This is a genomic window from Flavobacterium sp. XN-5 (assembly GCF_008033395.2).
GTDB lineage: Bacteria > Bacteroidota > Bacteroidia > Flavobacteriales > Flavobacteriaceae > Flavobacterium > Flavobacterium hiemivividum.
Window position 1 is genome coordinate 57,672 of record NZ_VOGZ02000008.1, and the last position, 57,671, is coordinate 115,342.

58 protein-coding genes, 2 tRNA genes and 1 riboswitch (1 of these 61 only partly in view) are annotated in these 57,671 nt (G+C 34.9%); of the genes, 31 read left to right on the plus strand and 29 right to left on the minus strand.

Going from position 1 to position 57,671, the window contains the following annotated elements; all coding sequences use genetic code 11:
* Positions 1-331, plus strand: partial view of a TonB-dependent receptor plug domain-containing protein gene (locus FQU23_RS13135; RefSeq protein ID WP_147674229.1) — the end only. 2,096 nt of this gene lie to the left of the window's left edge; the window shows 331 of its 2,427 coding nt (coding positions 2,097-2,427); its start codon lies off the left edge, out of view; its stop codon occupies positions 329-331.
* A gap of 116 nt (positions 332-447) precedes the next feature.
* Positions 448-1,167 carry a hypothetical protein gene (locus tag FQU23_RS13140; protein ID WP_147674230.1) on the plus strand — a complete coding sequence of 240 codons (720 nt, stop codon included), beginning with the start codon at positions 448-450 and terminating at the stop codon, positions 1,165-1,167.
* Between the two features lie 14 nt (positions 1,168-1,181).
* On the opposite strand, the gene FQU23_RS13145 is transcribed toward FQU23_RS13140, so the two are convergent.
* The 5 genes from FQU23_RS13145 to FQU23_RS13165 form a co-directional block, all read right to left on the minus strand.
* Entirely contained in the window at positions 1,182-1,883 is a 702-nt protein-coding gene (locus FQU23_RS13145) for a DUF2971 domain-containing protein (protein ID WP_147674231.1), read from the minus strand.
* Between the two features lie 82 nt (positions 1,884-1,965).
* On the minus strand, positions 1,966-3,795 hold the full coding sequence (locus tag FQU23_RS13150; RefSeq protein ID WP_147674232.1) for an ABC transporter ATP-binding protein: 1,830 nt from the start codon (positions 3,793-3,795) through the stop codon (positions 1,966-1,968).
* Positions 3,795-5,522 (minus strand): phospho-sugar mutase, encoded by a 1,728-nt coding sequence (locus FQU23_RS13155; RefSeq protein ID WP_147674233.1) that lies wholly within the window; start codon positions 5,520-5,522, stop codon positions 3,795-3,797. The genes FQU23_RS13150 and FQU23_RS13155 overlap by 1 nt, the downstream gene beginning before the upstream one ends.
* A 118-nt stretch (positions 5,523-5,640) precedes the next feature.
* Entirely contained in the window at positions 5,641-6,597 is a 957-nt protein-coding gene (locus FQU23_RS13160; RefSeq protein WP_147674234.1) for a glycosyltransferase family 2 protein, read from the minus strand.
* A gap of 3 nt (positions 6,598-6,600) precedes the next feature.
* Complete coding sequence (locus tag FQU23_RS13165) at positions 6,601-7,143, minus strand: DUF4199 domain-containing protein (RefSeq protein ID WP_147674235.1); 543 nt, start codon at positions 7,141-7,143, stop codon at positions 6,601-6,603.
* Positions 7,144-7,376: 233 nt separating this feature from the next.
* Between FQU23_RS13165 and FQU23_RS13170 the strand changes: the two genes are divergently transcribed.
* The 4 genes from FQU23_RS13170 to FQU23_RS13185 all read left to right on the plus strand — a co-directional run bounded on the left by FQU23_RS13170 (position 7,377) and on the right by FQU23_RS13185 (position 12,534).
* Positions 7,377-7,628, plus strand: a complete 252-nt coding sequence (locus tag FQU23_RS13170) for a type B 50S ribosomal protein L31 (RefSeq protein WP_132111505.1) — start codon at positions 7,377-7,379, stop codon at positions 7,626-7,628.
* A gap of 161 nt (positions 7,629-7,789) precedes the next feature.
* A complete protein-coding gene (locus FQU23_RS13175) occupies positions 7,790-8,965 on the plus strand; it encodes a GlmU family protein (protein WP_147674236.1) in 1,176 nt (391 codons plus the stop codon).
* Between the two features lie 303 nt (positions 8,966-9,268).
* Entirely contained in the window at positions 9,269-10,732 is a 1,464-nt protein-coding gene (locus FQU23_RS13180) for an alanine/glycine:cation symporter family protein (protein ID WP_147674237.1), read from the plus strand.
* Positions 10,733-10,899: 167 nt separating this feature from the next.
* On the plus strand, positions 10,900-12,534 hold the full coding sequence (locus tag FQU23_RS13185; protein ID WP_147674238.1) for an ABC-F family ATP-binding cassette domain-containing protein: 1,635 nt from the start codon (positions 10,900-10,902) through the stop codon (positions 12,532-12,534).
* 91 nt (positions 12,535-12,625) lie between these two features.
* Here the strand turns inward: FQU23_RS13185 and FQU23_RS13190 are convergent, their stop codons facing one another.
* Positions 12,626-12,910: an N-acetyltransferase gene (locus FQU23_RS13190; protein WP_147674313.1), complete on the minus strand. Its 285-nt coding sequence runs from the start codon at positions 12,908-12,910 to the stop codon at positions 12,626-12,628.
* A 727-nt stretch (positions 12,911-13,637) separates the two neighbouring features.
* Between FQU23_RS13190 and FQU23_RS13195 the strand changes: the two genes are divergently transcribed.
* Together FQU23_RS13195 and FQU23_RS13200 are read left to right on the plus strand one after the other, a co-directional pair.
* Entirely contained in the window at positions 13,638-14,312 is a 675-nt protein-coding gene (locus FQU23_RS13195) for an alpha/beta fold hydrolase (protein ID WP_147674239.1), read from the plus strand.
* Positions 14,313-14,353: 41 nt separating this feature from the next.
* A complete protein-coding gene (locus FQU23_RS13200) occupies positions 14,354-15,253 on the plus strand; it encodes a lytic transglycosylase domain-containing protein (RefSeq protein ID WP_147674240.1) in 900 nt (299 codons plus the stop codon).
* Positions 15,254-15,356: 103 nt separating this feature from the next.
* On the opposite strand, the gene FQU23_RS13205 is transcribed toward FQU23_RS13200, so the two are convergent.
* Entirely contained in the window at positions 15,357-15,872 is a 516-nt protein-coding gene (locus FQU23_RS13205; RefSeq protein ID WP_147674241.1) for a DUF2892 domain-containing protein, read from the minus strand.
* A gap of 164 nt (positions 15,873-16,036) precedes the next feature.
* Between FQU23_RS13205 and rpmH the strand changes: the two genes are divergently transcribed.
* Positions 16,037-16,198: a 50S ribosomal protein L34 gene (gene rpmH / locus FQU23_RS13210; protein ID WP_007136275.1), complete on the plus strand. Its 162-nt coding sequence runs from the start codon at positions 16,037-16,039 to the stop codon at positions 16,196-16,198.
* 198 nt (positions 16,199-16,396) lie between these two features.
* Positions 16,397-19,249 (plus strand): carbamoyl-phosphate synthase large subunit, encoded by a 2,853-nt coding sequence (gene carB, locus FQU23_RS13215; RefSeq protein WP_147674242.1) that lies wholly within the window; start codon positions 16,397-16,399, stop codon positions 19,247-19,249.
* A 245-nt stretch (positions 19,250-19,494) separates the two neighbouring features.
* On the opposite strand, the gene FQU23_RS13220 is transcribed toward carB, so the two are convergent.
* From FQU23_RS13220 to FQU23_RS13240, 5 genes are all read right to left on the minus strand, one after another.
* Complete coding sequence (locus tag FQU23_RS13220) at positions 19,495-20,364, minus strand: DUF808 domain-containing protein (protein ID WP_147674243.1); 870 nt, start codon at positions 20,362-20,364, stop codon at positions 19,495-19,497.
* Positions 20,365-20,370: 6 nt separating this feature from the next.
* Positions 20,371-21,261 carry a dienelactone hydrolase family protein gene (locus tag FQU23_RS13225; protein WP_147674244.1) on the minus strand — a complete coding sequence of 297 codons (891 nt, stop codon included), beginning with the start codon at positions 21,259-21,261 and terminating at the stop codon, positions 20,371-20,373.
* Between the two features lie 37 nt (positions 21,262-21,298).
* Positions 21,299-21,982, minus strand: coding sequence for a nitroreductase family protein (locus FQU23_RS13230; RefSeq protein WP_147674245.1), 684 nt, complete (start codon positions 21,980-21,982; stop codon positions 21,299-21,301).
* A gap of 148 nt (positions 21,983-22,130) precedes the next feature.
* Positions 22,131-22,763 (minus strand): dienelactone hydrolase family protein, encoded by a 633-nt coding sequence (locus tag FQU23_RS13235; protein ID WP_147674246.1) that lies wholly within the window; start codon positions 22,761-22,763, stop codon positions 22,131-22,133.
* 44 nt (positions 22,764-22,807) lie between these two features.
* On the minus strand, positions 22,808-23,431 hold the full coding sequence (locus FQU23_RS13240) for a phosphoribosyltransferase (protein WP_147674247.1): 624 nt from the start codon (positions 23,429-23,431) through the stop codon (positions 22,808-22,810).
* 589 nt (positions 23,432-24,020) lie between these two features.
* Here FQU23_RS13240 and FQU23_RS13245 point away from each other — a divergent pair.
* The 6 genes from FQU23_RS13245 to FQU23_RS13270 all read left to right on the plus strand — a co-directional run bounded on the left by FQU23_RS13245 (position 24,021) and on the right by FQU23_RS13270 (position 29,697).
* Positions 24,021-24,917, plus strand: a complete 897-nt coding sequence (locus FQU23_RS13245; RefSeq protein ID WP_132111531.1) for a MerR family transcriptional regulator — start codon at positions 24,021-24,023, stop codon at positions 24,915-24,917.
* Positions 24,918-24,952: 35 nt separating this feature from the next.
* Entirely contained in the window at positions 24,953-26,422 is a 1,470-nt protein-coding gene (locus FQU23_RS13250; protein ID WP_147674248.1) for a phytoene desaturase family protein, read from the plus strand.
* A gap of 2 nt (positions 26,423-26,424) precedes the next feature.
* Positions 26,425-27,264: a phytoene/squalene synthase family protein gene (locus tag FQU23_RS13255; RefSeq protein WP_147674249.1), complete on the plus strand. Its 840-nt coding sequence runs from the start codon at positions 26,425-26,427 to the stop codon at positions 27,262-27,264.
* A 48-nt stretch (positions 27,265-27,312) separates the two neighbouring features.
* The gene (locus FQU23_RS13260; protein ID WP_132111537.1) at positions 27,313-27,753 is read left to right on the plus strand and encodes a sterol desaturase family protein; all 441 of its coding nucleotides are present in this window, start codon (positions 27,313-27,315) and stop codon (positions 27,751-27,753) included.
* 187 nt (positions 27,754-27,940) lie between these two features.
* Positions 27,941-28,402: an SRPBCC family protein gene (locus tag FQU23_RS13265; RefSeq protein ID WP_147674250.1), complete on the plus strand. Its 462-nt coding sequence runs from the start codon at positions 27,941-27,943 to the stop codon at positions 28,400-28,402.
* Positions 28,402-29,697: a cryptochrome/photolyase family protein gene (locus FQU23_RS13270; RefSeq protein WP_147674251.1), complete on the plus strand. Its 1,296-nt coding sequence runs from the start codon at positions 28,402-28,404 to the stop codon at positions 29,695-29,697. Before FQU23_RS13265 ends, FQU23_RS13270 begins: the two co-directional genes overlap by 1 nt.
* 122 nt (positions 29,698-29,819) lie before the next feature.
* Here FQU23_RS13270 and FQU23_RS13275 read toward each other — a convergent pair whose 3' ends face one another.
* The 6 genes from FQU23_RS13275 to FQU23_RS13300 are packed head-to-tail and all read right to left on the minus strand — an operon-like array spanning position 29,820 to position 34,844.
* Positions 29,820-31,238, minus strand: a complete 1,419-nt coding sequence (locus tag FQU23_RS13275) for an SDR family oxidoreductase (protein ID WP_147674252.1) — start codon at positions 31,236-31,238, stop codon at positions 29,820-29,822.
* A gap of 23 nt (positions 31,239-31,261) precedes the next feature.
* Positions 31,262-31,876, minus strand: coding sequence for a GTP cyclohydrolase I FolE (gene folE, locus FQU23_RS13280; RefSeq protein WP_147674253.1), 615 nt, complete (start codon positions 31,874-31,876; stop codon positions 31,262-31,264).
* Positions 31,877-31,900: 24 nt separating this feature from the next.
* Positions 31,901-32,584 (minus strand): SDR family NAD(P)-dependent oxidoreductase, encoded by a 684-nt coding sequence (locus tag FQU23_RS13285; protein ID WP_147674254.1) that lies wholly within the window; start codon positions 32,582-32,584, stop codon positions 31,901-31,903.
* An 18-nt stretch (positions 32,585-32,602) separates the two neighbouring features.
* Positions 32,603-32,884 (minus strand): TIGR03643 family protein, encoded by a 282-nt coding sequence (locus tag FQU23_RS13290; protein WP_147674255.1) that lies wholly within the window; start codon positions 32,882-32,884, stop codon positions 32,603-32,605.
* A 2-nt stretch (positions 32,885-32,886) separates the two neighbouring features.
* Positions 32,887-34,185 (minus strand): ABC1 kinase family protein, encoded by a 1,299-nt coding sequence (locus FQU23_RS13295; protein WP_132111551.1) that lies wholly within the window; start codon positions 34,183-34,185, stop codon positions 32,887-32,889.
* Positions 34,185-34,844: a TetR family transcriptional regulator C-terminal domain-containing protein gene (locus tag FQU23_RS13300; RefSeq protein WP_147674256.1), complete on the minus strand. Its 660-nt coding sequence runs from the start codon at positions 34,842-34,844 to the stop codon at positions 34,185-34,187. Before FQU23_RS13300 ends, FQU23_RS13295 begins: the two co-directional genes overlap by 1 nt.
* A gap of 121 nt (positions 34,845-34,965) precedes the next feature.
* Between FQU23_RS13300 and FQU23_RS13305 the strand changes: the two genes are divergently transcribed.
* A complete protein-coding gene (locus FQU23_RS13305) occupies positions 34,966-35,880 on the plus strand; it encodes a TIGR01777 family oxidoreductase (RefSeq protein ID WP_147674257.1) in 915 nt (304 codons plus the stop codon).
* Positions 35,881-35,921: 41 nt separating this feature from the next.
* On the opposite strand, the gene FQU23_RS13310 is transcribed toward FQU23_RS13305, so the two are convergent.
* From FQU23_RS13310 to FQU23_RS13330, 5 genes are all read right to left on the minus strand, one after another.
* Positions 35,922-36,458, minus strand: a complete 537-nt coding sequence (locus tag FQU23_RS13310) for a YceI family protein (protein WP_147674258.1) — start codon at positions 36,456-36,458, stop codon at positions 35,922-35,924.
* 159 nt (positions 36,459-36,617) lie between these two features.
* The gene (locus FQU23_RS13315; protein WP_147674259.1) at positions 36,618-37,166 is read right to left on the minus strand and encodes an acyl-CoA thioesterase; all 549 of its coding nucleotides are present in this window, start codon (positions 37,164-37,166) and stop codon (positions 36,618-36,620) included.
* A gap of 2 nt (positions 37,167-37,168) precedes the next feature.
* The gene (locus tag FQU23_RS13320; RefSeq protein WP_147674260.1) at positions 37,169-37,534 is read right to left on the minus strand and encodes a 6-phosphogluconate dehydrogenase; all 366 of its coding nucleotides are present in this window, start codon (positions 37,532-37,534) and stop codon (positions 37,169-37,171) included.
* 6 nt (positions 37,535-37,540) lie between these two features.
* Positions 37,541-38,911, minus strand: a complete 1,371-nt coding sequence (rmuC, locus tag FQU23_RS13325) for a DNA recombination protein RmuC (RefSeq protein ID WP_147674261.1) — start codon at positions 38,909-38,911, stop codon at positions 37,541-37,543.
* A gap of 130 nt (positions 38,912-39,041) precedes the next feature.
* Entirely contained in the window at positions 39,042-39,419 is a 378-nt protein-coding gene (locus FQU23_RS13330) for a hypothetical protein (RefSeq protein WP_147674262.1), read from the minus strand.
* Between the two features lie 166 nt (positions 39,420-39,585).
* Between FQU23_RS13330 and FQU23_RS13335 the strand changes: the two genes are divergently transcribed.
* The 3 genes from FQU23_RS13335 (at position 39,586) to FQU23_RS13345 (ending at position 42,393) form a co-directional block, all read left to right on the plus strand.
* The gene (locus FQU23_RS13335; protein WP_147674263.1) at positions 39,586-40,161 is read left to right on the plus strand and encodes a pseudouridine synthase; all 576 of its coding nucleotides are present in this window, start codon (positions 39,586-39,588) and stop codon (positions 40,159-40,161) included.
* A gap of 58 nt (positions 40,162-40,219) precedes the next feature.
* Positions 40,220-40,672 carry a tRNA (cytidine(34)-2'-O)-methyltransferase gene (locus FQU23_RS13340; protein WP_147674264.1) on the plus strand — a complete coding sequence of 151 codons (453 nt, stop codon included), beginning with the start codon at positions 40,220-40,222 and terminating at the stop codon, positions 40,670-40,672.
* A gap of 113 nt (positions 40,673-40,785) precedes the next feature.
* A complete protein-coding gene (locus FQU23_RS13345; protein WP_147674265.1) occupies positions 40,786-42,393 on the plus strand; it encodes a class I SAM-dependent methyltransferase in 1,608 nt (535 codons plus the stop codon).
* Positions 42,394-42,591: 198 nt separating this feature from the next.
* On the opposite strand, the gene FQU23_RS13350 is transcribed toward FQU23_RS13345, so the two are convergent.
* The 3 genes from FQU23_RS13350 to FQU23_RS13360 all read right to left on the minus strand — a co-directional run bounded on the left by FQU23_RS13350 (position 42,592) and on the right by FQU23_RS13360 (position 45,685).
* On the minus strand, positions 42,592-43,371 hold the full coding sequence (locus tag FQU23_RS13350) for an ABC transporter ATP-binding protein (protein WP_147674266.1): 780 nt from the start codon (positions 43,369-43,371) through the stop codon (positions 42,592-42,594).
* A 138-nt stretch (positions 43,372-43,509) separates the two neighbouring features.
* Positions 43,510-44,541, minus strand: a complete 1,032-nt coding sequence (locus FQU23_RS13355; protein ID WP_147674267.1) for a FecCD family ABC transporter permease — start codon at positions 44,539-44,541, stop codon at positions 43,510-43,512.
* 1 nt (position 44,542) lies between these two features.
* Complete coding sequence (locus tag FQU23_RS13360) at positions 44,543-45,685, minus strand: ABC transporter substrate-binding protein (RefSeq protein WP_147674268.1); 1,143 nt, start codon at positions 45,683-45,685, stop codon at positions 44,543-44,545.
* Between the two features lie 96 nt (positions 45,686-45,781).
* Here FQU23_RS13360 and FQU23_RS13365 point away from each other — a divergent pair, with 96 nt between their 5' ends.
* The 7 genes from FQU23_RS13365 to FQU23_RS13395 all read left to right on the plus strand — a co-directional run bounded on the left by FQU23_RS13365 (position 45,782) and on the right by FQU23_RS13395 (position 52,966).
* Positions 45,782-46,171, plus strand: coding sequence for a DUF5522 domain-containing protein (locus tag FQU23_RS13365; protein WP_147674269.1), 390 nt, complete (start codon positions 45,782-45,784; stop codon positions 46,169-46,171).
* Positions 46,172-46,224: 53 nt separating this feature from the next.
* On the plus strand, positions 46,225-46,737 hold the full coding sequence (gene cobU, locus FQU23_RS13370) for a bifunctional adenosylcobinamide kinase/adenosylcobinamide-phosphate guanylyltransferase (protein ID WP_147674270.1): 513 nt from the start codon (positions 46,225-46,227) through the stop codon (positions 46,735-46,737).
* 47 nt (positions 46,738-46,784) lie between these two features.
* Positions 46,785-48,458 carry a nicotinate-nucleotide--dimethylbenzimidazole phosphoribosyltransferase gene (gene cobT / locus FQU23_RS13375; RefSeq protein WP_147674271.1) on the plus strand — a complete coding sequence of 558 codons (1,674 nt, stop codon included), beginning with the start codon at positions 46,785-46,787 and terminating at the stop codon, positions 48,456-48,458.
* A gap of 61 nt (positions 48,459-48,519) precedes the next feature.
* A complete protein-coding gene (locus FQU23_RS13380; RefSeq protein WP_147674272.1) occupies positions 48,520-49,317 on the plus strand; it encodes an adenosylcobinamide-GDP ribazoletransferase in 798 nt (265 codons plus the stop codon).
* Positions 49,302-49,823: an alpha-ribazole phosphatase gene (gene cobC / locus FQU23_RS13385; RefSeq protein ID WP_147674273.1), complete on the plus strand. Its 522-nt coding sequence runs from the start codon at positions 49,302-49,304 to the stop codon at positions 49,821-49,823. The genes FQU23_RS13380 and cobC overlap by 16 nt, the downstream gene beginning before the upstream one ends.
* A 40-nt stretch (positions 49,824-49,863) precedes the next feature.
* Positions 49,864-50,066: riboswitch (cobalamin riboswitch) on the plus strand.
* Positions 50,067-50,095: 29 nt separating this feature from the next.
* On the plus strand, positions 50,096-51,931 hold the full coding sequence (locus tag FQU23_RS13390; RefSeq protein ID WP_147674274.1) for a TonB-dependent receptor plug domain-containing protein: 1,836 nt from the start codon (positions 50,096-50,098) through the stop codon (positions 51,929-51,931).
* A 3-nt stretch (positions 51,932-51,934) separates the two neighbouring features.
* Positions 51,935-52,966: a YncE family protein gene (locus FQU23_RS13395; RefSeq protein WP_147674275.1), complete on the plus strand. Its 1,032-nt coding sequence runs from the start codon at positions 51,935-51,937 to the stop codon at positions 52,964-52,966.
* A gap of 241 nt (positions 52,967-53,207) precedes the next feature.
* Here the strand turns inward: FQU23_RS13395 and FQU23_RS13400 are convergent, their stop codons facing one another.
* A complete protein-coding gene (locus tag FQU23_RS13400) occupies positions 53,208-54,650 on the minus strand; it encodes a S41 family peptidase (protein WP_147674276.1) in 1,443 nt (480 codons plus the stop codon).
* Between the two features lie 129 nt (positions 54,651-54,779).
* Here FQU23_RS13400 and FQU23_RS13405 point away from each other — a divergent pair, with 129 nt between their 5' ends.
* From FQU23_RS13405 to FQU23_RS13420, 4 genes are read left to right on the plus strand one after another with little or no spacing between them, the layout of a single operon-like run.
* Positions 54,780-55,289 (plus strand): RNA polymerase sigma factor, encoded by a 510-nt coding sequence (locus FQU23_RS13405; RefSeq protein ID WP_147674277.1) that lies wholly within the window; start codon positions 54,780-54,782, stop codon positions 55,287-55,289.
* Positions 55,276-55,731 (plus strand): hypothetical protein, encoded by a 456-nt coding sequence (locus FQU23_RS13410; RefSeq protein ID WP_147674278.1) that lies wholly within the window; start codon positions 55,276-55,278, stop codon positions 55,729-55,731. The genes FQU23_RS13405 and FQU23_RS13410 overlap by 14 nt, the downstream gene beginning before the upstream one ends.
* A 14-nt stretch (positions 55,732-55,745) precedes the next feature.
* Complete coding sequence (locus FQU23_RS13415; protein ID WP_132111601.1) at positions 55,746-56,276, plus strand: DUF4252 domain-containing protein; 531 nt, start codon at positions 55,746-55,748, stop codon at positions 56,274-56,276.
* Position 56,277: 1 nt separating this feature from the next.
* Positions 56,278-56,814 carry a DUF4252 domain-containing protein gene (locus FQU23_RS13420; RefSeq protein ID WP_147674279.1) on the plus strand — a complete coding sequence of 179 codons (537 nt, stop codon included), beginning with the start codon at positions 56,278-56,280 and terminating at the stop codon, positions 56,812-56,814.
* Between the two features lie 658 nt (positions 56,815-57,472).
* Here the strand turns inward: FQU23_RS13420 and FQU23_RS13425 are convergent.
* Both FQU23_RS13425 and FQU23_RS13430 read right to left on the minus strand, forming a co-directional pair.
* Positions 57,473-57,555, minus strand: a tRNA-Leu gene (locus tag FQU23_RS13425).
* 42 nt (positions 57,556-57,597) lie between these two features.
* A tRNA-Lys gene (locus FQU23_RS13430) sits at positions 57,598-57,670 on the minus strand.
* Position 57,671 lies beyond the last annotated feature (1 nt).

The following is a 57,671-nucleotide window of genomic DNA, read 5'->3' on the forward strand; positions in this document are numbered from 1 at the left end:
ATATTTAAATTTACTTTATAATACGGGATTACCTGGCGGCTCGCCGTCTTATGCCGATCCTTATTTGTACCAAAACAGATTAAATGATTATCGAAGGGTAGATGTTGGGTTTTCAAAAGTAGTATTGGATAACAGTACAGGGAAGAGAAAAGAAAATTGGTTGGGGAATTTTAAAGAGCTTTCGATAGGATTAGAAATATTTAATCTCTTTAACAATCAAAACGCAATTACAAATACTTGGGTGCGGGATGTTTATTCGAAAAATGAATATGCCATTCCGAATTATATGACCACTAGAGTGTTTAATGTTAAGTTGAACGCGAGATTATAAAGTAAGAAAGCAATCACTTTAAGTTAACAAATCGTTTTATCATATATATTAGTTATAATTATAAGAACCATTTTTAAAATTCATTACATTTGGATTTATTTTAATATTACATCTTTATGAAAAATTTACATATAGCCTTATTAAGTAGTATAGTATTGGTTTTAGCCAGTTGCAAGAAGGAAGTTGAGAAGCCAAAAGTTATTTATGATACTGTGAAAGGAAAAGGAATTGCAAAAGTAGATACGACGCAAGTTGCTATTTCTGACTTGCCTATTCAGATGGAAGGAACTGATTATTTGATTCATCCAGTTGGGGATTTAAGAGTGTATGAAAGAGGAACAAAAGCGAGATACGGATCTTCAAGTGTAATTGATTTAAGTTTCACAATTTCGAACTACGGAGAAAATGAGATTACTGGCTACTTGCAAAATTTGAAGTTTCAAAAAACCGATTCAGATTCGATACGACCGTTAACAGATAAGCCTGCCTTAATTCAAACTGCAACTTATTTAAAGCCTGTTGCTGACAGAATCAAGAAACAAATAATGGTTTATACCATGTTTGATACGGATACTAATAGAGACGGAAAATTGGATAGTAGTGATATTAAATGCTTGTATTTAAGTGATATTAGCGGAAAACATTTTACAAAAGTATCAGCAGATTTTCAGGAATTGATTGACTGGAATTTAATAGAATCTAAAAGTCGTTTGTATTTTAGAACTGTAGAAGATACCAATAAAAACGGACAGTTTGACAAAGATGATGTGGTACAATACAGTTACATCGATTTATCAAGAAGTGAATGGAAAGTGACGAACTACGAGCCAATTTAGAAAACGGCAAAATACTAAATTAGGATATCGCTCTCTAAATCAGATTTTTCAATTTTAAAATCAAATCCCAGTTGCTTTACCAGTTGGATTACTAGGTTTTTATACCAGTTTTCTGATTTTGGGTGAATGTATATTTTTTCGATCAACTGATCAAGATTCACATTTATTTTTAAACCATCATTTAAGGTAATAGTACTTTCGGCCACGTCTGAGATAATTCGTACTTCGCGCTCGTACTGAAAACTTTTTCGCTTGAATAAAAACGGAAAAAACATATCGTCAAAAGGAATGTATTCTTTTTTGTAATCGATATAATTGACTTCGCCAATATACTGTTTGTAATTATTCTCGGGCGCAAGTGCTTTTTGCAATCGGCCTATTGTGGACTGTATGGCAAGTCCCTCGGTGTTTTGTGTGAATATTTGCCACATAGCAAAGGATTCATATTCATTAATATGCCAACTGCTAATCGCTACTTTTTCGCGTTGCTCTTTGTAGAACTTTAAAAAATCGGGGTTGTCGATCGATAATTTTCTAATTTCTTCGAATGTAGGTTCGCTGAATGTGCCTTCATATTGATCTTCAAATTTATCAGATCTCGACATGAATAGCTTTTTAGACATTAACAAATCCAAAAATTTAGACAAATCCAAATACTTCCAAACAATGGTGTCTGGGTCTTCAGGAAGATTAATATTTGGATTGGTATGGTACATTCTTTTTATTTAAAGATTTAAAAATGGAATAATTTATAAGTTGAACGCAATTGGTAAACCTTATATTTAAAATCAACAAATATTATTCAAACGATTGTAGCGAAACTAATTTGTTATATGTTCCCTCTAGTGCAATTAATTCGTCATGAGATCCCTGCTCTACAATTTTTCCTTTTTTCATCACTATAATAACATCTGCATTTTTAATAGTCGAAAGACGGTGAGCAATTACAATGGAAGTTCTATTTTGCATCATATTCTCCAAAGCAACTTGCACAAATTTTTCACTTTCGGTATCCAAAGCTGAAGTGGCTTCATCCAATATCATAATTGGAGGATTTTTTAAAACGGCACGGGCGATAGAAAGTCTTTGTTTTTGACCTCCAGAAAGTTTATTTCCGCTGTCGCCAATGTTGGTGTGAATTCCGTTAGGTAATTCATTTACAAATTCATAAGCATTAGCGATTTTCAGAGCTTCTATAATTTCGTCATCTGTGGCATCGATCTTTCCTATTAAGATATTAGCTTTTATCGTGTCATTAAATAAAATGCTGTCTTGGGTAACGAGTCCCATTAACCCACGAAGTGACTGCAAGTTCATGTCTTGTATACTTATTCCATCAATGGTTATTGTACCTTCATTAACGTCATAAAAACGAGTTAGTAAATTAGCGATTGTACTTTTTCCACTTCCAGATTGACCTACTAAGGCAACGGTTTGTCCTTTTTTAACTTGGAGTGAAAAGTCTTTTAGCACTTTTTCATCTTCGTATTTGAAATTGATATTTTTGATTGTTATATCAGATTCGAAAGTGTTTTTTACAACGGCATTTTCTTTAGATGTAATTTCGTTTTCTACTTCTAGAACTTCAAATACACGTTCTGCAGCTGCTAACCCATTTTTTACGGAATACGAAGCTTTAGAGATCGCTTTAGCAGGCGTAAGAATATTAAATGCCAAAGTTAGATAAACGATAAAAGCTGATCCGTCTAAGGTTTTGTCTATTAGAACTAAATTACCGCCATAAAAAAGTAAAACGGCTATGGTTGTTACCCCCAGAAACTCACTTAATGGTGTGGCTAAATTGTTTCTACTTCCTATGCTGTTTGTTAAATTTAATAATCGTGTTACCGAATCATTGAATCTATTTTTAAAAGTAGGCTCTGCATTATAGCTTTTAATCACTTTTAATCCACCTAAAGTTTCATCAACAATAGAAATTAACATTCCGCTTTCCTTTTGCGCTTGTAATGATTGCGCTCTCAGGTTTTTGGCTAGTTTCGAAATGATCCATCCAGAAATAGGCATGAAAATCAAAACAAATAAAGTTAGTTTTGTGCTTATAATAAACATCGTTGCTAGCGCAAAAATAATGGTAAGCGGTTCTTTTACAACTAATTCTAAAATAGAGAAAAAGGAGTTTTGTACTTCGTTGACATCTCCCAGCATACGAGCCATAATATCTCCTTTTCTTTTTTCAGAATAGAAGGAAATAGGCAAGTCTATGATTTTTTTATACATTGATTTTCTCAAATCTCTCAAAACACCATTCTTGAGATGCATGATATGATGCGATGCTAAATAATTGAATAAGTTTTTAAGTAAGAATGTTGTAATTACCATTAAGACCACGAACAATAAGGCAACTTGGATACTGTTGTCCTTTGTTAGTGAGGAAATTTGGTAATACATATAATCAGTACCAAATTGTTTGATTTCTCCTATTCCAGTGTAAACAGGTTTAGTTAATACCGCCCTTGTTTTTCCAAAAAGCACTTCAAGTACTGGAAGGAGGGTAAGCATAGAAATAGTGCTAAACAAGGCATACAAAATATTATATACCACATTCCATATGATATGTGACTTATACGGTTTTGTGTAAGGAATTAATTTTAATAAACTTTTATCCATTAGTTCAATTGCATTGCTGTAATTATATTCTTAATTTTTTGATCTAAAATTGCGTCTACTTCTTTAAAGTCGTCAACAGAATCTAAGAAAGTATTCACGCTAATGTAGAATTTTATTTTTGGCTCGGTTCCACTTGGTCTGGCACATATTTTTGATCCATCTTCGGTGTAATAAATAAGGACATTCGATTTTGGAAGATCCATTGTGCTTTCGGAACCGTCTAATAAATTCTTAGCGATAGAAGATTGGTAATCTTCGACGATTATAACTCTTTGTCCGCTAATCTCTTTCAAGGGGTTTTCGCGCAAATCAATCATCATTTGGTTGATTTCTTGCAATCCTTCGATTCCTTTTTTGGTGATTGAAACCAAGTATTCTTTGTAGAAACCGTGGTCTACATACAATTGTAGTAATTCTTTGTACACCGTACTTCCTTTAGCTTTGGCTTGAGCCGCAACTTCACAAATTAATAAGGTAGCTGCAACAGCGTCTTTATCACGCACAGCGTCGCCTACCATATAACCAAAACTTTCTTCACCACCACCAATGAATTCCTGCTCTGGAAAGTCATTGATCATTTTTGCGATCCATTTAAATCCAGTCAAGCCAATTTTACATTCTACATCATAGCTTGTCGCTAGTTCCATCATCATAGGCGTGGAAACAATCGTTGAGCCAACAAATTGTTTACCATTTATTTTGCCTGCATTTTTCCATTTTTCCAATAAAAAAGCAGTCATCAAAATCATTGTTTGATTTCCGTTTAATAAAGTCATCTGTCCTTCATTATTTCGAACAGCAACACCTAAACGATCGCAATCAGGATCTGTGCCAATAACAATATCTGCATTTATCTTATCAGCTAGTGCTGTTGCCATTGCTAAGGCTTCCGGTTCTTCTGGGTTTGGAGATTTAACAGTTGGGAAATCACCATTTGGAACTGCTTGTTCAGGAACTATATTAACATTGGTATAACCAGCTTGAGCTAAAGTGTCAGGAACTAAAGTTATCGAAGTCCCGTGTAAAGAGGTGAAAACGATATTTAGGTTCTCTTTTGCTGCAGTGGGAGTGTTGAAGCTTGCATTTTCAATAGATGATTTTATGAAAGCGGCATCTACTTCTTTTCCTATATAATGAATTAAAGCTTCATTAGCATCAAACTTAATTTGATCGAAGTTTAGTTTTTCGATTCCATCAATAATAGCTCCGTCTTGTGGAGGAACAATTTGTCCGCCATCTTCCCAATATACTTTGTATCCGTTATATTCAGGAGGATTGTGAGAAGCTGTAAGTACAATTCCGCACTGACATCCCAAGTGCTTAACAGCAAATGACAACTCAGGTGTAGGTCTCAGTTCTGAAAATAAAAACACTTCGATACCATTTGCAGAGAAAACATCGGCAACCACTTTTGCTAAAGTATCACTGTCGTGACGACAATCATAAGCGATAGCAGCTTTTATAGGTTGGTTAGGAAACGTTTTTAGTAAATAATCAGATAGTCCTTGTGTACTTTTTCCAAGTGTGTATTTATTGATTCGGTTGTTTCCAACGCCCATTACACCGCGCATTCCACCAGTTCCAAATTCTAGATCTTTATAAAAACTTTCTTCTAGTTCTTTTGGAGAACCAGCTATTAATTCTTTGACAGCTTGCTGTGTTGCTGCGTCAAATGTTGGTGTCAACCATTCGTTTACCGCATTCAAAATGTTTTCTTTAATTTCCATTTTTTATATGTTTTAAGCTTTTAGTTTAATTTTAGGAGCTAATCCTGCTATCCGTTTCAATCTTTTATGCTGAACCCCAGTATAAAAGGATTTCCACTTCTATTAAGGCTAGAGCAAATTATAAATTAACCTCGCCTGAAATTTTATAACGCTCTTCGTTGCTCTTTGTGCGTAAAATTATTTCGCCAAGAAATCCTGCCAAAAATAATTGTGTGCCTAATATCATAGTGGTTAAGGCAATAAAAAACCAAGGATTGTCAGTAACTAGGCTATAGCGCATGTCGTTGTACATGTGGTATAGTTTTGATATTCCAATGTATCCTGCCAGTAAAAAACCGATAATAAACATTAGTGATCCCATGGCTCCAAATAAATGCATTGGTCTTTTTCCGAATCGAGACAGAAACCAAATCGTAATTAAATCCAGAAATCCATTAATGAAACGTTCCATTCCAAATTTGGTTTCTCCATATTTTCTAGCTTGGTGTTGAACCACTTTTTCTCCGATCTTTCCAAAACCGGCATTCTTTGCCAATACAGGAATGTATCGGTGCATTTCACCCGAAACTTCGATGTTCTTTACTACTATATTTTTATAGGCTTTTAATCCACAATTGAAATCATTCAGCTCTACACCAGATGTTTTTCTAGCTGCCCAATTGAATAGCTTTGAAGGTAGGTTTTTTGCAACCACAGAATCGTAGCGCTTTTTTTTCCAACCTGAAACTAAATCAAAGTTTTGAGAAGTAATCATATTATAAAGACCCGGAATTTCTTCAGGGCTATCTTGTAAATCAGCATCCATTGTGATAATAACATCACCTTTGGCTTTAGCAAAACCAGCATGTAAAGCCTGGGATTTACCAAAGTTTCTCATGAAACGTATTCCCTTAACATATGGGTTTTCAGCGGCAAATTCTTCGATAATCGACCAAGAATTGTCATTGCTTCCATCATCTAAAAAGATGATTTCGTAGGTGTAGTTATTGGATTGCATTACTTTAATAATCCAAGTATAAAGCTCTTTAAGGGACTCTTCTTCGTTGAGAAGAGGTATAAGTACGGATAAATTCATTAATTAAAGGCTTTGAGGATTTTGGTTTTTTACAATTGCACCAACAATTAGCGAGTATAATAACCCAATAAAAGAATACATTGCAAGTGTGACAGGTAAGACAATTAATGGATTTGAGAATTTTTTCATCATTTCAATACCCATCTCCATATCTTTAGAGGTTATGTTAGGGTTTTGTCTAATCATATCATCTTTGGTAATTGAAATCATCTCAGTAAGAAACTCGGGAAAAATAAGATTAAAAACAATACTAAAAAGACCATAAATTAGTCCAGCTATAAAAGCGATAGCAACTCCCGTTTTTAGACATTCACCATAGGAAATGAATCCGTTATTTAAGTTTTTCTTGTAGTTCATACATCCTAAATAGATGAATATTAGAGGTAGTACAAGGTAATTAGCAATATTGACAATCACTCCGGCGCTAGTTCCTACTAAGGATCTCATACCTATTATATACATAATTACAAATTCGAGAATCATTATAACGCCAAACGCTATACCATATAATATTCCAGATTTACCGGGGGATGCACTTTTTTCCATAGAGACCTTATATTTATTAATGCACAAATATAGTAATTCCCAATATATTGGGCTATAAAAAACAGTTTTTACGATTTAATAAAAAAAATGAAAACAAAGATTTGTTTATTGAAAAATAAGTGTAAATTTGCAGTCTCAAAATAATAGTGTAAAACAAAAAGTTATAATGAGTTTACACCTTTTCTGTCGAAAGAAAAGCTTCAAAACAAGTTGTAACCAAACAAATAAAAAAGATGAAAAAAGGTACGCACCCAGAAAATTACAGATTAGTAGCATTTAAAGACATGTCAAATGAAGACGTTTTTATTACTAAATCTGCTGCGGAAACAAAAGAGACAATTACAGTTGATGGTGTTGAATACCCAGTTGTAAAATTAGAGATCTCTAGAACTTCTCACCCTTTTTACACAGGAAAAAACAAACTTATCGATACTGCAGGACGTATTGATAAATTCAAAACTAAATACGCTAAACACGTTAAATAATATAACTTGTTTTCAAAATTTATTGAAGCCTTCCAATGTGGGAGGCTTTTTTGTTCTTTATTTTGAAAACTTTGTAACTTTGCTGCAATTGTATTAAAAGAGCGATTTTTAGAATTAAACTATAAAATGATAAATAACCGCATCATTAAATAAATTTTTATATGAATTACATACTTTTTGACGGTCCAGCCCGAAATGCTTTATTGCCTTTTACCTTTACGCGTCCTGTCGCTGATATCCTTATTGGGATTATGACGATTCGTCAAAAATGGGAAATGCATCTAGGATCTACCACCACAACCTTAACCGAGGAGTATTTATCAGAGAAATATCCAATGGTCGAATTAGAGGAGAGTGTGATGATTAATGCCTCTTTTCTTCCTAATACTGTTTTAGTAGAAATGATCACTAATCTAAAAGCAAATCAGGCTATTTTTAAAGGGGAAGAAGTTGTTGCCTTTTTTACAGATGAAAATCAAGAAGAAGTAGATTTCGATTCTTATGAGATAATTGAATATAATGAAGATTGTATAATAGTAATGCGTACTTGGGATATTTTCTCAAAAAATGATGCCGCTATACGGGAGGATTTTGAATTCTTGACTGCAAATAGAAAATCAAAACCAATTCCCAAAAGTGTTAACGTGATCGCTCCTGAAAACGTATTTATTGAAGAGGGAGCAGTTTTAGAATTTGTAACTTTAAATGCATCTACTGGTCCTATATATATTGGTAGGAATTCTGAAATTATGGAAGGCACTGCTATTCGTGGACCTTTTGCTTTGTGTGAAAATGCATCTGTAAAGATGGGGTCTAAGGTTTATGGTGCTACAACAGTAGGACCGTATTCAAGAATTGGCGGTGAAGTAAAGAACACGGTGCTTTTTGCTCATTCGAATAAAGGACATGAAGGCTATCTTGGTGATTCAGTTATTGGTGAATGGTGTAATTTGGGTGCTGACACTAATAATTCAAATCTAAAAAATAACTACGAAGAAGTGAAGTTGTGGAGTTATGAAACGGAAGGTTTTGCTAAAACTGGATTGCAGTTTTGTGGCTTGATGATGGGGGATCACAGTAAATGCGGAATTAATACCATGTTTAACACCGGAACGGTAGTTGGAGTAAGTGCTAATGTCTTTGGAACTGGATTTCCTCGCAATTTTATTCCTAGTTTTTCTTGGGGTGGAGCTGCTGGTTTTACAACTTACCTAACTAAAAAAGCATTTGAAACAGCAAGAATCGTTTTGAGTCGTAGAAATATGGAGTTTGACGAAAAAGAAGCTGCAATTTTAGAACATGTTTTTGAAGAAACAAGAAAATGGAGAAAAGAGTAAAGAATTAGTAGTTTACAAGTTCGCATAAGAAAAACTGCCTTATTTATTGTAATGAGGCGGTTTTTTTATGCTTTTATTTTTGGGGTAAAACCTTATTTTATCGGTTATTATTGTTAATAGTGCTGTTTTAATGTAAAAATAGTTTGTTTTATTAGAGCTTGATTTTTAGCTTATTAATGCTTTTTATTTTTTTTATAAAGTATATAGTTAGTTTTTTTTATCAGTATGTTATAGTTTTATCAAAAATTATTAATGAAACGATTGTTTTGTTGGTTTTATGATAATTGTAAATAAAGCAAATATATGGAAAAAGTTGTTGGGATGTTAAATGACATAGTATGGAGTAATGCATTAATCATTTTGTGTTTAGGTACGGGACTTTATTTTTCGATCAGAACACGCTTTTTACAAGTGCGTCATTTCAAGGAAATGTTCCGTTTGCTATTTGATGGAAAAAGCACAGAATCTGGAGTTTCTTCATTTCAGGCATTGTCAATGTCTTTGGCCGGTAGAGTAGGTACCGGAAATATTGCAGGAGTGGCCACAGCAATTGCTTTTGGTGGACCTGGAGCTTTATTTTGGATGTGGTTAGTGGCTTTTTTAGGAGCGAGTACTGCTTTTGTCGAGGCTACTTTGGCTCAAATTTACAAGGAGAAACATTTGGGTGAATTCCGTGGTGGACCTGCTTTTTATATAGAAAGAGGTTTAGGGGTGAAATGGTTTGGTGTTTTGTTTGCGATCGTTTCAGTTATTTCGGCGGGTGTCTTGTTGCCCGGAGTTCAAGCAAACTCAGTTGCTGACGGAATCAAAAATGCCTTTCAATTAGATACTTGGATTACGGGAATTGGGGTTGTTTTGATATTTGCTGCTATTGTCTTTGGTGGTGTAAAACGAATTGCAAAGTTTACTGAGTATATAGTTCCTTTTATGGCAATTGGTTATATGCTTATCGCCTTAGTGATTATAATTGCTGACATTCAACAACTACCTGATGTTATTATGTTGGTATTCAAAAGTGCTTTTAATATGGAAGCTGGTTTTGGTGCTGTTTTTGGTTTAGCAGTTCAATGGGGAGTAAAAAGAGGAATTTATTCTAACGAAGCAGGACAGGGAACGGCTCCACATATTGCCGCTGCTGCAAATGTTTCGCATCCTGTCAAGCAAGGTTTGGTGCAGTCTTTTTCAGTTTATATTGATACTTTGTTAGTGTGTTCTGCAACTGGATTCATGTTGCTGATGACCGGAAAATACAATGTTCATAACCCAGCTTTCGGAACGGGTGGCGCATCTGAATTTTTGTATTCTGGTGCTCAGAATATTGCAGTTGGTCCTGGATATACTCAAAGCGCCATGGATAGTGTTTTTCCAGGTTTTGGGTCTTATTTTGTGGCAATAGCTTTGTTTTTCTTTGCCTTCACTACAATATTAGCGTATTATTATATTGCAGAAACTAATATTTCTTATTTGACTAGAAAATTTGAATCGCCAATCTATAATTATATACTTAAAATAATTATGATGCTTGTAATTATGTACGGCTCTGTCAATCAAGCAAAATTAGCTTGGGACATTGGAGATATAGGCGTTGGATTGATGGCTTGGTTTAATATTATCGCTATTATTTTGCTGCAAAGACCTGCTTTGGCTGCCTTGAAAGATTATGAAAAGCAACGAAAAGCAGGTAAAGATCCTGTTTTTAACCCAGAAGATATTGGAGTTTCAAATGCACATATTTGGAATACAATACATAAAAATAAAGACGTTTAATAGTAGTTTTAGATTTTTGAAAGCTTCTAGAGACCAGAATTTAATTCTGTTTCTAGAAGCTTTTGTTTTATGGTAAACAAATTACTTAATTAATCTATCTTTGCACTTTTAAATTTTAGGTGTTTAAATTCTTGCAACCTTTAATTTCTAATCTCTAACTTAAAACAATGATTACAGTTAACGATATTTCAGTCCAGTTTGGTGGAACTACACTTTTTAGCGATGTTTCTTTTGCTATTAATGAAAATGATAAGATTGCTCTTATGGGGAAAAATGGAGCCGGAAAGTCTACGCTTCTTAAGATTATTGCAGGCCAAAGCAAACCGTCAACAGGAAATATTTCTGCGCCAAAAGATGCTGTAGTAGCTTATTTGCCACAGCATTTATTGACAACAGATGGAGCTACTGTTATGGAGGAAACTTCTAAAGCATTTGGTGAAATTTTTGGAATGAAAGCAGAGATAGATGAAATCAACGAGCAGTTGACTATTCGTACTGATTATGAAAGTGATGCGTACATGAAGTTGATCGAAAGAGTTTCTGACTTAAGTGAGAAATTCTATGCGATCGAAGAGGTGAATTATGAAGCTGAAGTAGAGAAGATATTAATAGGTTTAGGTTTTGTTCGCGAAGACTTTACGCGCCAAACATCTGAGTTTTCAGGAGGATGGAGAATGCGAATTGAGTTGGCGAAGATTCTTTTGCAAAAACCGGATTTAATTTTGCTGGATGAACCTACCAATCACATGGATATTGAAAGCATTCAATGGTTAGAGGATTTCTTGATCAATTCGGCCAAAGCAGTTGTAGTAATTTCCCATGATAGAGCATTTGTAGATAATATTACAAACCGTACAATCGAAGTTACGATGGGACGTATTTATGACTATAAAGCAAAATATTCTCATTATTTAGAGTTGCGTAAAGACAGACGTATTCATCAGCAAAAAGCATACGATGAACAACAACGAATGATTGCCGACAATAGAACTTTTATCGACCGTTTTAAAGGGACATTTTCTAAAACTGATGCTGTTCAGTCGCGTGTAAAAATGTTAGAAAAACTTGTTATTGTACAAGTGGATGAAGTGGATACTTCAGCATTAAAATTAAAGTTTCCCGCAGCAGTTCGTTCGGGACAATATCCTGTTATTGTAAAAGATTTGTCTAAATCGTATGGAGATCATGTCGTTTTCAAGGATGCAAATATTGTAATTGAAAGAGGCGAGAAAGTAGCTTTTGTTGGGAAAAATGGAGAAGGAAAATCGACCATGATTAAAGCAATCATGAAGGAAATAGGTATCGATGGTGGAAGTCTTGAAATAGGACACAATGCCCAAATTGGGTATTTTGCACAAAACCAAGCCTCGTTATTAAATGAAAATGCTACAATTTTTGAAACTATCGATGATATTGCTGTTGGTGATGTTCGAACTAAAATTAAAGATATTTTAGGAGCTTTCATGTTTCATGGAGATGACGTGACCAAAAAAGTGAAAGTGCTTTCAGGTGGTGAAAAAACACGTTTAGCAATGATAAAATTATTGCTAGAACCAGTTAACTTGTTGATTCTGGATGAGCCTTCAAATCACTTAGATATGAAAACCAAAGACATTATCAAAGATGCGTTACGTGATTTTGACGGGACTTTGATCTTGGTTTCTCACGATAGGGATTTCCTTGACGGACTAGCAACTAAAGTTTTCGAATTTGGAAACAGAAGAGTAGTAGAGCATTTTGAAGATATCACTGGTTTCTTAGCGCATAAGAAAATGGATAGCATGAAGGAAATAGAGAAATAGTTATTTCGAAGAAATTTTCGAATAAAATAATTAAAAAACTGCCCCCAAATAGCACTTTGCTTTTTGGGGGCAGTTTGATTTTAATGTTTTTTTAAAGTCTAATTCCAGGTGGAAGTAGCTCTTTGTAAACAGGATTTTTTTTGAAGAAAACTACAATTTTTGGAAGTATTGGAACTACTTTTAATTTTCGTTCAATGGCTATTGCCATAATTTCAGATAGGAACTGAGAAACAAGTTCTTCATTTTCAAATTCCTCAGGAGTATTTATTCTGGTTAAGAATATCTTTTTTTCCTGAAAAGAATATTCAATTGAAACTAATCCTTCCTCTACTATAGTTTCAAATTGTCTTGCAAAAGTATTGTCTTTGATTTCCAGAATGCTAATAGAATGTTCCATATTGTTTTTTTTTTTTTATTTATGACTGAAGCGTGTTTCTCTCGTGTGTGTTATTGAGTATTCATTGGCATTACAGCCAATAGTATTTATATTTAGTTTCTGTTTTATTTTAAATTAGCAAAGAATATACAGGTCTATGATTGTCACTTGTAATCGATTTTTTAAACTTCATAAGTCTGCTAAGCGTCGAGTGTTGGCGCTTCTATATTTCGAATTTTGGTTGTGATATCTTCAAAAATTTGCAGATCAAAAAGTTTTTTTAGTGAGCCTGTATTGAATTTAGGGCTTTGTATTTTTTGGTGAAACCATCTTTGCAAAGGTATTGATTTGATTCTCAGTATCATATTATTTTAACTTCTATCTTTGATATAACCTGCTCTACATCAGTAATTGTAAGTAGTTGCGCTATTTTTAGATGTTAAATTTAATGATGTGTATAGTTCGTCTATTTCAACTCTTGTTGCTATAGTCCTGGAGTCAATTGTATTCGATGGGAATAATATGCATATCAAAAAGAGAGATAGAATATAATTTTATCTTGGTCTAAATGCAATCTCGCTTTAGTTTTTGAGTTCTAATCCGTAGTTGTCACAATTTAATGATAATATAAATAGAGTTTCGAACTAGGTTGAGATAAAAAATTTAATTTTATAGGAAATTTGTAAGAATAAGAAGGAAACCTGCTTTTGTAAAATGAAATACAATTATGAGTAAAATACCAGTTTATTTTATGCCCGGATTAGCGGCTAGTGCTGCGATTTTTGAGAGAATTAAACTTCCCGAAGCTGACTTTGAAGTGCATCTTCTAGAGTGGGAGATTCCGCTGTTGAAGGAATCATTAGTGGATTATGCTAAGAGAATGACCGATAAAATCAAAGAGAAAAACCCGGTTTTAATTGGTGTTTCGTTTGGTGGTATTTTAGTTCAAGAGATGGCTAAGCATATTGACGCTAGAAAAGTAATCATTATTTCGAGCGTGAAAAGCAATTTAGAGTTTCCTCGAAGGTTGAAAATTGCCAAAAGAACTAAGGCTTATAAACTAATCCCGATGAGTTTGATATTGAATTTAGAGAATTTAGCCAAATTTTCTTTTGGTACAAAGATCAATCATCGACTAAGATTATATGAAAAATTCCTGTCGGTGCGTGATATTGGGTATTTAGAATGGGCGGTAGAGAAAGTGATTCTTTGGGATCAAACGGTCGCTGATGAAAATGTAGTTCATATTCACGGTGATTTAGACGATGTTTTTCCAATAAAGTATATCAAAGATTGTACGGTGATAAAGGGCGGGACTCATATCATGATTTTGAATAAATACAGGTGGTTCAACGCTAACCTAGCTGCTATTATTTTAGAAACAAAGACAAGCGCAGATTGATTGTTGTTTCCAGAAAGAAAAAACACTAAAAAAGGAGTAAAATGAAAAGAATAGAGAAAATAAGTGTCATTATTACAGTGGTTATTGTAAGCGGTTTATTAATTTTTGCTACTACTTATGCGTCCAAAGATAAGTTAGATAAAGAAAAAGAATATTCATCGTCCTATTTTCCAACCGCTGCTAATTTTGCTGGTGAAGCAACACCACTAAAAATTATAGATATCAAGGAGCGCCTAGATCGAGAATTGATAGTGAATATCAACCTTCACGCCTCAACTATTTTGGCCATAAAAAGAGCGAACCGCGCCTTTCCTGTTATTGAACCCATTCTAAAGAAAAATGGAATACCAGATGATTTTAAGTACCTGGCGGTTATAGAAAGCGGTTTAGTGAATGCGGTATCTGGTGCTGGCGCAAGAGGAGTATGGCAATTTATGCCCGAAACTGCTAAGGAAAGAGGAATGGAAGTGAATGACTTTGTGGATGAACGCTACAGTTTAGAGAAATCGACGCAGGCAGCCTGTAGCTATTTGTTGATTGCCAAAGCAAAATTTGGGACTTGGACATTAGCTGCCGCTTCATACAACGGCGGTATGGGCGGTGTAAACAAACAGATGGATATCCAGAAAGAATCTAATTATTATGATTTACTTCTGACCGAAGAAACTTCTCGTTACGTATTTCGCATTCTAGCATTGAAAGAAATCATGAAAAATCCTGCTAAATACGGATTCTCATTAACAAAGGAAGAATTGTATCCTTTACTACCAACTAAAAAAATTGTCGTGGATAGTACAATTCTTGATTTAGCTGATTTTGCCAAAGCGCAGGGAATAAACTATAAGATTTTGAAGATTCACAATCCTTGGCTGAGAGATCGAAAATTAGAAAACCCGACGTATAAAAAATATACAATCGAAATTCCGCTGAGTGGTTATTAAAAAAGAATATTGCCACTATTTATAAAGTAAAATGTCGAAAGTCATAAAGGAAAAACTTCCTTCTAGACTTTCGACATTTTTATTTTTACTTTAGATGCTGTTTTTAGATCTTTTTCATCTGCGCTTTCATCATCGTGATTTGCTCTTTCAACATACCTTGCTTATCTAGTTTTTTTGCTTCATTCAGTAGGTTAGTTGCTTCAAGCTTTCTTCTTCTTGACATCGCAACTCCAGCTAGATTTAATTTGGCAACAGCCAGATCCATATCCATAGACAATCCCAGTTCGATTGCTTTTTTGAAATATTTCTCTGCTTGATTGATATTTGTTTGTGAAAGCATGATTCCGTGCAGGTAATTAAAGTATCCTTGTTGTTTCCTTACTAAGGCCGATTCTGGATTTTTAATGAATGTTAGCCATTTTTTTGCTCCTTCAAAATCTTGTTTTCTTAGTTTTAAGAACGCTAATAAGATGAATTCGTTTTTGAAGTAAAGGAAAATTGGAATAGAAGTCAATAATAAAAGGAAAATTCCATTCCCAATATTGTTTTCAGTAAATTGCCAAATGCCAGTAATTGCGATAAGTCCGGCGATAATAAGTTTAATATTCTTGTGAAACATAGTGTGTTTGATTTATGAAGGCAAATATAGTAAAATGAAATGAAAATATTTTTACAAAACTACTTGTGAGGAAAAAAAGTCTTTGTATATTTGCACTCGGTTTTAGGGTAACAGATACTCAAAAACGAGAAGACATATAAATAAGATTTTAAAGATACAAAGCAATGAGCAAAAGAACGTTTCAACCATCGAAAAGAAAAAGAAGAAATAAGCACGGATTTATGGACAGAATGGCTTCTGCGAATGGAAGAAAAGTTCTTGCTAGAAGAAGAGCTAAAGGAAGACATAAATTGACTGTTTCTTGTGAACCAAGACATAAAAAATAATGTTTGTATAAACATAGATAAGGCGTTACTTTTTTTAGTATCGCCTTTTTTTATACCTTGTCGTTAAATTATTATTTTTTTAGAAGCTAATCCCGCTTTTTGTTGCAATCTTTTTATTTTTAAAGAAAAAATAAAAAGGATTTTCACGACAATCGGGGCTAAAAGTAAAACAACAAATTACACAATAACTACACTACAATGCCAAGAGACACATCCATCAAATCAGTTTTAATAATAGGCTCAGGTCCTATTGTTATTGGTCAAGCTTGCGAATTTGACTATGCAGGATCACAATCAGCACGTTCTATCCGAGAGGAAGGAATTGAAGTAATCCTTATAAATTCGAATCCAGCAACGATTATGACCGACCCATCCATGGCCGATCATATCTACTTGAAACCCCTAACGACTAAGTCGATAATTGAAATTTTGAAAGCACATCCGCAAATCGATGCTGTGTTACCTACTATGGGTGGACAAACAGCTTTGAACTTGTGTCTAGAAGCTGATGAAAAAGGGATTTGGCAGGATTTCGGAGTAAAAATGATAGGTGTTGATGTAAACGCTATTAATATTACCGAGGATAGAGAGCAGTTCAAACAATTGCTACATAAAATTGGAGTGCCATCGGCACCAGCAGAAATCTGTACGTCTTACCTTAGAGGAAAAGAAATTGCACAAGAATTTGGTTTTCCTTTAGTAATACGTCCTTCTTTTACTCTTGGAGGTACCGGAGCCGCTATTGTTTATAAGAAAGAAGATTTTGACGAACTTTTAACCAGAGGTTTAGAAGCTTCACCTATTCATGAGGTGTTGATTGATAAAGCTTTAATGGGATGGAAAGAATATGAGTTAGAATTGTTGAGAGATAAAAACGACAATGTTGTTATTATCTGTTCTATCGAAAATATGGATCCAATGGGAATTCATACAGGAGACTCAATCACTGTAGCCCCAGCGATGACGTTATCAGATCCAACATTCCAAAAAATGCGTGACTACGCAATTTTGATGATGCGTAGTATCGGAAACTTCGCAGGTGGATGTAACGTGCAGTTTGCCGTTTCTCCTGACGAAAAAGAAGACATAGTAGCAATCGAAATTAACCCTCGTGTGTCTCGTTCTTCTGCATTAGCGTCTAAAGCAACTGGTTACCCAATTGCAAAAATTGCTTCTAAACTAGCTTTGGGATACAACCTAGATGAATTACAAAACCAAATTACAAAATCAACTTCGGCTTTATTCGAACCGACTTTAGATTATGTAATTGTAAAAATACCGCGTTGGAACTTCGACAAATTCGAAGGAGCTGACAGAACTTTGGGACTTCAAATGAAATCTGTTGGTGAAGTAATGGGAATTGGACGTTCGTTCCAAGAAGCTTTACACAAAGCCACTCAATCATTAGAAATAAAAAGAAATGGTTTAGGAGCTGACGGAAAAGGATATACAAACTACGAGCAAATTATCGATAAACTAACTCATGCGAGTTGGGATCGTGTTTTTGTAATTTATGATGCGATTGCCATGGGAATTCCTTTGAGCCGTATCCATGAAATTACTAAAATCGATATGTGGTTCTTGAAACAATACGAAGAACTTCAAACTTTAGAAAAAGAAATTTCTACTTATAAAGTAGAAGACTTGCCAAGAGAACTTTTACTAGAAGCGAAACAAAAAGGTTTTGCCGACAGACAAATTGCACACATGGTAGGTTGTCTTGAAAGTCAGGTTCACACTTTGAGAATGACAATGAATATCAATCGTGTCTTCAAATTAGTGGATACTTGTGCGGCCGAATTTAAAGCAAAAACACCGTATTACTACTCGACTTTTGAAGCTGAAATTGAAAAGGCTGACGGAACACGCTACGTAGATAACGAAAGTATTGTTACTGATAAAAAGAAGATAATCGTTCTTGGTTCAGGACCAAATAGGATTGGACAAGGAATCGAATTTGATTATTCTTGTGTGCATGGAGTTTTGGCTGCGAAAGAATGTGGTTATGAAACTATCATGATCAACTGTAATCCAGAAACAGTTTCGACAGATTTTGATACAGCTGATAAATTATATTTCGAACCAGTTTTCTGGGAACATATCTACGATATTATCCAACATGAGAAACCAGAAGGTGTAATCGTACAACTTGGTGGACAAACAGCTTTGAAGTTAGCTGAGAAATTATCTAAATACGGAATAAAAATTATAGGAACTAGCTTCGACGCTTTGGATTTAGCCGAAGACAGAGGTCGTTTCTCTGAATTGCTTACGGAACTGAATATTCCTTTCCCACAATTCGGAATTGCTGAAACAGCTGATGAAGCTTCTGCTTTAGCTGATGTACTGGACTTTCCATTATTGATTCGTCCTTCTTATGTGTTGGGTGGTCAAGGAATGAAAATTGTAATCAACAAGCAAGAACTTGAAGAGCATGTTGTTAATTTATTGAAAACTATTCCAGGGAATAAATTACTTTTAGACCACTATCTTGATGGTGCGATTGAAGCAGAGGCAGATGCGATTTGCGATGGAGAAAATGTGTATATCATAGGAATTATGGAGCACATCGAACCATGCGGAGTACACTCTGGAGACAGTAACGCGACATTGCCACCGTTTAACCTTGGTGAATTTGTGATGCAACAAATAAAAGACCATACTAAGAAAATAGCACTGGGCTTAAGAACCGTAGGTTTAATAAACATACAGTTTGCGATAAAAGACGATATCGTTTATATTATCGAAGCTAACCCTAGAGCATCTCGTACGGTACCGTTTATTGCAAAAGCATACGGAGAGCCTTATGTGAACTATGCGACCAAAGTAATGCTAGGTCACAATAAAGTAACTGATTTTACTTTCAACCCACAGTTGAAAGGATTTGCAATCAAACAACCGGTTTTCTCTTTCAGCAAGTTCCACAATGTAAACAAAGCATTAGGGCCAGAAATGAAATCAACAGGAGAAAGCATCCTTTTTATTGATGATCTGAAAGACGATCAATTCTACGAATTGTACTCAAGAAGAAAAATGTATTTGAGCAAATAAGCTTGAATTAATATACAGAAAAGCCACTCGATCGAGTGGCTTTTTTTATGGAGTAAAAAAATGTGGTATTTTTCATTCCGAGGAACGAAGGAATCGCATTAAAATAATTACGTGATGTGATTCCTTCTTCACCGGAATGACAAGTTTGCAGAATGAATATTATAAGTATAAAACAGAGATTAAGTTATGTTCTATTAATTACTTGATGCCTTTTCTTTACTAGTTCGTATCAATTCCCCTTTTTATTAACTAGTTTTCGCCTTGCCAAATAATTTTTTAAATACATTCACAATCAGCAATGCAAGAATACCGCCCACTAATCCTGCGATAAATTCTCCCGCTATCGAAGGTAGGCTTTGTAATAAATGATGAACAGGTTCAATACTGTGCACAAAAATTCCTCCCGCGACTAATAGAAGTGCCAAAGTACCTATAACGGCTAGACTTTTGATTACTATGGGAAGTGCTTGTATCAAGAAGTTCCCCGTCAATTTTGATATTTTACTTTTCTTTGTCATTAATAGAACTCCCATATCATCCATTCTAACAATTAGAGCTACAATTCCATAAACCCCTACGGTGGCTATAATAGCAATAAAAGTAACTACCAGGATTTGTGTTATAGTGGGTTTCCCCAATACCGTCCCCAAGGCGATGATCACGATTTCGACTGATAATATAAAATCAGTTACTACAGCCGATTTTATTTTCCCTTTTTCAAGTGCTAATATCTCTGCGTCACTTAGTGGAGCGGTATTAATTTTTTCTACTTCATGTTCGTGAGGAATTACATATTCATATATTTTTTCGGCACCTTCATAAGCAAGGTAAACAGCACCAAGTAAAAGTATAACAGTGATTAACGATGGAAGAAAATAACTCAGTAGAAATGCGAGCGGTAAAATAATCAATTTGTTTAAAAACGAGCCTTTCGTTATGGCCCATAACACCGGTATTTCTCTGGAGGAAACAAATCCGGATGCTTTTTCGGCATTAACGGCTAAATCGTCCCCTAATATACCTGCTGTTTTTTTGGTGGCTATTTTACTCATTACCACAACGTCATCCATAAGTGCTGCGATATCGTCTAAAAGCGCGAAAATTCCTGATGCCATACTTTATTATTTGTTTAGTTTATCTTTAAAAAAATCAATTGTTCGAGTCCACGATAGTGTGGCTGCCGCTTCATCATATCGCGGCGTAGTATTATTGTGAAAACCATGATTGACGCCAGGATAAGTATAAGCAGTATTTTCTACTTTGTTCCTTTTAAGAATGATTTCATAGGCAGGCCAACCTTCATTTACTCGGCTGTCTAATCCTGCATAATGTATCATAAGAGGTGTTTTAATGTTTTCAGCGTCTTCAGCAGTCGGTTGTCCGCCATAATAGGGAACTGCCGCGGATAATGTTGGAATTTTTACCGCCATCATATTGGCAATCCAACCTCCAAAACAAAATCCAACAACACCTACTTGGCCATTACAATCTTTATGAGATTTGAGGTACTCGTAGGCAGCTATGAAGTCTTCGAGCATTTCCTCTCGGTTTCGTTTTTTTTGTAATTCGCGACCGTCATCGTCATTTCCTGGGTAACCGCCCAATGGAGATAAAGCGTCTGGTGCGAGCGTTATAAATCCGTCAATCGCCGCTCTTCGGCCTACATCTTCTATATAAGGATTCAGTCCGCGATTCTCATGTACCACAATGATTCCCGGTAACTTTTTTTTCGACTTAGATGGTTGGGATAAAAGCGCATTTATTTTTCCTCCGCCTTTCGGGGAATCGTAGGCAATAAATTGGGAGTTCAATCTAGGATCTTCCGGTTTTATCAAAATCGAGTCTAGGTAATTAGGAGTCATAAAACTCAATAAAGATGGAAGGGTAAGAGTTCCTACGGCAAACAAGGACAGTTTTTCAACAAACCGTCTTCTGTCAATTTTATTATGGGCATAGTCGTCATATAAGTCAAATACTTCCTGACTGATATCTTCTTTGGTTAATTTTTTCATAATGCTAACTTTTTATAAAGGTATGCTTTTGTTTCAATCAATAGAAAACACAAATATCCTCGAGTCCTTTTCTTTTTAAATCGGGAACCCAGCATTCTTCGGCTGGATGACCCACTGGAATCAAAAGATAGGGTTTTTCATTTGCAGGGCGGTTTAATGTTTTGGTTAGGAAGTTCATCGGGCTAGGAGTGTGGGTTAAAGAAACTAAACCTGCATTATGTATTGCTGCTAGCAAAAATCCGGTGGCTATACCTACACTTTCCTGAACATAATAATTGTTTTTCTTTTTCTGGTCAGAATCTAATTCATAGATACATCTAAAAACGATAACAAGGTAAGGTGCGGTTTCTATAAAAGGCTTGCGCCAATCGGTCCCTAAAGGTTTTAAATCTTCTATCCAATCGCTTGACATACGGGATTCATAACTTTCTAACTCTTCCTCTTCGGCAGCGATGCGAATTTGTTTTTTGATTACGGGGTTTTCGACCACACAAAAAGTCCAAGGCTGTTTATGTGCTCCAGAAGGTGCTGTAGAAGCGGTTTTAATAAGGTTTTCAATCACCTCTCGAGGAACAGGGCTGTCTGAAAATTCCCTTACGGAACGTCTGCTGTCCATTGCTTCGTAAAAAAATTGAGAACGCTCGCGCATTTCTTCGTCAGAAAGCGTGGCTTTGCTATAACGGATATAGGGGTAATCTTCAATTATTTTTTTATCTGGCATTTTGACTGTTTTTTCCTATTATCAAATATAAATAAAATTATGAGTAATAGTGTTAAATGTACAGTTCAAGTATATTTTTAAACTATAATCAACAAAACCCCGCGACTGGGATTTTTGCGGATCGTTGGTTTATAAGCTTTAATTATCATTAGGGCAAATATTTAGTATACCATATTATTGCCGAATCAGCGACTTCGAAAAGTTTCCCTGGTTCTTCAAACAGATGGGTTGCGCCTGTAATAACTTTCATTTCTTTTTCGCAATGCAATTCGTCGTAAGCCCTTTTATTCATTTCGATTATAGGTATATCCTCGCCGCCCACAATGAATAATGTTGGAGCCGTCACCTGATGCAAAGCATTCGATGCTAAATCAGGTCTACCACCACGAGAAACTACTGCTTTTATTGTATCTCCAAAATAAGCCGCTGCTCGTATTGTCGAAGCTGCTCCCGTATTAGCTCCAAAATAGCAGATGGGTAATCCATTTACCTCACTGTAATTGACAAGCCATTCTGTAGTTTCTATCAATCGGCTGGTTAAAAGGTCGATATTAAATCTATTTTCGTAAACGCTATTTTCCTCGTCCGTTAATAAATCTAACAATAAAGTGCCTATTTTCTGTTTTTGAAGTAGCTCTGCCACCATTCTGTTTCTGGTGCTGAAACGACTGCTGCCAATACCATGAGAAAAAACTACAATTCCTGTTGCTCCCATAGGAATTGTTAAATCTCCTTTTAATATAGCTGAAGTTAGTGGGATATCAATTTCTAGTTTTTTCATGATTTCTATTCTTAGAATAATAGTTTAGTTGCTATTTGATTTGGTTAGCTTGTATTTAGTATTTGGATTACTTGATTATCTTCCACTTGTCGAAAATCGGCATAAAACTCGCCTACACTTTTGAAATGTCTGGAGGCTATTAGATAGTGGAATTCATCAGTTTGCTCTTCAATGATAGTGACAGTATTGTACGGCAGTACTGGAACGGCAACAATAATTTTAGCAGCCCCCTGTTTTCGTAGCATTTCTAAAGTTACTAATAAGGTGTTTCCTGTGGCGATGCCGTCATCTACAAGTATGATATTTTTACCTTTGATCGGAATGGGTTTGCGATCGCCTCTGTAAAGTTTGTGTTTTTCTCGCAGTACATTTTGGAGCCTGATAATTTCATTTTCTATATAAATTTTATCAATTTCCGGATGTTCATCTAGAATGGTAGAATCTAATGAAACGGCACCAATGGCAAATTCTTTATTAGAAGGATGCGCTATTTTTTTTGAAAGAACGATGTCTAAAGGCAATTGTAATGTTTTTGCAATTTCCGATCCAAGGGGCACGCCTCCTCTCGGTAATGCCAGTACAACCGAATTACTGTTTTTGTACTTTTTTAATTTTTCTACGAGTAAAATTGCGGCTTCCGTTCGGTTTTTAAAAATCGAGTTGTACATAGAATAGTTTTTAATAAAAACAACATCTTTTTTATTTGTAAATTAACTGATTGGTAGTTATTTATGGATTTTAGGACCCTAGTTTAAAGCGAAGGTGAAATTTAGCAGCGGGGCTTTTGTGGTAAAGCCATAAGACTGCTCTGCTTCTTTTTAAACCAATAAGGTATGGCAAATTGCCAAAAAAGATTTGTGGGTATAGATTCCATTGTCTAGGTTGTTATGTGTTAAGAAACAAAAAAAATGAGGCTGCATTATGATGCAATAGATATGGGGAGTACATTGTTATTTATAGTTACTGAAATTAATTATTAGCTATAAATAACTTGCATATCAAAGTTAATTAAAAAAAAATAATACTCATACATTTTTATCTAACTATTTTATTGTCAATTACTTGTGATCTAAAAGGTACATTTTTAGAAAATTATCAAACTACTACAATATAATTTATACTAGGTCGAAAACTATTTTTGGCTTTAGAAAAGATGAATTGATTCAATAATAAAGTCCAACTAAGTAGATAGTTTTGACGCTTTTATTCAGGTTTAAAATAAATAACCTATATTTGTTTAATAAATATGGATAAATAATGAACAATATAAAAAATGTATTTAGCATTAAAGACCTCGAAAATCTTTCAGGCATAAAAGCACACACCATACGTATTTGGGAAAAAAGGTATAATGTGCTGCAGCCTATGCGAACAGATACTAATATAAGATTATATGATTTAGCAAGTTTGCAAAAACTGTTGAACATTACTTTATTACATGATTACGGATATAAAATATCCAAAATTTCTGCTTATCCAGAAGCGGAAATTCCGCAGATGGTGCGTGAAATCGTATCTTCAAAGAGTGCAAAAAACCACGCCATTACTGCTTTTAAAATGGCGATGATGAATTTTGATCAAGAGCTTTTTTTAAATACGTACAATTGGCTATCCGAAGAAAAATCATTCAAAGAAATTTTTCATCAAGTATTTATTCCATTGCTGGAAGAGTTAGGTTTATTGTGGCAGACGGATACTATTACTCCGGCTCACGAACATTTTATTAGTTGTCTCGTTCAACAAAAGCTATTGGTCAATACAGAAAAACTACAGTTAGTTAGGCCAACACAATTAGATAAGGTTTTTGTACTTTCACTTCCTATGAATGAAATACATGAACTAGGATTAATGTATTTGAATTACGAAATTTTATACAGAGGCTATAAAACGATATATTTAGGAGAAAGCATGCCCATTGATAACTTAAAAGATCTAAAAAAGCATTTCAATTCTATTGTGTTTGTTTCTTATTTAACGGTTCAGCCAGAGCTAAGTGCTATAAATGATTATATAGTAGAAATGACAAATCAGTTAGTAGATGAAAGTACTGAACTATGGTATACAGGCAGGTTAACGCAGTTTATCGACAAAAAGTATCTTTCAGATCGAATAGTCGTTTTTAATTCTATTGCGGAATTAATTGAGAAAATATAGTTTTTGTTTAATCATTTTGTATATTTGCTAAACAAATGAGAAAAAATATTACAATTATCGGTTCGGGATTTTCAGCTTTGTCTGCCGCTTGCTATTTAGCCAAAGCAGGTCACAAAGTTGTGGTTTTTGAGAAAAACGCTACCATTGGAGGTAGAGCAAGGCAGTTAAAAAAAGACGGTTTTACATTTGATATGGGACCAAGTTGGTACTGGATGCCAGATGTTTTCGATCGTTTCTTTGCTGATTTTGGGAAGAAGACATCAGATTATTATGAGCTTATAAAGTTGTCTCCTGCATATCGGGTGTATTTTGGTGAAAACGAATTTATTGCAATCGCCGATAATTTAGCAGAAATCGAAGCTACTTTTGAGTCTATCGAAGAAGGAAGCGGGAAAATCTTGCATGAATTTATAATGGAGGCAAAAAGTAATTACGACATCGCCATTAAAGACTTAGTTTACCGTCCAGGTGTTTCTCCCTTAGAACTTGTAACTGTAGAAACAACTAAGAAGATAGGTCAGTTTTTTAGCAATATTAGTCGTGATGTACGCAAGAAATTTAAAAACGAAAGATTAATTCAAATTCTTGAATTTCCTGTATTGTTTCTGGGAGCAAAACCATCCGATACGCCTTCTTTTTATAGTTTTATGAATTACGCTGATTTCGGAATGGGAACCTGGCATCCAAAAACAGGAATGTTTGACGTCGTACGAGCTATGGAAAGCCTTGCAAGAGAACTAGGTGTAACATTTCATACCAACTCTAACATTGAAAAAATAATTGTCGAAAATAAAACAGCAACAGCGATTATAGTTAACGGCGAAAAGATAACCTCAGATTTAGTTTTAAGCGGAGCTGATTATCATCATACCGAAACATTATTAGACAAGGATTATCGTGCCTATTCAGAGAAGTATTGGGAAAGTCGCGTTTTTGCTCCTTCCTCTTTATTGTTCTATGTTGGTTTTAATAAAAAAATTGAAAACATATCGCATCATGCCTTGTTTTTTGATGTTGACTTTTATCAGCATGCAAAAGATATTTATGATGCACCACAATGGCCAAAAGAGCCTTTGTTTTATGCTAATTTCCCTTCTTTAACTGATAAAACTGCTGCTCCACAAGGAATGGAATCTGGTTTTTTTCTTATTCCGCTGGCGCCTGGAATTAATGATTCGGAAGAGTTGAGGGAAGAGTATTTCAATAAAATAATAGATCGGTTTGAGAAGTTGACGCAACAAAGTTTGAAAAATAACATTATCTTTAAAATTGCGTTTTGTAAAAATGATTTTGTTGAAGAATATAATTCTTATAAAGGAAATGCTTATGGTATGGCTAATACTTTATTGCAAACAGCCTTTTTAAGGCCAAAGCTAAAAAGTAAAAAAGTACGTAATTTATATTTCACGGGGCAATTAACTGTGCCTGGTCCTGGTGTTCCACCGGCATTAATTTCAGGGAAATTAGTGTCAGATTTGATTAATAAACAATTTTTAGACCAATAATTATGAAGCAATTATTTGACGATGTATCATTCAAATGCAGTAAGCTAGTTACAAAGAGCTATAGCACTTCATTTTCCTTGGCGGTATATATGCTTTCGCCAAGTATTAGGGATGCGATCTATAGCATATATGGTTTTGTGCGATTTGCCGATGAAATTGTGGATTCGTTTCATGGTTTTAAAAAAGAAGACTTGATTAATGATTTCGAAAAAGAATATTATAAAGCATACGATTCTGGTATAAGTCTAAACCCTATATTAAACTCTTTTCAGCATACCGTGAAAGAATATAATATCACGGATGATCTTGTTCAAGCTTTTTTGAAAAGTATGAAACTCGACTTAATTAAATCAGATTATAACAGTGTCGAAGAGTACAATGAATACATTTATGGCTCTGCTGATGTTGTGGGTTTAATGTGTCTAAAAGTTTTTGTATCTGGTAAAGAACACAAATACGAACAGTTAAAAGGCGAAGCCATGCGTTTAGGATCTGCTTTTCAAAAAGTAAATTTCTTGAGAGATTTAAAAGATGATAAGCTACTTTTAAACAGGAATTACTTTCCTGGAGTCGATTTGAATTCATTCGATGAAAAGGCTAAGAACGAAATTATAGCAGAAATTGAAGAGGATTTTAGGATCGCCTATCAGGGAATTGTAAGGTTGCCTATTGAAGCTAAATTTGGGGTGTATACGGCCTTTGTGTATTATAAAAAATTATTAAAAAAATTAGAGAATACTCCTTATCACCAAATTGGAAATGAAAGAATACGAGTTTCTAATTATACTAAAGCGGCTTTATTAGCACAATCTTTTGTGTCTTATAAGTTGAAACTGGTATAAGTGTAGCAACCTATTTTTAGCTTTCAAATTAATTAAATACAAATAACAATGATTTCTTTTTTTATTTTCCTTAGCGTTTTTCTGTTTATGGAATGTGTTACTTGGCTAACCCACAAATACGTGATGCATGGCTCGATGTGGTATTTTCACGAAGATCATCATCAGCCTAAATATGCAAATACTTTCGAACGGAATGATATCTTTTTTGTGATTTTTGCATTGCCCAGCATTGTTCTTTTTTACTTTGGCGTTGAGGGCGGAATGAATTATTTGTTTTTCGTAGGACTGGGAATTACGGCCTATGGATTTTGTTATTTCATGATTCATGATGTATTAATTCACCAAAGATTTAAATGGTTCAAGAACACAAAAAACAAATATCTAATAGGTTTGCGCAAGGCCCATAAAGTACACCATAAGCATCTTGGAAAAGAGCATGGTGAATGTTTCGGTATGTTGTTTGTCCCTTTTAAGTATTATAAAATGTAATTGTTTTATTTTGGCTTGTACGCGTTGAAAAAAGCATTTTCCTGGTTTTTTATCAATGTTTTACGTTACACTGCCGCTTTTATGATCTCATTTTTAGAACGAGGTCAATAACATTTTGCCCGAAACTTCGGGGAAATTTCCAAACGAAATATAGTTGTGAAGACAACATTTAAATCGAATAAAAACTATGAAAGTATATAAAAAAGAAACGGTGCAGCATGTAAATGCTACAGTTGAGGAATGCTGGAAGTTTTTTTCTAGTCCTAGGAATTTACAAAAAATAACTCCCGAAACGATGGGATTCCAAATCACGGATTTTGATAATAAATCCATGTATGCTGGACAAATTATCCAGTATAAGGTTTCACCGCTTTTAGGTTTAAAATTACCCTGGGTGACCGAAATTACCTTTGTAAAAGAAAATAGCTATTTTATAGATGAACAACGTTTTGGACCCTATTCTCTTTGGCATCACAAACACTTTTTTGAAGCTACTGAAAACGGTACAAAAATGACAGATCTCGTTCATTATGCTTTGCCGTTGGGTTTTTTAGGCAGAATAATGAACAGCCTAATAGTAAAGAATAAATTAAAAGAAATCTTTGAATATAGAGTGAAAAAGGTAAATGAAATCTTCAATTCTAAATAATGAATAAAATTGCTGTTTCTTTTTTTTGGTTTAGACGTGATTTACGTTTGGAAGATAATATTGGGCTGTTCTATGCTTTGGAATCTAAATATCCTGTAATTCCATTATTTATTTTTGATGATTTTATTTTAGATAGTTTGCCCAAAAACGATGCAAGAGTAGGTTTTATACACGAATCATTAGAAGGGATTAATCAGGAATTAAAAGAAATAGGAAGTTCGTTTTTAATAAAAAAGGGAGAAACTACAGCCGTTTGGAAGGACCTTATTCAACAATTTGATATCATGGAAGTTTTCTTCAATAAAGACTATGAGCCCTATGCCATAAAAAGAGATCAGGATATTTGTGAACTTTTAGTAAGTGAAAACATCGTTCCGTTTTCCTATAAAGACCAAGTTATTTTCGAAGAAAAAGAAATCACAAAAGCGGATGGATTGCCGTACACGATTTATACACCATTTAAAAACAAATGGCTGGAAAAATACAATTCTGTTGGCACAGTTCGCGAATATGTAACATCAGATAACTTTTCAAATTTCCACCAATCTGCCTTCGCTTTTCCATCCTTAAAGGAAATAGGATTTGTCGATAATTTCATCAAAGTAAAGCCTTATACTTTAGATTTAATTTCGAAATACCAAGAAATACGAGATTTTCCGGCAGTTGATGGCACATCTTATTTATCACCACATTTGCGTTTTGGAACCATTAGTGTTCGAAAGATGGTCAATTGGGCAGCAAAAACAAATGCTGTTTTCTTAAGCGAATTGATATGGCGGGAGTTTTTTATGCAAATCCTCTTTAATTTTCCAAGAGAGGTAACGCATAATTTTAAATCAGCCTATGATGGAATTCAATGGCGTAACAATGAAGAAGACTTCAAGCGCTGGTGTTCCGGAACTACAGGCTACCCCATGGTGGATGCCGGTATGAGACAATTGAATGAAACGGGTTATATGCACAATCGAGTGCGCATGGTTGTAGCAAGTTTTCTGTGCAAACATTTATTGATTCAATGGCAGTGGGGCGAAGCTTATTTTGCCGAAAAGTTATTGGATTATGAGATGGCGTCCAATGTTGGGAATTGGCAATGGGCAGCTGGAACTGGTTGCGATGCAGCACCTTATTTTAGGGTTTTCAATCCTGAAATTCAACTGAAAAAATTTGACGAAAAAGGAATTTATATTAGGAAATGGATTCCTGAATTTAATTTAGGTTACGGACAACCTATGGTGGAACATGCTTTCGCTAGAGACAGAGCTATAGCGACTTATAAAGTAGGAATATTGAAATAATCTTCTTTTTTCATTCCGACGAAGGAGGAATCCTAATTACGGGAGGCGTTTGATGAGATTCTTCCTTTGTCAGAATGAGAAGTTTGTGGTTATGTTTTATTGTATTATTAAAAAAAAGACATTTATTTTATCAACTCATTCAACATTCCATTAAAAATAAAACCATGAAAAGGCAAAACAGAATACCAATATAATTTTCCCCAGATTCCTTTTGGTTTAAAGGTTGCTGTTTGAATTAAATTGTTGTCAAGAATTTTGAATTCGAGCCAAGCTTGTCCAGGTAGTTTCATTTCAGCATATAAGACTAGTTTGCCTTCTTCTTTATTGGCATACAAAACCCGCCAAAAGTCCAAAACATCTCCAGTGTGGATCTCATGTCTGTTTGTTCTTCCTCTTCGAGAACCAACACCTCCAAAAAGTTTGTCTATAAAACCCCGAATTCCCCAGAGCCAATCGCCATAATACCATCCAGTTTCACCTCCTAAAGACCAAATTTTATCAACGGTATAATCTCGATCGACTAGTTCTTTTTTTCGACTGTCAATAAAGCAATCTTCTTTTGGAATGGTAAGGTATTCTGAAATACTACTGCTAAACCTACCGCTGGCTAAGGAATCTTTCCAGCTGGAAGCCACTTTGTCTTCACCAACTTTAATTAAAGCAAGAGACAGTGCATCCTTGTATGACATAGGTTTTACATCAAGTAATTCATTTATTCTGGTGTCTCTGCAAACTACTTCAACTTTCATACTGCTTACTAATGCCGAAGCTAATTTATAGGAGGTAGAAGTAACAAAATAAAGCCAATACGACGATAGTTTTGGAGTCATTAATGGCACGGTGTAAATCCATCTTTTTAAATTTTTAGCCTTGGCAAAACCCAATAACATTTCCTTATAAGTAAGTATATCCGGCCCGCCAATATCAAAGTTTTGTTTGTATGTCAATGGATTTAATAAAGACTTTGATAAGAATTCGAGGACATTACGGATCGCAATAGGCTGGCATCTGGTATTAAGCCATTTTGGGGTAATCATAAGTGGGAGCTTCAGTACCAAATCTCTAATGATTTCAAATGAAGCGCTTCCTGAACCCACAATAATTCCTGCTCTTAGCGCTGTTAATGCAAAAGTTCCAGTGTTTAAAATATTTTCCACATTTTTTCTGGACGACAGATGTTTAGAAAGAGCATCATCATTGACAATCCCGGTTAGGTAAATGACTTGTTTAGCATCAGTATTGTTTATCCTATTCACAAAATTGGTAGCTGAAGTACTTTCTAGTTCATCATAATTGTCCTTTGAACTTGCCATGGAATGAATAAGGTAGTAACCAGCATCAATATCATTAGGAATATTTTCTAATGTTTCTTCCTTTAAAAAATCGACTTCAATTACAGCGATGTTTTTTTCGAATTCTTTTGGGATAAAAAATCTATTTTTATCTCTCACGCAACAAATAACATCATGACCTTGCCCAATTAAAATAGGTAGAAGTCGTTTTCCAATGTAACCTGTTGCGCCTGTTAAGAGAATTTTCATAGATCTTATTTTTAGTATTAAATTTAACTAAATTTATTAGAAATCAGGCTAATAAACTCTTTTCTAGTTTTGTCTTTTTCAAAAGCGCCGGTAAATGATGAGGTTGTAGTAACTGAATTTTGTTTTTGAATTCCTCTCATTTGCATGCACATGTGCTGCGCTTCAATTACTACAGCTACACCTAATGGATTTAAGGCGTCTTGTATGCAATTTTTTATTTGATCTGTTAATCTTTCTTGTACCTGCATTCTTCTGGCAAAAGCATCGACAATTCTTGGAATCTTGCTAAGTCCCACAATTTTTCCATTTGGAATGTAAGCAATATGTGCTTTTCCAAAAAATGGTAACATATGATGTTCACACATAGAGTACACTTCAATATCTTTTACGATAATCATGTGTTTATGATCCTCTGTAAACATAGCTGATTTTAAAATTTCTAATGGATCCAGTTGGTAGCCATGCGTTAAATATTGCATTGCTTTAGCAGCTCTAACAGGCGTATTTAAAATACCTTCGCGATGTACATCTTCACCTAAATTAGTAATAATTGATTTATAATTTTCAGCGATTACTTCTGTGACTTCCACATTATATTGCTCTACTTTTTCGTAATTTTTAGTTTCTTTTACTATCATGTTTTTACTTATTTGTTCGTTATTTTACAATTTAAAGCTTACCATTCCGTAGTCCATTTCAAAAATCTGACCTGACATCGATTTGGCTTTTTCTGAAATCAGGAAATTTGCCATTTCCGCTACTTCTTCTGGTTTTAAGTAACTTTTCATGGGGTGGCGTTCTATCATATTTTCCTTCATTCGATCATTTCTTAGAATATTTGCGGAGAGTGTAGTTTCAGTAATAGTAGGAGCAATGGCATTTATTCGAACGGTCGAAGCTAACTCTGCTCCCAGAGATTTCAGGAGACCTTCCACTCCCGCTTTTGCAGTTGCAATACTCGCGTGAAAAGGCATTCCCAGTTTTACCGCAACGGTACTAAACAAAAGAATTGATGGGTTTGTTCCTTTCTTTAAAACTGGTAAATATTTCTGAATTGTTTTTACCGCTCCAATAACGTTGATTTCAAAATCATTTCTAAAATCAGCGATACTTAAACTGCCTATTGGTTTTAAATTGATAGAACCTGGACAGTAGATTAAAGTATCTATGTTTTCTATTTCAGGTAATTCATCTGTCAGAATGTTTATTGAATGATGGCTTAGATTTTCATGCGCAACTTCCGGTGCCGTTCTACTGATATTGTAAACTCGGTTCGTTTCTAATTGCTGCATTAAAATAGCATTCCCAATACCTTTACTTCCACCTATTATAACTATGTTTTTCATTCGAAAATTATTTTTGGTTTATCTTTTTGATATTTTATTATTGTTGATTTGTCTTTGCCTGCTGCATTTAAAGCGGCCTTCTTTAAAATCACGAAGTTTTTCATGTTTTGTTTTTCGGCCCTGAACTCTTTTACGCCATCTTCTAAAACTGCTCAATTTGAGTTCGACCCGCATTAGTTCTATTACTTGCTGTTCTTTTAGTCCAAATTGAAGTAAAATGGCGTCAAATGTCGTTCTGTCTTCCCAGGCCATTTCGATCACTCGATCTTTTTCTAAATCAGATAAATGAAGTTCTGTCATGCTTAGTATTTTAAATATTCAGTGACTGTAATTTTCGCTTTTAAATCAAACATCAAATTATAAAGTCCAAAGAAGGTACGATTCATATAGATGAAATGTTTGGATCCTCTATTGCCATTCATCTTTTTAAGGTTGGTGTCATTTGCAAAACGTTCTCCAAGGCTGGCTATATTTTCAAAGAATTCTTCATTCGAAAAATCGAAAGTTGCTTCCTGAAACGGTTTTGTAAATAAGGACAATAGATCATAAAACATGGCGGTGAAATATTCTATTTCTTCTTTTGAATCATCCACTCTCAGGATTTCTAATTCAAATAATTTTTCTCTAAATAGCGCCGCATTGTCTATTACATTTGGATCGATCAATTCAAAATAGGGAACGTAAAACTCATTTGGGATGCTTTTCATACATCCAAAATCAAGGGCAATTAGTTCATTCTTATCGTTTATTAAAAAATTTCCGGGATGTGGGTCAGCATGTACTTTTTTCAAAACATGGATTTGATACATATAAAAATCCCATAAAGCCTGACCTATTTTATTTGCAATTATTGGATCGGTATTTTTAAATTCTGATAAATGTACGCCAGTCATCCAGTCCATAGTAATAATCTTCTCTGAAGAATATTCAGGATAGTACTCAGGAAAAACAAGGTTTTCTATTTTTCTACAAGCATCAACTACTTCTTGGCTTTGCTTTAGTTCCAATAAATAGTTGGTTTCTTCAATTAGTTTGTCTTCTACTTCTTTAAAGTATTTATCAGAGTCTTTTCCTTGCAGGTTAAACATTCTGATCGCTATAGGTTTTACCAAGGCCAAATCAGAAGAGATGCTGTTTGCAACTCCAGGATATTGAATTTTTACCGCTAGTTTTTTATTGTTTTTTACCGCCAAATGTACCTGACCGATACTCGCTGCATTAACCGAATTAGCGTTGAACTCATCAAAAATTTCATAAGGCGTTTTACCAAAATTATTTTTGAAAGTTTTTAATACTAAAGGAGCCGAAAGTGGGGGAACAGAAAATTGAGACAGTGAAAATTTCTCCACATAAGCTTGTGGTAGGAAATTCTTATCCATACTTAGCATCTGCGCTACTTTTAAGGCGCTTCCTTTTAGACTTTTTAAGCCGTCATAAATATCTTCGGCATTGTCTTCATTTAATTTGTCACGGGTCAAATCAGAATTAACTATTTTTTCACCGTAATATTTAAGGTAATTCACACCTACTTTTGCTCCGGTTTGAACCAGTTTTGTGGCTCTCTCAATTTTTGACGTTGGAATATAATCGATTGTTTTCATTATTTGTTTTGTACTTTTTCTTTGAAAATAAATTTTCCAAAGTCAATTAAACTATCTATTGGTGCAATGTTCATTAATTCGAAACTCAGTTTTACCGATTTTTCGATGTAGATATCTGTTTTTTCAAATGCTGGAGATTCATCTTCTAACCAGAACTTGAGTGTTAATAATAATTGAATCCATGCGCTTTCCTGAATTGCTTTTTTCTGAAAGTCCTGAATTTTTTCTTGCTTAATTAAATAGTCGTCTGTAATAATTTCGGCAACATACTTTTTAAAACTTGTTCTCAGACTCGAAAGTTGTATTAGATTTTTCAGCTGATTTCCATGCTCCCTTAAACTCATGGTCACATAACTTCTGTTGGCCGTCAGTAATTCGAAAAAGGTAAAGTAGAAACTCAGCATTTTAGATTTCATATCATAATCGGCGTAGTTTTCATCTTTATGAAGCAATTCTACTGTCATTTCTAAAAACATTTTAAAAATTTCTTTTTCTACGCTTTCGATAGTTCCGAAAAAGGCATAAAACTCTGTTTCCGTAAAATCGTTAAGTTTTGCGAAAAGATAGACAGATTTTGGTTTTTCGCCATTTTCTAAAACATAATTCATATACAGGGAAACTATTTTTTCTTTTGTAACTTTAGTTTTCTTCATTGTCATTTTTAATTATTTAAAAAATTAGAGTATAAAGATAATGAATGTTTAACGAAATAATCATAAAGTTAAACAAAAATTATTATGTACCTTTGGAAAAGCGAGTTTGAATTATAAAATAAAGGTTATGAAAAAGAATGTATTGCTCACAGGAGGTACTGGATTTGTAGGGAAGCATTTAACTAAAGTTTTGATAGATGGTGGTTTTTCCGTTTCTATACTCAGTAGAAGTAAGCAAGAAAATACTGCATCTATTTTTTACTATACTTGGGATGTGCAAAAGCAAACTATAGAGAAGGAAGCTGTACTAAATGCAGATTATATTATTCATTTGGCAGGAGCAAATATTGCTGAAAAGCCTTGGACTGCCAAACGAAAAGAGGAAATAATTAATAGTCGGCAGCAGTCTGCTCAGTTACTATATTCTGTTTTAAAAAAGAATGATAAAAAATTAGACGCGTTTATTTCTGCATCGGCGATTGGTATTTATGGGGCAGTAAATGGAGAGGAAGTTTGTACGGAGGAATCCGCTCTAGGCGATGATTTCTTAGGTCTTACTTGTCAAAAATGGGAAGCCGCAGCAGATCAATTTGAAAAATTAGGAATTCGTACAGTGAAAGTTCGCACTGGTTTAGTCTTAGGGGAAAATGATGGCTTTTTAAATAAACTAACACCTATTTTTAAATGGAGATTGGGTTCTGCACTGGGTTCTGGAAAACAGTATATGCCATGGATTCACGTAGAAGACTTGTGCGGCATCTATCTCGAAGCGATTAACAATATAAACATGTCAGGGCCTTATAATGCAGCCATAAATGATAATACTACAAATGCCAGTTTCTCAAAAGCATTAGCTAAAGTGTATGGTTATAAAATCTGGTTGCCTAATGTTCCAGGGTTCTTAATTAAATTGGCAATGGGTGAAATGGCTAAAATAGTGTTGACAGGAAGAAGAGTTTCATCGGCTAAAGTGAAGCAAGTAGGATTTAATTTTAAACATACTAATTTAGAAGAAACCTTAAAAATCTGTATATCGGAGTAAATGTTCGACTTTGTTCACTTTTTATTGGGCAATCAAACCCATTATAAAACAGATTTAACCGAAACTTTTACACTCTTTGAAACTTTATTTCTAATGATGTAAGGGATTTCGATCTTGTAATCATCAGTGTTTAGATTAAAATTTGAGATTATCTCCATTCCGTTTGCTACTTTTTTAATTGTGGCTGGAACTCGAATGTTTTTTGATTGGCCGTGTAAATTTATTTTCCCATTGATGTAATATTCTGTAGCTTCTGATGCAATATTTTTTAAATCAAATTTTTCTATTAAACCTTTAAAAGTAGCTTTGGGGTATTTACTGCTTTCCATATAAATTTTATTGAAATGCTCTTGCATTAAACTTCTTTCGAAAGAAAAATTCTCGATATCCACAGTAAATAAAATCGTTCCTTTCTTAGTATTTAAAACACAATGAACATTCTTATTCCCGGCTTTTATTGGCTCAAATAAAGGCACAGATGCTTCAAAAAGAACTTCACTATTTGTAGTAGCTAGTTTTTCTTGTGCATTGATGATATATGCTGTTAATAGTGACAATAGGAGTAAAAGTATTTTCATTTTGTGACCAGATTGATGCTACTTAAAGTTACGAAAAAATAGGCGTTTTTCCTAAAAATGGAATACTAATAACATCAAAAAAAACTTCAAAGAATTTAATAACTCTTTGAAGTTTGCTGTACTGAATGAAGCTTTAATAGGAGTTACAAAAAGTTGGTTTTATTTTAATTCAACTAAAACATTATACTTTTCTAAACTCGCTAATGTTTCGATTGAGCTATAATTAAAATTTTCCTCATGACGATCTTTTTCTTTCTTCAAAGAAATTTGTTTTAAGCAATTACAAAAACGGCGTACTTCTTCTAAACTAGATAGAATAAGACCTGGTACTTTTTCGTTTTTACCGTCCTTGTCTTTTGATACCATGGTAAAGTAAGAGGAATTGCAATGCTTTACTGCTCCTGTTTGAATATTTTCAGCTTCGACACGGATACCAATAATCATCGAACTCTTACCTACATAATTCACGCTGGCTTTCATCGTGACTAGTTCGCCCACTTCTATAGGTTTTAGGAAGTTTACGGTGTCCACAGAAGCTGTTACACAATAATTTCCTGAAAACTTAGATGCACATGCAAATGCGATTTGATCGAGTAGAGACAGGATGTACCCACCATGTATTTTTCCGCTAAAATTGGTGTGCGAAGGCAACATTAATTCGGATATCGTGATTTTTGACGAAGCAACAGTTTTGAAGCTGGTATTCATGTTTAATGTGATTTAAATGGAGATTCTTTTTCTTTTACGGCGATGACAAAATATTTTGATTCGCCCCACCAGGGGAATGTTTTATAACGCTCGATGTAGGTTAATCGAACATACTGTCCTTCCAGATCTTTTAAGTCGCTAATTACTTGCTTGTCTTTATCTAATACCGAAAAAGCAAAAATTTGTGCACCAGACATGCCTTGGCTTATTTCTCCTTCCCAGGTTTTGTAAGCCACACCTTTATGGCTAAACTTAATTAGTTGGCCAGATTGAATCCCTTCACTGTAAGTAGCATAATAGATAAATGTAAAATAGCTGATTATGGATAATAGAAGTACTAGTCCCAAAATTATTGATATTTTTTTCATCGGAATTTAGTTTAATCGTTGGTTTTCATCTTTCTCAGCTCTTGATAAGATTTTTTCGGGCAGCGATTTTTTTGCTTTTGCTCCCATTTTTTTTAGTTTTTCAACACTGGTGATCAAGTTTCCTTTTCCTTCTACAAGTTTGTTCATCGCACCGCTATATTCCATTTTGCTTTCGTCTATTTTCTTGCCAATTTTGATTAAATCAGCCACAAAACCTTCAAATTTATCATATAAAGCACCAGCTTGCCTTGCAATTTCAAGTGCGTTTTCCTGTTGCTTCTGGTTGGTCCACATGCTGTCAATGGTTCGTAAAGTAGCTAGGAGGGTAGCAGGAGTTACAATTACAATATTTTTTTCAAATGCCTTATTGTACAAACTCGTGTCCTCATTTAGTGCCATTGCAAATGCAGGCTCGATAGGAATAAATAGCAGCACAAAATCAGGACTCTCTATTTGGTATAAATCCTGATAGTTTTTATTACCCAGTTGTTCTACGTGACGCTTGATCGAATTTAGGTGCTCTTTTAGATAGGCTCTCTTTAAATCGTCATCGTCTTCGTTGATGTGTTTCTCGTAAGCGGTCAGTGAAACTTTCGAATCGACAATCATTTTTTTACCATCAGGAAGATTGATTACAACGTCAGGAAAAACACGGCTGCCATCCTCAGTCGTGAAGCTTTGTTGCACTTCATATTCCCGACCTTTTTCTAAACCTGATTTTTCTAAAACTCTCTCCAGAACTAGTTCGCCCCAATTACCTTGCATTTTACTATCGCCCTTTAAAGCTTTAGTCAAGTTGATGGTTTCCTTACTCATCTGAAGATTCATTTGCTGCAAACCTAAAATCTGTTGGCGTAAAGCCGCATGATAATCAATACTTTCTTTGTGGGTATCTTCGACTTTCTTTTCGAATAATTGAATTTTATCTTGCAAAGGGGACAGGATGTTTTTCATGTTTTCCTTGTTCTGCTCGGTGAATTTATTCGATTTTTCGTCTAATATTTTGTTGGCAAGATTCTCAAACTCTTTGGTGAATTTTTGCTGCAGTTTTTCTACTTCGTCTCTTTGCTCTTTGTTTCGTTCCCATAAATTTTCAAAATCGACTTCCTTTTTAGAAAGCTGGATAGCCAAGCTGTCTTTTTCATTTCGAATTATCTCCTTTTCTCTAGCAATTTTTTCTAAATGACTTTCAAAAGTAGTTTTGTCATTCAAAAATTGCTCTTTCAGTTGGTTAAACTGAGAGGAAGAAGAAATGAGTTGCTCTTCTAAGCTTATTTTTTCAGTTTGAAAACGGGCGGAGTAAATGAGTTTTCCAATGAAAACACCAATTGACAATGCAATAATAAACAAGAGTAAAAAAGGAAACATATTTGACATAGAAAGAGTGATTGCTGTAAAAAGTAAAAGTAAGGAATATTACATCTTAGTACTAAACTTATTAATTAGAAAATGAAAAAGCCAATAAAAACGATTGTTCTTATTGGCTTTTCGAATGACTGAAAAAACTTTATTCATCCTCTGATTTCATGTTTCCTCGATCCTTGTGATTGTCCGGATGCGAGGCAGGATAGCGATTTGCAGTGATGTCTGAGTTGAGATCTTTATTCTCCACTGTTTTCATCGCTTCATCCTCAGTGTTAACACCTCTACTCATGCTTTCGTTTTCATTCCAACTGCGGTCTTCGTCAGGAATATGCGCAACGGATCCATCGACATTTTGTGCCCTTTGTACAATAGTTTCATTTCCTTCAGCATCAATTTCTATTTCATTTGTAAGAATCGAATCTTGCGCTTTGTCTTTGTCGGCCACGTATTTTCCGCTAAAACCTTCATTGGTACTCTGTTTATCGAACTCATTTTTTGAATTTAGATCTTTATTTTCCATGATTTAAAATTTTAGTGATTGTAATTATAACCATAATAATACAGCTTTTTGCTGAAGAAAGTAAATCATTTAACATAGCGTTTAGATTATTAAAATGTACCTGATAGATATTTAGATGCTAACAAAACAACACTATCTTTGCGTTTTATAAAATTAATTAAAGTCAATGTCCCATCAGCATTTCATTCTTCACAAACCTTATGGTTACTTAAGTCAATTTATCTATGAACTGAAACGTAAAAAGAAATTGCTTGGCGAATTGTATGATTTCCCTGCAGGAACGATGGCCATTGGTCGCTTAGACGAAGACTCAGAAGGACTATTGCTCCTTACTACAGATGGAAAGATGAGCGAAATTATTCGGTCTAAAAAAGTGGACAAAGAATACTATGTTCAGGTCGATGGTATAATTAATCAGGAAGCAATCGACCAGATGAAGGCAGGTGTCGAGATAGGTTTCAACGGAACAAAATATGTCACTAAAAAATGTGAAGCGTCTTTGATAACTGAGATTCCCGATTTTGGTACTAGAGGAAAAAAAATACGGGACGAACGACACGGCCCCACTTCTTGGGCATCAATAACTGTCAATGAGGGAAAGTTTCGCCAAGTGCGAAAAATGACTGCTGCCGTAGGCTTTCCTACCTTACGATTGGTTCGGGTGCGAATTGGTAATGTACATCTGAATGATTTACAAGCTGGAGAAGTTAAAGAAGTCTCCGATTTTCAAATAGAAATTTAAAGGTATTGAGGTGATTTTTTCAATCTTTTAATTTTTCAATCTTTTAATAAAGTATAGCATGTTAAACATCGTTTTAGTAGAACCCGAAATCCCCAATAATACAGGGAATATAGGCCGATTGTGTGTGGGAACCGAAAGTAGATTACACCTGATTCATCCTTTTGGTTTTGTGATTAATGACAAAAATCTCAAACGTTCCGGATTGGATTATTGGGTACATCTCGATGTGACCGAATATCAAAATGTAGCGGAATGGACCGCTCAAATTCCTGATAAGTCCAGGGTTTTTCTGATGAGTTCCCATGCGGAGAAATCCTATTTGGACACCGAATTTCAAGATGGAGACTGGTTGGTTTTTGGAAAAGAAAGCAAAGGATTGAGTGAAGAAGTTTTGGCTAAATTCGAAAATCATTTAAAAATTCCGATGTCTAGTTTGATACGAAGCTTTAATATCGCTAATTCGGTTGCTTTTGTCATTGGCGAAGCCAAAAGGCAGATTCAACTTAAGTAATATCGTAGTATAAAGCATTATCTAGTGCTGCTATAGTTCGCGAGGAATTTTATATATTTGAGTATCGCTTTTGTTTTTTTTGCAATTATGACTCATCTTAAAACTTCCTTTTTATGATTGATAAAGCTTCTTTGCGCAGTACAATTTTCAGACATTTAGATGGCTTAGTGACGGCGCCAGTCGCATATTCACTACATAAAAAGGGAATTTTGGCTTTTATTCTAGATCGAAAAGAAGCTAGTCTAAAGGAAATTACGACGCATTTTAGCGCTAACGAAGGCTACATCAACGTGGGCTTGCGCGTTTTATGTTCTCAAGGATTTCTGCAATATCATATCAATAACGCAACGGACGAGATCAAATTTACAATTACAGAAAAAAGCAAAATGGCTTTTTCACTATTTCATTTGTATGAAGACGTAGTGGACTTATTGAAGTTTTCGATGCAATTTCATCCTCGGTTAATTGAAGAAGCTCCCTTTGGGCGGTTACAGGTAATTTTCGAAAAATATAAAAGAAATTATGAGGTCGAACTTTCCGTTGATCCATTAGAAAAAGAGATACAACAACAGATATTATTGCATATTGAAGGTGTTTTGGTGGGACCCATATTAGTGCGATTAGGAATGAGCGGCATGTTTCATAAATATTTTATGGAGGTATCTTTCCGTCCGGAGGAATTTCACAAGTCGCCCGAAAACTTCAAAATTATTTTGGATTTCTTTGTTCATTTAGGTTGGTTTACGCAAAAAAAAGGAAATTATCAATTTACAGAAACAGGGTTGTTTTTTGCCAAAAGGGCTGCCGCTTATGGTGTGACGGTTTCTTATCTACCAACTTTCAGTAAAATGGACGATTTGCTTTTTGGTAATCCCGCTGTTTTAAGGACTATTGGCGAAGGCGAAGATGAAATTCACGTTGATAGGGAAATGAATGTTTGGGGAAGCGGTGGCGCACATGAAACCTATTTCAAAATAGTCGATGAAATCATCATCAAATTATTTAATTTGCCAATAGAAGACCAGCCAAAAGGAATTTTAGATATGGGTTGTGGAAATGGCGCTTTTTTAGAACATGTCTTCGCCGTTATCGAAAGGCAAACTTTGAGAGGTAAAATTCTCGATGAATATCCTTTATTTTTGGTAGGTGCCGACTATAATCAGGCAGCGTTGAAAGTAACGAGGGCTAATTTGATTAAAGCTGATATTTGGGCTAAAGTGATCTGGGGAGACATCGGTCGTCCTGACTTACTAGCAGATGATTTAATGGAAAATTACGGGATTGATTTAAAAGATTTACTGAATGTGAGAACCTTTCTGGACCACAACAGGATCTGGGAAGAACCAAAAAACATTTCGAACGACAGAGTAAGTCAGTCCACAGGATCTTTTGCGCATCGAGGAAAGCGAGTGAGTAATAATCTAGTAGAAGATAATCTCGTGGAGCATTTTAATAAATGGTCTCCTTATGTTAGGAATTTTGGTCTCCTGGTGATAGAATTGCACACTATTCCGCCTTGCCTAACAGCCGCTAATCTTGGTAAAACAGCTGCGACGGCTTATGATGCGACCCATGGTTTTTCTGATCAATATATAGTGGAAATCCCCGTTTTACATAAAGTCGCTGCCGAGGCAGGATTGTATCCAGACACTCAGTACTTTAAAAGATTCCCAGATTCGAATAGTGCTACTGTGAGTATTAATTTATTAAAAGGAAAGTAGGGAGCGATTAGTGCTCAGTTTATTAGTGTTCAATCTTGATTATAATGGTTACAGTTTTCAATACCAAGGTCAGCCGTAGCTTTCAAACCCAGTTTATAGCCTATGCTTTCAAAAGCATTTCATATTTAGTTTTGAATGTTTACACACAATTTTCAAATTTCGTCACCCCACCCCTGCTTCGTAGGGGGTGGGGGGGGATTACACAATCACGAACTTCCCTTTTTCAGAATCAAACGAGATGTGTTCGTCTTTGAAAATAGTGTCGAAACTCCCTTTTGAAATCAAATTACAAGGTTCGTCTTGTATGATAGTTTCCGGTGTCATAAGGATCATGTCGTCACTCAATTGAATCGCCATATCAATATCGTGTGTCGAAAACAAAATACATTTATTGGTTTCCTTTGTCAATCTTTTCAGCAATTTAAATAGTGCCACTTTGTGTAATAAATCCAAGTGGGTGGTGGGTTCGTCTAAAATGATAAGTGGAGTATCTTGTGCCAAAGCCCGTGCCACCAGTACTTTTTGTAATTGCCCGTCACTGATTTCATAATGCTTTTTTGAGGCCAGATGACTGATTTGGGTCAGTTCAAGTGCTTCATTAATTTTGGCAGAATCGACATCCGATAAAGTTCCAATCCAATTGGTATAAGGTTGACGTCCCAAAGCGACTAATTCGAAAACAGTCAGATTACTTGGCGGTAGTTTTTCGGTTAAAACAATACTTAGATTTTGAGCTAGTTCTAGCGGTTCGTAATCGGTTACTTTTTTATCATTGAGATAAACAGTGCCTTCAAGTGGTTTCTGAATCCCAGTAATTGTTCGAAGCAAGGTCGATTTTCCTATTCCGTTAGCACCAATTAATGCAATTAGTTTTCCTTGCTGTAAATTCAAGTTGAGGTTTTGAGCAATGGACGTTACAGCATTTTTGGTTCTGTAACCAATGCTTAAATTTGAAGTGGTCAGGATATTTTTATTCATCTATTTTCGAGTTTTTTAACCACATAGAAACATAGTTTATTTTAATAAAACCATTAAGATTCGTTAAGAATTTTTATTAGCACCTAAATTTTATAAATGTCTTAATGGAAAAAGACTGAACGTAATTTTTTTGAGTCATCATCCCATCATTTTTCGTTTTCGAACCAATAACCAAATCACTATTGGCGCACCAAGCAATGAAGTTATGGCATTAATAGGTAGGGTGATATCAAATCCTGGCATTTGTGAAACTACATCACATACAAGCATAATTCCTGCACCAAGAAGAAGCGTACTCCAATATAAAACCGAATGATTACTAGTTTGAAACAATAGTTTTGCAATATGCGGAACGGCTAAACCTATAAAGGCGATTGGACCAGCATAAGCTGTAATGCTTCCTGCCAAAATACTGGTAGCCAAAATAATGATAAGACGTGTTTTTTTGAAATTGAGTCCCAAGCTTCTTGCATAATTTTCCCCAAGAAGTAAGGCATTCAAGGGTTTGATACTAAATAGACTTAAAAGCAATCCTATAAAAACGCAAATGGATAAAATTAAAATGGAACTCCAAGATAGATTCCCTAAGGTTCCCATAGACCAAAAGGTGAATTTTTGCAATTGTTCGGCAGTACTGAAATAAGTCAATGTTCCTACGATTGCACTGGTAAAACTACCAAACATCAGTCCTACTATTAGGATTGCCATAGTATCTCGCAAACGATGCGAAACTAGCAAAACGGCTAGTAAAACGATAGAACTTCCCATAGTGGAGGCAATAACGATTCCGTAAGAAGATAATAAAATATGGCTAATAAATGCAGGCATAAATGCAGCTCCTAAAATCACAAAAGCAACTCCTAAACTAGCACCCGAACTCAGCCCTAAAACATAAGGTCCTGCAAGTGGATTCCTAAATAAAGTTTGCATCAGTAATCCACTAATGGAAAGCCCCATTCCAACTAAAACCGCTGTAATCGCTTTGGGCAATCGGTAATTGATGATAATGTATTCCCAAGTGGATTTGCTCGCCTGTCCACCAGTCAAGCTGCTGTATACTTCCTTGAAAGGAATGGTTATCGAGCCAAAACTGATGTTTATAAAAAACAAGACGATAAGTCCTAAACCAAGTAAGGAAAATAAAAGAATATTACGTTGTTTATTGGCCAATTTAGTTCAGTTTTTGTGCAAAGGTAAATGTATAATTGGGAAGTAATTCAGGATGGAAGATTTTGATATAATCTTTTAATACTAAATCCGGTCGACTGGGTGCCGATTCATAATAAATTGTTCCTCCTGTTGCTCCTATTTTGCCCTCAAAAGTATAAACTTGTTTGGTTTTAAAAGCATCAAATTGACTGTAATGTGGATTGATTTTTTCTAATTCCGCTACCGTTTTAAAAGGACCTGTAGCAATCCAATAATTGGCGGTTTTTGCTTTTTCTAATACTTTTTCGAATGATAATCCAATGCTGCCTGTTCCTTCGGTATCTGACCAAAGATAATTGGCTTTGGCATCTTTTAAAAATTGTGCGACCCAGCTATTGGCTTTGGCTACATACCATTGGTCTTGGTACATCGAGCCATATAATATGGTTGCTGTTGGCTTTTTGGTGGAAACCAAATTCAAAGCTTCTTTGTAATTTTTTATAATATCGTCAAATTGAGTTTTGGCTTCTTTTTCTTTTCCAAAAAGAGCTCCGTACAGTTTTATCCATTCTGCTTTTCCAAGCGGTGATTGTTCCATCCAGTCGGCTTGAATCAATACTTTTAAGCCACTTTTCTCCAGATTATCAATCATTGGATTGTTATTATCAATACCAAAAGTGACTATAAGTTCAGGACTCATTTCAATCAATTGCTCCATGTTTAGTTTTTCGTTTTGTCCTACATTTTTAACGGAACCATTGTCAATTAATTTTCGAGTTTTTGAGGAAGAAATGTAATCTGTATGTGGGAATCCAACCAAATGGTTTTCAACTCCAAGCATTTCCAAATAAGGAATAATAGTGGTTGAGGTGACAACGATTGATTCTAAAGGAACTTGAATTGTATTGTATTTTTGTAAGCTATCAGGAACGACAACGTTCTTCTCTTTTAAGAGATAAGTAAAGTCTTTATCAGCATTAGGCCAAGGGTTGATTATCTTTACTATCGAATAGCCTTCGTGCTTGAATATAGCTAAGCTACTGGCGTATTCTATTTCGTTTTTTGCGTTTGAAAATGATTTATTTTCTGATTTTTCAATTTTTTTACAACTAACAAAAGTTACAAGAACAAGTAATAAAAGAATTTTATAGGAAGTAAGTTTCATGGTACCATTTTATTATTAAGGCAAAGGTAAAAGAAATTACAAAAAATCTTGTTTATTTTTTAACCTAAAAAAATCAACAAATACTATCTTTACAACATGAATGGTAGTAAAGAAAAACAGTGTTCAAGCTGCGGGGTAGATTTTGGTTGTGGGGACACAGCAGAAGGGAGTAGGTGTTGGTGTAATGATTTTCCACCCTTATTTGTTCCTACAACTGCAATTGATTGTCTTTGTCCTATTTGTTTCAAAAAATCCTGCTCAGAAAAAATTGATGAGTATGTAGCGACGTTGAATCCGGAGACCGTACTCCAAAATAAAGCGGCATTGTTGCCTAAGTCCAATAATCTAATTGAAGGAATTGATTACTATTTAGAGAGTGGGAATTATGTTTTTAAAGCTTTCTTTCATTTGAAAAGAGGGAGCTGCTGTGGTAACGGTTGTCGTCATTGTCCGTATGATTTTAAAAACTACAAAAGCATAAAATAAGACCATATCAAATGGATGAAAATCTATTTAATAACTAATAATTAACAATTATAATGATATATCTGATTACAGGCGGAGAACGCTCTGGAAAAAGCAGTTATGCCGAAAATTTAGCAAAAGAATTATCGGCTAAGCCAATGTACGTAGCAACAGCCAGAAAATGGGATGATGATTTTAAAAAAAGAATTGATCGACATCAAAAGGATCGTGACGAACGCTGGATTAACATCGAAAAAGAAAAACACCTGAGTGAAATTGATTTCTCAGGTAATGTTGCAATAGTTGATTGTGTTACGCTTTGGTTGACTAACTTTTTTATAGATACTAAAAATGATGTTGCTTTGTGTTTAGAACAAGCCAAAGCAGAATTTGACAAAATAGCAAATCAAGAAAACGCCACTATTATTATTGTTACCAATGAAATAGGAATGGGTGTTCATGCTGAAACGCACATTGGCCGAAAATTCACCGAATTACAAGGTTGGATGAATCAATATATAGCACAAAGAGCGGAGAAAGTGGTATTAATGGTTTCAGGAATTCCTGTGATAATAAAAGGACAATAATGAATTTGAATCTTTAGATTCTGAATATTTCTGAAAAAAATAAACCAATGCAAACATTAGATGAAATTTTAAAATCCCGTCGCGACACTCGCCATTTTACTAGTGATGAAGTTCCTGATGCCGTTATCCAAAAAGCGCTTCAGGCAGGACATTGGGCACCATCTGTGGGTTTGACAGATGCTACTAAATATTATCTGATTAAGTCGGACGAAATTAAGAAAGCTGTTAAAGAATTGTTTTTGGATTATGATACTAAAGCAGCAAATCAAACGGATAGCGAACAACAAAGGGAAGATTATAAGGCATTAAAACTAGAAGCAATTGAAGAAGCTCCGCTTGGACTTGTAATTTGTTACGATCGTTCGGTTTTGAATAATTTCACTATCGGAACAGTAGGAAGTAATGAAGCAATTAAATTTAGTTCGGTTTGTGCCGCTCAAAATATATGGTTGTCTTTGACAGAACAGGGTTATTCGATGGGATGGATTTCGATTCTAAATTACTATCAGTTCAAGCAGTTATTAGGATTGCCAGAACATATAGAACCGCTAGGTTATTTTTGTGTAGGCAAACCTGCAACGGATTATGATAATCAACCCATGTTACAACAATTGAATTGGAAACAAAAATCAGAAGTTCCTTTTGTAGAAGAGATTTTAGTCCCAGTCACCTATCCAGAGTCATTGCAAGAAACGAAGCTAACTCATACAGAATCTAGATCAATCAAGGATGCATTACAACATAAAATTGCCAACAAAACCAAGCCTTTAGGTTCATTAGGGATTCTTGAAAAATTAGCCCAACAAATAGGAGAGCTGTTTAAAACTCTGGAACCAAAAATAATCCAACCCAATATTGTTGTCTTTGCCGCTGATCACGGAATCGCAGTACACGGTGTGAGTGCGTATCCACAGGATGTAACCCGTCAAATGGTGACTAATTTTCTTGAAGGTGGAGCGGCAATAAATGTTTTTTGCAAACAAAATAGCATTAGGTTGTCGATTGTGGATGCTGGTGTGAATTATGATTTTCCGCCGAATGCCAATCTGATTTCAACAAAAATTGCTAAAGGAACCCAATCCTTTCTACACGGACCGGCAATGAGCGCGTCTGAATTGAGTTTGTGTTTTGCTAAAGGAGCAGCGGCTGTGGACGCTATTGCAAAAACAACTAGTAACTGTATTGGTTTCGGCGAAATGGGTATTGGGAATACTTCGACAGCTTCGGTTTTAATGAGCATCATTACAAAGATCCCTCTAGAAGATTGTGTGGGATTAGGAACAGGAGTAAGTGATGCCAAACTAATTCAGAAACAAAAAATACTACAATCAGCGGTAGATAATTATTCAGGGTCTCAAGAATTAGACGAAAAACTCGCTTATTTTGGTGGATTCGAAATCATGCAAATGGCTTCCGGGATGTTAGCTGCTTATGAAAATGACATGCTGATTCTTGTTGATGGATTTATTTGTAGTGTGGCATTTTTGATTGCACATCAAAAAAACCCAAAAATCATTAAGAATGCTATTTTTTGTCATTGCTCGGCTGAACAAGCGCATGTTAAATTGTTGGATTTTCTAGAAGTTCAGGCTGTTCTGCAATTGGGATTGCGCTTAGGTGAAGGGACAGGTTGTGCTATTGTATTTCCAATTATCCAGTCGGCTGTGGCTTTTTTAAATGAAATGGCGAGTTTTGAATCTGCTGGGGTGAATAACAAATAGCATTATTTATAAAAAAAGGGATTGGCTTGTGCCAAATTCAAATGACATTTTAATAATAATTATGAAAAAAGAATTAGATATATTTTTTACCGCATTGATGTTTTACACCCGAATTCCATGTCCGAAAAACATAGACCATAATCCGGATTATTTAAACAAAGCTTCCCGCTATTTTCCATTGATTGGTTGGATTGTTGGTAGTGTTGCTTTTGGTGTTTTCTGTTTGTTTAATTATTTGATGGCTCCAGAAATAGCAGTTATTTTTTCGATGATTGCATCTATTTTGGTTACCGGTGCTTTTCATGAAGATGGTTTTGCCGATGTTTGTGATGGTTTTGGTGGTGGATGGACCAAAGAGAAGATCCTTTTAATCATGAAAGACAGCGCCATTGGGGCTTATGGAGCAATTGGAGTGGTTTTATTGTTTTTGCTTAAATTTCAGGCAGTGTCTTATTTAGTTTCTTCGTCCGGAATGCTAAGTTTCAAGTCTCAAATTCTGTTCTTTTTACTCTTTGTTTCAGCACATTCCCTGAGTCGGTTGGCTGCGATTTCTATTGTTTTTACGCATGAATATTCGCGAGAGGATGCTACTAGTAAAAGCAAACCTATTGCGCAAAATTATAGTTGGCGAGAAGTGGTCGGTGCTTTCTTTTTTGGTTTGTTGCCCGTTCTAGCGTTGGCTTATTTTCAATGGTTGTTTTTATTGGTTTTAGTACCCGTTTTCTTGACTCGATTTTTCCTGGCCCGTTATTTTCAAAAATGGATTGACGGTTATACCGGAGATTGTCTGGGTGCCACCCAACAAGCTTGTGAAGTTGTTTTTTATATTTCAATTATTGCCTTATGGAGGTTTATTTAGTACGCCACACCGAAACGGTTTGTGAAAAAGGAGTCTGTTACGGACAATCCGACGTTCGGATTTTAGAACCCTATTTAGAAATATTCGAATCAATAAAATGCCAAATTCCAACCGATGCTGTTGTCTATTCCAGTCCGTTGTTTCGTTGTACAGAATTGGCTAAATACCTTTCGAATGAAATAATTACAGATACTCGATTGATGGAAATGAATTTTGGGGATTGGGAAATGAAAAATTGGGATGCAATTGCTCCCGAAGAAATAAATCCTTGGATGACTGATTTTGTAACTGTTCGCGTTCCTAACGGAGAATCATTTACTGACTTGCATGAGCGAGTCGTTGATTTTATGCATAAAGAACTTCAACCAACCAATTCTAAACCAGTAATTATTGTGGCCCATGCAGGAGTGATACGAAGTTTTTTATGTAAAATTTCGGAATTGCCTTTAAAAGACGCTTTTCAGAATAAAGTAGATTTTGGCGCTGTAATTAAGGTCGAATTATAAAATTGAGATTTCTGTAGGTTGTTATAGGATTATAATTCTATCTTTGCCGCCGAATTGAGGTTGTGATTTTAGTTTTTTTTCAAAATCACATTAAAAGGGAATTAGGTTAAATACCTAAGCTGTTCCCGCAACTGTAAGCTATCAAGCTTGTTGTAATCTACGAAACCACTGTTCGCCGCGGCGAATGGGAAGGTAAACAACAAGACGCAAGCCAGGAGACCTGCCTTTTTTCTTAACTAATATCGAACTTTCGGGAAAAAGGTTCAGAAATTATGGCAACTAAAAATTTTATTTTATTTTCAATTGTATTATTTGGTCAATTCCTTTTGGCTCAAAACAAACCTGCAATACCTTTAAACGAAGTTGTTCTATCGGACAGTCAGCTCAAAAACTTCTCGAGCTCACAATCTGTGCAAAACTTGAATGATTCGATTATAAGCAAAAATCAATCTTCGTTAACTTCACTGCTAAATTATAACACCGTAATTTATTTTAAAGAGAATGGCTTGGGGATGGTTTCTTCGCCTTCATTTAGAGGAACAACGGCCCAACAAACTGCTGTGGTTTGGAACGGAATAAACATAAACTCTCAATTATTAGGACAAACTGATTTTAACACGGTTTCTACCAGAGGATACAATTCAATTGCTGTAAAAGCAGGAGGAGGAAGTGTCGTTTATGGAAGTGGTGCGATAGGTGGGACCATTCATTTGAACAACGATTTAAAATTTAAAAAAACCTTCAAAAATACAGTTGAAGTCTATTATGGAGCTTTTAATAGTCTGAGTGCGATATATGCCATTACTGCTGCCACAAACAAATGGAGTACAAACGCTAGTTTTACTAGAAATAGTTCTGACAATGATTTTAAATTCATTGGAAAAGAAGGCAAGAATACAAATGGTGAGTTTTACAATAGCAGTTTGAGTACAGCCATTGGATACAAGGTAAATGCCAACAACAGCATTAAATTTTACAGTGAGATTTATGATGGTGAACGTCACTTTTCATTGACATCACCCAATTCCGTTAAAACAAAATACCAAGATTATAATACTAGAAATCTTTTGACATGGTCTAGTAACATAGGAAGATCAGTTTCTAATTTTAAGTTGGCTTATATCACTGAACATTATAAGTATTTTGAAGATATAGAGAATGAAGGCTTTACTTCTGGCGGAGTAAAAAGCTTTATTGCAAAGCACGATTTTGTTTATGAATTTGCGCCAACAATTAGTTTAAATACCATTCTAGATTACAATAAAACTGATGGATTAGGGTCAGGTATTGGTAATAGTAGCAGGCAAGTGGGAGGCGTTAGTGTTTTATTAAAGCAGAATCTTAGCAAGTATTGGAATTATGAGCTTAGCGTTCGAAAAGAAATATCTGATGTGTATAAAAGTCCCGTCCTATTCTCGGCAGGATCTACTTTTGATTTCTCCAAATTCTATCAGTTGAAGTTTAATATTTCTCGAAATTACAGAGTTCCTACCTTCAATGATTTGTACTGGGAAGGCAGCGGGAATCTCAATCTGAGGCCTGAGAATTCTTATCAGGCTGAGGTGGAAAATCAATTTCAGTATAAAGATTTTAGATTAACTGCCGCTGTTTATGCTTCAAAAATTGACGATATGATTCGTTGGTTGCCTACTAACGCAGGGAATTGGTCTCCTGTAAATACTGACAAGGTTTCTATTTATGGAGCTGAGGCTTTGGTAGGCTGGAACAAGAGTTTCAATGGACATGCATTTGATTTTAGTAGTACTTACTCGTACACTGTTTCTTTGGACGATAAAAACAACAAGCAACTTTTTTATGTTCCTTATCATAAATTAACTGCGTCAGCTTCTTATTCGTATAAGCGCTTCAATGCGTACTATCAATTTTTGTTTACCGGTGAGGTTTTTACAACATCTGACAATGATCCAAAATATATTCTAAGTGATTATAATGTGTCCAATTTAGGACTGGATTATAATTTTAGCAAAAAAGACGTTATTAAGATAGGCTTTAAAGTGGCAAATCTTTGGAATGAAAAATATGAATCCTTACCCAGTCGATTGATGCCGGGACGGAATTTAACTCTTTATTTAAACCTTAATTTTTAAACAATGAAACTAAACAATGTTTTTTTCGGAATTTTTGCAAGTGCCTTATTACTTGCTTCTTGTAGTAATGATGATTCAAATGAAAAGGATAGTCCTTTAGGCGCTTATGATAATGGAGTTATTATCTTGAATGAAGGAAATTTTGGCACACCAAATGCTTCCGTATCTTATATTTCGAATGATTTGACTGTTTTTATGCAGGATGTATTTGGAACTGAAAACAGTGCAAAAGTATTAGGAGACGTAGCACAATCATTAAGCTTTTTTGAAGATAAAGCGTTTATTGTGATGAATAATTCAAATACTGTTGAAGTGGTAAACAGATACACTTTTAAAAGTATCGCAAGTATTACTGAGAATCTTAAAAAACCTCGTTATAGTGTTGCTTTGAATGGCAAATTATATGTTACTAATTCAAGTTCTAAGGCAGTAACGGTTTACGATGCAAAAACATTTACTTATGTAGAAACTATTGCTATTGGCAAGACTACTGAAAAGATTGTTACCGCTAATGGGAAATTGTATGTGATGAATGGTGCTTATGGTAGCGGAAATACGGTTACAGTTGTTAATCCGCAAAGTAATAACGCAATGAGTATAATTACTGTGGAGAGTGGAGTAAACTCTATAGAAGAGAAAAACGGGTCTGTCTATGTTTTATGTGGGAATACTACAAAAAGTAAGCTGTTCAAAATTAATACTACTACAGATACAGCAACTTCAATAGAGTCTGCTACATTGACTAAAGCATTAAACATGGATATTGATGGTGATAAAATTTATTATACTAAAGGAACTGGAGTTTACGCTATGGCTTTAAACGCAACTACTTTTAGTGAAACGCCTTTATTTTCAGTAGCTGACAATAGCTGGTCTACTTTATATGGCTTTAATGTTATTGATGGTAAGGTTTATACGGCAGATGCTAATGGATTTACAGCAGCTGGTATTGTTAAAATATCAACTACTACTGGTGCTGAATTGAAAACCGTAGCGGCTGGTATGGGACCAAATAGTTTCTATTCTAACAACTAGATTATACTTACTACTTCCCTATAATGGAAGTGTAACTAAAAGCCCCATTTTTCACGTAGAAGATGGGGCTTTATTGTTTTGCAACTAAAAGGTTTAAATTTTCATCCAATCAAATTCGATGTTGTAAAAGATTTTTATACTTTCGAAAAATAAAATTCCATTCTAGAGTTTTTTCATTTTTAAGTGATTTATTGGTAAAAAGTAATTTTTCACCACACTTTATATTGAATCAAGTTTATTTTTATTCCAAAGCTTTTAAAATACCTTCAGGTGCTTGTTCTAGATACATTTGGTTTTGCAAGCCATCTAATGATTTTGCGTCCTTAAAATAATTAAACTCTTTTCCGGTTTGTCTGATGATTTTTCCCGTTCCAGTTATTTTATTAATTGCAGTATTCAATAACGGTTCTGAAGGATCGCCAAGAATTCCAAAACTACTGATGGTTTCTTTTTGTGAAAAAGTGGGAGTTAGACCATTAAAATAATCGCCAAAACCCTCTGAATTTACTATCTTTAAAACAATAGGCTGCATAGCATAACGATGATTTGGGTTTCTATTTTCATCACCAAAAGTAGGGGAGTCATATAAGGTTACTGACCCAACATTTTTTCCGGTAGTAATATCACCAATTTGGACCACATTCATATAAGGCTTCAAGCCATTGATCACCAATTCGCTTGCTGAGGCCGAACTTTGTGTGGTAAGGATATAGATTTTAGTTAAATTTAAACTGTTTATCGGAGTAGTTCCTATCTTGTCTGTGAAATTATTTTTTAGGGCTTCTGGATTGTTAGCTTCGAAATAGCTGTTGATTTTTGAATTCCATTGTTGTTTTGCAAAAACTTTCCCAGTGTATTGTCCTGTTATCATGCTGGCTAAACGAGTAGCGGTAAGTACAGATCCTCCACTATTATATCTTAAATCTAGTACTAAATCAGTAACTCCTTGTAATTTTAAATCTCCAAAAGCTTCGTTTAGTTTAGTGTCGTAATCAGCATAAAAACCATTATACATTAAATAACCAATCTTGTGTGATCCATTGACAATTACTTTATTGATTAAAATTGGATTTTCAGATAAAACAGTTTTTGTTAATGAAACTGACTTTCCGTTGGCTACAATTGTAGTTCCGTTATAATCAGCTAAATTTAAGGTATAACTGTCTGCAGCTAGTAAAGATTGGTAGTTGCTAACAGTAAGTTGGGCGCCATTTACAGCAGTAAACATGTCACCACGTTTTATTGCTTTGTTTGATGCATCCGAATTTGCGATGATATAACGTACATATCCAAATAGTTCAGTAGTACTACCAGGTTTGTAGCTTAAACCAAAATCGAGTCCGTCATTTTTTGTAGTTCCTTGTAGTACTCCCTCCAGTTCTAAATAATCATCAACAATCCAGCTGAATCTATCGATTGATTTATCGACCCTCAAGGCATCAAATAAATCCTCAGGAACGGGATATCCTCTCAAGAAAGTGTTCAAGGCATCTTGCGTTGCAAAGCGGTCATCTGATAAATTAGGCACATCAGCTTGCCATAAATAATATTGGTTGAGTCCTTTCCATATAAAGTCCTGAACTTCCAGACTTATAGGTGCGGCAGTGTCATCGTTGTCTTGACAGCCTTGGAAAGAAAAAACTACTAAAAAGAGTAGTATTGCGAATTTATAGGTAGCTTTCATATATTGAGGATAATTTATTATAATAAACGTAAAAATAGTATCTTTAGTTTTATTTCTTTACATTTTATGTAACAAAAATAATACCGAGTCGTCTTGATAGTATAGGCCGGGTTAAAAATGTATTGATTTATGGACCAAATAGAGTTTCTACAGCTTATCGCTCCATTCAAAGACAAGGTCTTTAGATTAGCAAAACGATTGCTCATAAGTACTGAAGAGGCCGAAGATGCAACGCAAGAGATTTTAGGTAAATTATGGAATAAAAATGAAAACTTTCATACTCTAAATAGTGTAGAAGCCTTTGCAATGACCATGACTAGAAATTATTGTCTGGATCAGCTAAAATCAAAGAGAGCTGGAAACATAAAGATTGATCATGATAATTATGCAGATCAATCGCCACAGCTGGATATAATGCTAGAGGACGAAGATAGTATCAGTTGGGTCGAAAGAATTATAAATCAGTTACCTGAACAGCAAAAAATAATAATACAACTGCGCGATATTGAGCAATACGAATTTGATGAAATTGCAAAAATTGTAGAAATGAACGAAACAGCTATTCGAGTGGCGCTTTCAAGAGCGAGAAAAACAGTAAGACAAAATATGACAAAAATCCACAGTTATGGAATCGAATAAAATTGAACTGCTGCTAAAAAAATACTTTGAGGGAGAAAGTAGTATTGCAGAAGAGAAAGAATTGCGAAAATATTTTGCGTCAGCCGGAGTTGCGAGGCATTTAGAAAAATATAAATCGATGTTTGGCTATTTTGCTTATGCGGTTGCACAGGATTCGAAGCAAGAAACTAAAGTGCCACAGCTGTCTCTAAATAAAAAACGAAATAGAGTTTGGTTGTCGATTGCTGCTTCAATTGTTGTACTATTGGGTGCTGGAACTTATGTGTATTTTGACAAGCAAGTTTCAAACCAAGATTTAGGAACTTACGATAGCCCAGAGGCGGCGTTGAAAGAAACGCAAAAGGCATTGGCCATGTTGTCGAAGAATGTAAATGTTGGCATAGAAAGTGTAATAGCCTTGGAGGAATACGAGGACTCAAAAAATTTAATTTTTAAGGAATAATAAATACAAAGAAAATGAAAAAAGTTATAATCACATTAGTGTTAGTTTTAGTGTCAAGTCCGTTTTTTGCCCAAGCTGCTTTCGATAAATTCGACGGTCAAGATGGAGTTACCTCGATTATAGTAAACAAAAAAATGTTTGAATTGATGAGTAAGGTAAAAGTGGACGCTTCCGACAAGGAGACGCAGCAATACATGAGCTTGATAAAAAAGCTGGACAACCTAAAAGTTTTTACCACTAGTAGCTCCAGTGCAACTACTGATATGAAGTCGACTGCTGAAAAGTACATTCGAACTGCTGGTTTAGAAGAGTTGATGCGTGTTAATGATAATGGCAAAAACATTAAAATTCTAGTAAAGTCAGGAACTACAGACAGTCAAATTAGAGAGCTTTTAATGTTTATTGAAGGTGCAAACAAAGCAAATGAAACTGTTTTGATGTCGTTGACTGGGAATTTTGATTTGAATGAAATTTCGATTCTTACAGATAAGATGAGGATACCTGGTGGTGAGGATTTGAAAAGAGCAACCAAAGGCAAAAAATAAAATGAAAACGATTTATAGTATCGCGGTTTTTCTAAGTTTGCTGGTTGCTGGATGCAAGTCGGAGCCAACACTGCAGCGGTATTTTGTGGAAAACACAGAAAATAAAGATTTCATTGCTGTAGATGTTTCGCCGAGTATCTTAAATTTAGACAAAGCAAAATTATCTGTCAAGCAAAACGAAGCTTTAGAATCATTTGACAAGATGAATGTTTTAGCCTTTAAGCTGGATGAAACCAACAAAGCGCAATTCGAAATAGAAAGCGCTAAGGTAAATTTGATTTTAAAGAACACGAAGTACCAGCAATTGATGAAGTATGGTTCTGGTTCAATTGGAGCTTCTGTTAGCTTTGTAGGAACAGACGAACATATAGATGAGTTTGTATTATTTGCGAATAACAATGACGCTGGATTTGCCGTCATTCGAGTTTTAGGAAAAGATATGAATCCTAATACTGTAATTGAATTAATGTCGGTTTTAAAAGATTCTAATATCGACATGGCTCAATTAAAGCCTTTGCAGGAAATGTTTAAAAAATAGAATTATACACTTTTAATTTGAAGCGTCTCGGCAGTTTGTCGGGACGCTTTTTTTATGGAGGTAAATTGTGGATATTCAGTACAAATGGGGTTTTAGAAAATGATTTCCTTTATTCCGTCTTATGCGTATTCCTAACATTATCCTGCCTTATTGTTAATCGTGTAATTAATGTGAAAAATCACTAAAAGTGGGTATTGTGAGCGAGTTTTAAGAGTCGTTTCTTTGTAAGATAAAAGATACTCTTTTTTAGACTATTAACACACTTTAAAATAAGATTAAAATGATGATTGCTGCCAAATATAGACAAGCTAATAGCGAGCTATTGCGATACGAATATAAAAATGACAGATTGTATTTATTTCTGGGTTTTTTTTTTATGGTAGCGGCCGGCTGCTCAATTGCAATTTTATTATTTATGGGTTTTTTAATTAAACTTGGATTGCATTTTTAGAGATAGCGTTGGAATAAGAAGCTCGACGGGATTGACTTCGTGTTTTCCTATACAGCTCCGCTTATTTGTTCTTGATCCCTTTGCTTTACTGTGAGTTCTGCGGGATTGACTTCGTCTTTCCCAACAAAGCTCCGCTTTGAAAAAACAAATGCTCAAAAAATAATTTCAAGCAAGCTTGATTATTTTTTGAGCATTTGTTTTTATTCGTGACCACGGTGGGATTTGAACCCACACGCCCTTGCGAGCACCAGCCCCTCAAGCTGGCAAGTCTACCGTTTCTCCACGTGGCCTGAAAATAAAAAAGGTCAAGTAATAAATTACTCGACCTTTTGTGACCCGACTGGGGCTCGAACCCAGGACCCCATCATTAAAAGTGATGTGCTCTACCAACTGAGCTATCGAGTCA

Bases quoted from the DNA above. Each gene is read 5' to 3' on its own strand.
- FQU23_RS13230 (WP_147674245.1), bottom strand. From the start codon at position 21,982: ATGCCAGATAAAAAAATAATTGAAGATTACCCCTATATCCGTTATAGC.
- FQU23_RS13180 (WP_147674237.1), top strand. From the start codon at position 9,269: ATGGAAAAAGTTGTTGGGATGTTAAATGACATAGTATGGAGTAATGCA.
- FQU23_RS13185 (WP_147674238.1), top strand. From the start codon at position 10,900: ATGATTACAGTTAACGATATTTCAGTCCAGTTTGGTGGAACTACACTT.
- FQU23_RS13195 (WP_147674239.1), top strand. From the start codon at position 13,638: ATGAGTAAAATACCAGTTTATTTTATGCCCGGATTAGCGGCTAGTGCT.
- FQU23_RS13155 (WP_147674233.1), bottom strand. From the start codon at position 5,522: ATGGAAATTAAAGAAAACATTTTGAATGCGGTAAACGAATGGTTGACA.
- FQU23_RS13250 (WP_147674248.1), top strand. From the start codon at position 24,953: ATGAGAAAAAATATTACAATTATCGGTTCGGGATTTTCAGCTTTGTCT.
- FQU23_RS13140 (WP_147674230.1), top strand. From the start codon at position 448: ATGAAAAATTTACATATAGCCTTATTAAGTAGTATAGTATTGGTTTTA.
- rmuC (WP_147674261.1), bottom strand. From the start codon at position 38,911: ATGTCAAATATGTTTCCTTTTTTACTCTTGTTTATTATTGCATTGTCA.
- FQU23_RS13330 (WP_147674262.1), bottom strand. From the start codon at position 39,419: ATGGAAAATAAAGATCTAAATTCAAAAAATGAGTTCGATAAACAGAGT.
- FQU23_RS13255 (WP_147674249.1), top strand. From the start codon at position 26,425: ATGAAGCAATTATTTGACGATGTATCATTCAAATGCAGTAAGCTAGTT.
- FQU23_RS13390 (WP_147674274.1), top strand. From the start codon at position 50,096: ATGGCAACTAAAAATTTTATTTTATTTTCAATTGTATTATTTGGTCAA.
- cobT (WP_147674271.1), top strand. From the start codon at position 46,785: ATGCAAACATTAGATGAAATTTTAAAATCCCGTCGCGACACTCGCCAT.
- FQU23_RS13245 (WP_132111531.1), top strand. From the start codon at position 24,021: ATGAACAATATAAAAAATGTATTTAGCATTAAAGACCTCGAAAATCTT.
- FQU23_RS13415 (WP_132111601.1), top strand. From the start codon at position 55,746: ATGAAAAAAGTTATAATCACATTAGTGTTAGTTTTAGTGTCAAGTCCG.
- FQU23_RS13335 (WP_147674263.1), top strand. From the start codon at position 39,586: ATGTCCCATCAGCATTTCATTCTTCACAAACCTTATGGTTACTTAAGT.
- cobU (WP_147674270.1), top strand. From the start codon at position 46,225: ATGATATATCTGATTACAGGCGGAGAACGCTCTGGAAAAAGCAGTTAT.
- FQU23_RS13315 (WP_147674259.1), bottom strand. From the start codon at position 37,166: ATGAATACCAGCTTCAAAACTGTTGCTTCGTCAAAAATCACGATATCC.
- FQU23_RS13300 (WP_147674256.1), bottom strand. From the start codon at position 34,844: ATGACAATGAAGAAAACTAAAGTTACAAAAGAAAAAATAGTTTCCCTG.
- FQU23_RS13240 (WP_147674247.1), bottom strand. From the start codon at position 23,431: ATGTACAACTCGATTTTTAAAAACCGAACGGAAGCCGCAATTTTACTC.
- FQU23_RS13150 (WP_147674232.1), bottom strand. From the start codon at position 3,795: ATGGATAAAAGTTTATTAAAATTAATTCCTTACACAAAACCGTATAAG.
- FQU23_RS13350 (WP_147674266.1), bottom strand. From the start codon at position 43,371: ATGAATAAAAATATCCTGACCACTTCAAATTTAAGCATTGGTTACAGA.
- carB (WP_147674242.1), top strand. From the start codon at position 16,397: ATGCCAAGAGACACATCCATCAAATCAGTTTTAATAATAGGCTCAGGT.
- FQU23_RS13295 (WP_132111551.1), bottom strand. From the start codon at position 34,185: ATGAAAACAATCGATTATATTCCAACGTCAAAAATTGAGAGAGCCACA.
- FQU23_RS13310 (WP_147674258.1), bottom strand. From the start codon at position 36,458: ATGAAAATACTTTTACTCCTATTGTCACTATTAACAGCATATATCATC.
- folE (WP_147674253.1), bottom strand. From the start codon at position 31,876: ATGATAGTAAAAGAAACTAAAAATTACGAAAAAGTAGAGCAATATAAT.
- cobC (WP_147674273.1), top strand. From the start codon at position 49,302: ATGGAGGTTTATTTAGTACGCCACACCGAAACGGTTTGTGAAAAAGGA.
- FQU23_RS13290 (WP_147674255.1), bottom strand. From the start codon at position 32,884: ATGACAGAACTTCATTTATCTGATTTAGAAAAAGATCGAGTGATCGAA.
- FQU23_RS13395 (WP_147674275.1), top strand. From the start codon at position 51,935: ATGAAACTAAACAATGTTTTTTTCGGAATTTTTGCAAGTGCCTTATTA.
- rpmH (WP_007136275.1), top strand. From the start codon at position 16,037: ATGAGCAAAAGAACGTTTCAACCATCGAAAAGAAAAAGAAGAAATAAG.
- FQU23_RS13145 (WP_147674231.1), bottom strand. From the start codon at position 1,883: ATGTACCATACCAATCCAAATATTAATCTTCCTGAAGACCCAGACACC.
- FQU23_RS13205 (WP_147674241.1), bottom strand. From the start codon at position 15,872: ATGTTTCACAAGAATATTAAACTTATTATCGCCGGACTTATCGCAATT.
- FQU23_RS13345 (WP_147674265.1), top strand. From the start codon at position 40,786: ATGATTGATAAAGCTTCTTTGCGCAGTACAATTTTCAGACATTTAGAT.
- FQU23_RS13220 (WP_147674243.1), bottom strand. From the start codon at position 20,364: ATGGCATCAGGAATTTTCGCGCTTTTAGACGATATCGCAGCACTTATG.
- FQU23_RS13365 (WP_147674269.1), top strand. From the start codon at position 45,782: ATGAATGGTAGTAAAGAAAAACAGTGTTCAAGCTGCGGGGTAGATTTT.
- FQU23_RS13200 (WP_147674240.1), top strand. From the start codon at position 14,354: ATGAAAAGAATAGAGAAAATAAGTGTCATTATTACAGTGGTTATTGTA.
- FQU23_RS13270 (WP_147674251.1), top strand. From the start codon at position 28,402: ATGAATAAAATTGCTGTTTCTTTTTTTTGGTTTAGACGTGATTTACGT.
- FQU23_RS13410 (WP_147674278.1), top strand. From the start codon at position 55,276: ATGGAATCGAATAAAATTGAACTGCTGCTAAAAAAATACTTTGAGGGA.
- FQU23_RS13285 (WP_147674254.1), bottom strand. From the start codon at position 32,584: ATGAAAAACATAGTTATAATAGGTGGAAGTAAAGGTATTGGGAATGCT.
- FQU23_RS13225 (WP_147674244.1), bottom strand. From the start codon at position 21,261: ATGAAAAAATTAACCAAAGAAGATATCAGTCAGGAAGTATTTGACTTA.
- FQU23_RS13260 (WP_132111537.1), top strand. From the start codon at position 27,313: ATGATTTCTTTTTTTATTTTCCTTAGCGTTTTTCTGTTTATGGAATGT.
- FQU23_RS13235 (WP_147674246.1), bottom strand. From the start codon at position 22,763: ATGAAAAAACTAGAAATTGATATCCCACTAACTTCAGCTATATTAAAA.
- FQU23_RS13265 (WP_147674250.1), top strand. From the start codon at position 27,941: ATGAAAGTATATAAAAAAGAAACGGTGCAGCATGTAAATGCTACAGTT.
- FQU23_RS13420 (WP_147674279.1), top strand. From the start codon at position 56,278: ATGAAAACGATTTATAGTATCGCGGTTTTTCTAAGTTTGCTGGTTGCT.
- FQU23_RS13380 (WP_147674272.1), top strand. From the start codon at position 48,520: ATGAAAAAAGAATTAGATATATTTTTTACCGCATTGATGTTTTACACC.
- FQU23_RS13400 (WP_147674276.1), bottom strand. From the start codon at position 54,650: ATGAAAGCTACCTATAAATTCGCAATACTACTCTTTTTAGTAGTTTTT.
- FQU23_RS13170 (WP_132111505.1), top strand. From the start codon at position 7,377: ATGAAAAAAGGTACGCACCCAGAAAATTACAGATTAGTAGCATTTAAA.
- FQU23_RS13340 (WP_147674264.1), top strand. From the start codon at position 40,220: ATGTTAAACATCGTTTTAGTAGAACCCGAAATCCCCAATAATACAGGG.
- FQU23_RS13160 (WP_147674234.1), bottom strand. From the start codon at position 6,597: ATGAATTTATCCGTACTTATACCTCTTCTCAACGAAGAAGAGTCCCTT.
- FQU23_RS13320 (WP_147674260.1), bottom strand. From the start codon at position 37,534: ATGAAAAAAATATCAATAATTTTGGGACTAGTACTTCTATTATCCATA.
- FQU23_RS13360 (WP_147674268.1), bottom strand. From the start codon at position 45,685: ATGAAACTTACTTCCTATAAAATTCTTTTATTACTTGTTCTTGTAACT.
- FQU23_RS13175 (WP_147674236.1), top strand. From the start codon at position 7,790: ATGAATTACATACTTTTTGACGGTCCAGCCCGAAATGCTTTATTGCCT.
- FQU23_RS13305 (WP_147674257.1), top strand. From the start codon at position 34,966: ATGAAAAAGAATGTATTGCTCACAGGAGGTACTGGATTTGTAGGGAAG.
- FQU23_RS13405 (WP_147674277.1), top strand. From the start codon at position 54,780: ATGGACCAAATAGAGTTTCTACAGCTTATCGCTCCATTCAAAGACAAG.
- FQU23_RS13275 (WP_147674252.1), bottom strand. From the start codon at position 31,238: ATGAAAATTCTCTTAACAGGCGCAACAGGTTACATTGGAAAACGACTT.
- FQU23_RS13165 (WP_147674235.1), bottom strand. From the start codon at position 7,143: ATGGAAAAAAGTGCATCCCCCGGTAAATCTGGAATATTATATGGTATA.